We start from the raw sequence: 57,219 nt of genomic DNA, 5'->3' as shown, positions 1-57,219 counted from the left end.
GCGGATGGTCAGCCGCTTGGTCAGCACGTTGCGCATCAGGGCGCCGGCCCATTTCGGCGCCACCGACTGGGTGTCGTTGTAATGGGCGATCAGGCCGCAGACCGGCATGCGGGCGAAGGCGTTGAACAGCGGGAACACCGCCTCGAACACCGGGCCGCCGACATTCTCGAAATAGACGTCGATGCCTTTCGGGCAGGCTTCCTTGAGCTTGGCGGCGAGATCGGGATCGCGATGGTCGAGGCAGTCGTCGAAGCCGAACTCGGATCGAACGTAGTCGCATTTGTCCTTGCCGCCGGCGATGCCGATGGCGCGGGCGCCCTTGATCCGGGCGATCTGGCCCACGGCCGAGCCGACCGCGCCGGACGCCGCGGCGACCACCACCGTCTCGCCCGGCTTGGGCTGGCCGATGTCGAGCAGGCCAGTATAGGCGGTCATGCCGGGCATGCCGAGCACGCCGACGGCGGTCGAGATCGGCGCCAGCGCCGGGTCGACCTTGGCGAGGCCCTTGCCGTCGGAGATCGCATGCGTCTGCCAGCCGGCGCGCGCCAGCACGATGTCGCCGGCTTTGAAGCCGGGATTGTTGGAGGCCACGACTTCGCACACGGTGCCCGCTTCCATCACGCCGCCGACCGGCACCGGCTGGGCATAAGACGGCCCGTCGCTCATGCGCCCGCGCATGTACGGATCGAGCGACAGCCAGATCGTGCGCAGCAGCACTTCGCCAGCACCGGGCGTCGGAACGGCGTGCTCCTCGAGGCGGAAGTCGGACGGCTTGGGCTCGCCGACGGGACGGGCGGCGAGAACGATGCGCTTGGCTTGGGACATGGGATGTTTCCTCTTTTGTTGGTTGTGACGGTCGATGCTGGTAGCCCCACGGGCGCCGTCATTGCGAGAAGCGAAGCGACGAAGCAATCCAGGGCTTCACGCGCCGCCCTGGATTGCTTCGCTTCGCTCGCAATGACGGAGAGAGCAAGCGTCGCTTACACCCCGCCCGGATAGTTCGGGCTTTCGCGCGTGATCGTGACGTCATGCACGTGGCTTTCGCGCAGGCCCGCGCCGGTGATGCGGACGAACTCGGACTTGGAGTGAAACTCGCCGAGATCCTTGGCGCCGACATAGCCCATGGCGGCGCGCAGGCCCCCGGCGAGCTGGTGCATGACGTTGCCGACCGGGCCCTTGTACGGCACCTGGCCCTCGATGCCTTCCGGCACGAGCTTCAGGGTGTCCTTGATGTCCTGCTGGAAGTAGCGGTCGGCCGAGCCCCGCGCCATCGCGCCGACCGAGCCCATGCCGCGATAAGCCTTGTAGGAGCGGCCCTGCCACAGGAACACTTCGCCGGGGGTCTCGTCGGTGCCGGCGAGCAGCGAGCCGACCATGGCGACGTCGGCGCCGGCGGCGAGCGCCTTGGCGAGATCGCCGGAGAACTTGATGCCGCCGTCGGCGATGACCGGCACATCGGCCTTCTTGGCCGCCTCGACCGCATCCATGATCGCGGTGAGCTGCGGCACGCCGACGCCGGCGACGATGCGGGTGGTGCAGATCGAGCCCGGGCCGATGCCGACCTTGACCGCGTCAGCCCCGGCATCGATCAGCGCCTGCGCGCCGTCGCGGGTGGCGATGTTGCCGGCGATCACCTGCACGGCGTTGGAGATGCGCTTAATGCGGTTGACCGCCTCGAGCACGCGCGAGGAATGACCGTGCGCGGTGTCGACCACGATGAGGTCGACACCGGCCTCGATCAGCCGCTCGGTGCGCTCGAAGCCGCCCTCGCCGACCGTCGTGGCGGCCGCGACACGCAGGCGGCCCTGGCCGTCCTTGCAGGCGAGCGGATGCGCGACCGCCTTCTCCATGTCCTTGACGGTGATCAGGCCGACGCAGCGGTACTGATCGTCGACGACCAGCAGCTTCTCGATGCGGTGCTTGTGCAGGATCTTCTTGGCCTCGTCCTGGCCGACGCCTTCGCGCACGGTGACGAGGTTCTCGTGCGTCATCAGCTCGGAGATCTTCTGGCGCGGATCGGTGGCGAAGCGCACGTCACGATTGGTGAGAATGCCGACCAGCTTGCCGGGGATGCCCTTGCCGCCGCCGGTGACCACCGGGATGCCGGAGAAGCCGTAGTCCTTCATCAGCGCCAGCGCGTCGGCGAGCGTCGCGTCGGGCGAGATGGTCAGCGGGTTGACCACCATGCCGGATTCGAACTTCTTGACCTGGCGCACCTGGGCGGCCTGGCCCTCGGGATCGAAATTGCGGTGGATGACCCCGACACCGCCGGCCTGCGCCATGGCGATCGCCATGCGCGCCTCGGTGACGGTATCCATGGCGGACGCCATGATCGGAATGTTGAGCGGGATCTCGCGCGTCACGCGCGAGCGGATGTCGACCTCGGAGGGAAGCACATCGGAGAGGCCCGGCTTCAGGAGCACGTCGTCGAAGGTGAAGGCTTCGCGAAGTGTCTGGACGGTCGCCATCGTCAACTCCTTGTCTGCGGCCAAAACGGCCGCGATGCGGGTACGGATGAGCAGCGCCGCCGTCGAGACCATGCCTCGCCGTCGAATCGTTGCCCATCGGTGGGGTTGACGCGGGTCGATAGCATGGGCCTGTGACGAATCAAAGGGCCGATCCACCATCCTCCCGCGATTGCGAAGAACGGCTGACAACGGCCCTCATTCGCGTGCCGCGCGCAATAAAAGATCGTGAATACCCTGAATCCGGAGCAGAAATTCCGCTCGCCTCCAGACCCGCCGGCCTCAGCGCCAAGCGCCCGGCGGCGGGCCGTAGCGCCTGATGGCGTCGACCACCTCGCGGTGCCGCCGGTCCTCCCGCCGCATGTGCACGGCGATCAAAGCGTGCGCCGAGGGCACCAGCAGCAGGACGTGAAAGAACAGGCCGAGGACCAGGCACACCAGACACAGCAGCAGGTTGAAGATCGCCGCGAACGGCTGCCCGTTGAGCAGCAGGCCCAGCGGCGGCACCAGGGCGGCGAGCAGGTAGATCATCGGCACATCTCCAAGAAGCGGGGACGCGACAGCGTCGCGCTGCATTTAGGGGGCCATGCCAGCAGCGCAATGGCCTCGTTCGTCGCAGGGTGTTAAAGCCGCACCGCCCGCCTGCCCTCCCCGCCGCCGACCTCCGATGAACAAGCAACGCGTCATTCCGCTGATCGTCGCCACCGCCCTGTTCATGGAGAACATGGACTCTACGGTGATCGCGACCTCGCTGCCGGCGATCGCCAGGGACATCGGCACCAGCCCGCTGACCTTGAAGCTCGCCATCACCTCCTATCTGCTGTCGCTGGCGGTGTTCATCCCGGCCAGCGGCTGGACCGCCGATCGCTTCGGCGCGCGGCGCGTGTTCTCGAGCGCCGTCTTCGTGTTCATGATCGGCTCGATCGGCTGCGCGCTCGCCAACTCGGTCGAGAACTTCGTGTTCGCGCGCATCCTGCAGGGCATGGGCGGGGCGATGATGACCCCGGTCGGGCGTCTCGTTCTCTTGCGTTCCGTCGACAAGAGCGCGCTGGTCGGCGCGATGGCCTGGGTCACCATCCCCGCGTTGATCGGCCCGGTCATCGGCCCGCCGGTCGGCGGCTTCATCACCACCTATTTCTCCTGGCACTGGATCTTCCTGATCAACATCCCGATCGGCATCGTCGGCATCATCATGGCGCTGCGCTTCATCGATCCGATCAAGAGCGAGAACCCCGAGCCGTTCGATCTCACCGGCATGGTGCTGGCGGGCATCGGCCTCGCCGGTCTCGCCTTCGGCCTCTCCGTCGCCGGCCTCAATTTGCTGCCATGGTCGGTGGTCGGCAGTCTCGTCGCGATCGGCGCGATCTCGATGACGCTCTATGTCCGCCACTCCTGGCGGACCAACTCGCCGGTGCTCGACTTCTCGCTGCTGCGACTGCCGACCCTGCGCGCCTCGATCGTCGGCGGCTTCATGTTTCGCCTGGGCATCGGCGCCCTGCCCTTCCTGCTGCCGCTGCTGATGCAGCTCGGCTTCGGGCTGTCGCCGTTCCAGTCCGGCCTCGTCACCTTCGGCTCCTCGGCCGGCGCGATGGGCATGAAGGCGCTGGCCGCGCGCCTCATCCGCGCCTTCGGCTTCCGCCATCTGATGACGGTCAACGCCGTCGTCAGCTCGGTCTTCCTCGCCGCCTGCGCGCTGTTCACGCCGGCGACGCCGCTGCTGCTGATCCTGATCATTCTCGTGGTCGGCGGCTTCTTCCGCTCGTTGCAGTTCACCGCGATCAACACCGTGGCCTATGCCGAGGTCGAGACTGCGCAGATGAGCCGCGCCACCACGCTCACCAGTGTCAACCAGCAGCTCGCGATCTCCGCCGGCGTCGCGGTCGGCGCGTTCTCGGTGGAGACCACGATGTGGATGCACGGGGCGAGCCAGCTCACCGCGTCGTCCTTCGCGCCCGCCTTCATTGTCGTCGCCATCACCTCGGCGCTGTCGTCGATCCTGTTCTGGCAGATGCCGGATGACGCCGGCAGCGAGATCTCAGGCCGTAAGGTGGCTGCGATCGCGAGCCGCAAGGGCGCTGAGAAGGGCGCGGAGAAGGCCGCCAGGAAATCGGCGAGCGAGACCACGCAGGACGTGCGGGATCAGCGGCTGGGGTAGCGACCGTTCTGCGGTCAAGGTCTCCTCGCGCCGGACTTCCAGAACTCGGCGAGGCGATCCGCCCACATCCGCGCGTGCAGCTCCGTGCCGGCACGGCCCATATGGCAGCCGTCATGGCGCAGCGTAAGCCCGATCTGATCGGTATCCGGGCCAGGATGGACGCCGAGCGCCGGGTTCGGCACGGCAGCCTGCGCCGAGCGTATGATCTCGTCGGGAACGCTGCCGCAAAGCGTCGCCGTGGCCACGAAGATCGGCGCCGTCACGTCGGCCGCCCGCAGGCCGGCGACGATCTCCAGATAGTTTCGCAAGTACGACAGCCGGCCCGCTTCCTTCATCTTCGGGGTGACTTGCAGATGCGTGCCGTCCTCCGCCCCGTTCGTCGAGAAGGCGAAGGCGTTGTGCTCGCCCTGATGCCAGAGCACCGCGCTTGGCTCGAGACCGGCGTCGCGCAGGCCGGCGATGGTTGCGAGCAGCACCTCGAAATACTTGCCGCCGCGGGCGCGCCACTCCTCGAGATAAGTCCCGCCGATCGCAACGGGTGCGATCACGACCGTCTTCGCCAGCCCGCGATCGATCAATTCGTCGCCCAGCCGGGTGGCGACGTTCTCGCCCCCGCCCGGCGTTCCCAGCAATGGATTGCGCGCCACGTAGCAGCGGCCGTCGAAGCGGTCGAAATTGTAGAACCGGTTGTGAGGCTGATAGAGCCGGCCACTCTGATCGGGCGCGCCGGTGTTGGAGATGTTCGACTGGCCCGCGGTCAGAAGCACCACCAGCCCCTCGCGCGGAATGGCGTCGCAGGCAATTGGCGTCGCCCTGGCACGCGCAGCCTCGTTGTCCCCCATGAGACAGCGCGAGGCGTTGCCGCCCGCGATGAAATCCGCGTCAGAACCGTACAGCGCAAGGGCAAGGTTGCGTCCCTGCAGCAGGCTCTGCACCTCCGGGTCGCTGCTCGCGCCGTCGATGCGACGGTCGATGTCGGCAAAGGCGGCGCGCCGCGTGCGTACCTGCTCCAACAGCGCCAGGAAGCCTGGGCGGGTCGAGATCGGTCCGACGGCGCAGGGAACGCAATTGCCGTCGCGTGACCTGGCAGAGGTTGTCGGCTGGCAGACGTCGCGAGCCGGCAGCACCTCCGCAGCGCCGGCCGTGGCAGCGAACGAGGCGAACCACGCTGCGACAAGTACGACGATTGATACACGCAGGTTCATGTTCCAGTCACTCTTCGTCGCCAACCTTGGATATCACCTCTGTTCCAGAGCTTGCATATGACTTCCAGCCGTTCCGGGCCTCATGGTTCGAGACGCGCCGCAAGCGGCGCTCCTCACCATGAGGGGCTTGGATCGCGCTCCGAACACAGACCTCGTCCTGAGGAGCGCGCCCCTTGGCGCGCGTCTCGAAGGACGGCCACAGGGCGCACTCCCGTTGGTATCATCCATGTGAAAGCAGCCCCGCGTTCGTGCGGAAGAACCGAGGAGCGCCAATCTCGTTATGCACGCCGGCACCGCCCTGTTTCGTGGATACGGCGCGAGCCGCCTTTTCCATTATAGTCCGCCTCCATGAAGGAGAGCCGAATCGATGCACGGCCGCTCGCCACCCTGGCGACGGACTGTTGGCCAACCGCGCTTCTGCTCGCGGCGACGGTGCTCGCCGTGCCCGCACTCGGCGGCCTTGTCAGGCCGGCCTTCGTGCTCGGCTGCGCGGTCGCCGGCTGGTTCGCGTGGCGTCGCAGCCCCGAAGCCCACGTTCAGTCGGCGATCCTGATGTTCGCCTTCGCTCCTTTCGTGCGCCGCCTGGTCGACATCTCCGCAGGATTCGATTCGTCCGGCATCATGTTGAGCGGCCCCCTGCTGTTCATCATCGCGCCAGTTCCGAGTCTGGCACTCTCGCCCTCGGACAAGGACAGGCCGGGCAATCCCTGGCTCGTGGCGCCGCTCATCATCCTCGCCTGCATCGTCTATGGCGGCGCGCTTTCGATCTTCCAGAACGACTGGTTCAACGCCGCCAATGGCGGAATGAAATGGGCCGCGCCCGTACTCTATGCGATCGCCCTGCAGCAGCGGGCGCAATCCGACGGCGCCCTGCTCGATGCCATCACGCGCGTGTTCCTGCTGGTGCTGCCGCTCACCGGCCTCTACGGCATCTGGCAATATGTCGATCCGCAAGGCTGGGATCGGTTCTGGATGGTGAACGCCAGCATCACCTCGGCCGGCTATCCGCTGCCCTACATGGTGCGCGTGTTCAGCACGATGAACGGCCCGGCCAGCTACGCGACCTTCACGGCCACGGGCCTGCTGCTGGTGGGTTTCCTGCGCCCGGGATGGCTGGCACTGGCGGCGATGGCGCCCGCAGCGCTCGGCCTGTTGCTGTCGCTCTACCGCACCAGCTGGATCACGCTCGCGGTGGGCGTGCTGTTCTGCATGCTGTTCCCCTCGACGCGGCGTCGTGCCGTATCGATCACGGTCGGACTGGTCGGCGCGGTGATCGTCACCGTCATGTTCACGCCGTTCGCGGAGGTCATCACCTCTCGTCTGGAATCGCTCGGCAGCGTGTCGCAGGACAGCAGCGGCAGCGAACGGCTGGATGAGTTCGTCACGCTGTGGAATGCACCGAACAGCATGGTCCTGGGATCTGGCTTCACCATCACCGACGTCGGCGTCGCCGGCACGATGCCGATCGACGGGCAGATCATCGCAAGCTGGGTGACGATGGGCATTCCGGTCGGACTGATCTGCCTCGCGGCCTATGTCTGGGTCGGGCTCGCCGCCACCGGCGCCGCCTGGCGGATGCCGACGCGCGAGGGCGCCGTGCTCGGCGCGCTCGCCATCAGTGCGCTGCTGATCCAGCTGCCGCTGACCAGCATCTCCTCCGGCGAGGTCTCGGCGCTGTTCTGGATGCTCGTCGCCATGGCCTGTCCGCTCGACCAGATGGCCGGCGGCGCACGGCGCACCGTCGCCGCTCAGCAGCATCAGGCCGGCGCCTGATCGGACGTTGCAACGCGCGGCGCGATCGCTGCGGCCTGCGGCTTGCGGGAGGCCGGCGGTGCAAGCCCGAAGACCGGCAGCAGATGCAGCCGCTGCAGGATGGCGTGCGCCATCAGAGGAAGCACGACACCGGCCACCGTCCCGGCCAACAGATAGACCCATGGCGATGGCGGGATGTGCAGCTTGAGCATGATGATGCGCATGCCCGAGCCGCTGAGGATGTGCAGGACATAGATCGTCATCGACGCGACGCCTGCGGCCGCAAGCCAGCGATGACGCGCCGGGGCAAGCAGCTTGCAGAGCCCGACCGTGCCGGCGATCCCGAGCACACAGGCCGGCAGGGAGGCGAGCCCGTTGGCGTCCATGCCGGACAGCCGGCCGCCCAACGCCACTGCGGCCGCAAACGCAATCCCGATCACGGCCATGAAGGACCAGCCGAACGGCCGCCATTCCGCCACCACGCGAACACCGTAGACGCCCGCAACGTAGAACGGCAGATGATGCAGGGTGAGCGCGAGGTCAGGCCGGATCGGCAGCGTGAGGAACACGCAGAGCCCGGCCAGCGCGAGCGTGATCAAGACCGTCCGCGACGGGACCAGCACCGCGATCACGTGGCAGATCATCAACGCGTAGAGGAACCAGAACTGCGCGATCGGACGATACCAGATCGCGGCGAGATCGCCGGGATGGATCGGGATGTTGGCATCCCGTGCCAGCAGCATCGTGATCCCGCCCTGGATCAACGACCACAGCACGTAGGGATAGGCGATGGTCCAGAGCTTGGACGTGAGGAAGGGACGCGCGCCGCGCCGCAAGCTGTGCTGCACATTCAAGCCGGCCAGGAAGAAGAACAGCGGCATGTGGAACGTGTAGAGCGTGTAGTCCATCCAGCGCGCGACGGCTCCATCCGGGAAGATGCCCGGGCGCACCAGACCGCCAAGCACGTGACCGTACACGACCAGGATGACGCCGAGGCCGCGCGCGAAATCGATCCACGCCGTGCGCGCGGTGTCAGCCGTTGCCCTCTGCGTTCCAGCATCCATGCCCGACTTGTCCTGCCCGTGTCGCGCAGCCCGTGTCCAGTTTGCGATCCTGCGAGGTCCGCGCCGCATTCATCCAAGTCTTAGCGCAGCCGGCTTTGCAGCGCCGTCGGCGCCTGCCAGGACATCGGGGGTATTCTCGCGTTAGTCTTAACCAACCGATAAGCCTCTGCCGGATGGCTGCGCCTACGCCGGGGATCGCGACCAGAGGTGGCGCGGTTCGGCTTGCGCGCCACACTCAATCCTCATTCGCCTTGAAGCGCCCGAGTCCCTTGAGGACGAACGGCGCGACGAGCGCAATCAGCGCGACCGCCAGCAGAGTGGCAGAGATCGGCGACTGCAGCAGGGTCATGGGATCGCCGAGGCTGATCGCGAGCGCCCGCCGCAACTGGCTCTCGGCGATCGGCCCGAGGATCAGCCCGACCACGACCGGCGCGATCGGGAAATCGAAGCGGCGCATCAGGAAGCCGAGCACGCCGAAGCCGGCCAGCATCGACAATTCGACCACGGACGGCTTTGCGGCGATCGTCCCCATCGTGGCGAACACGAGGATGCCGGCGTAGAGCCATGGCGTCGGGATCGCGAGCAGCTTCACCCACAGACCGACCAGCGGCAGGTTGAGCACCAGCAGCATCGTGTTGGCGATGAACAGGCTGGCGATCAGGCCCCAGACCAGGTCGGGCCGCTCGGCAAACAGCAGCGGGCCCGGATTGAGGCCATATTGCTGGAAGCCGGCGAGCATCATCGCGGCGGTCGCCGAGGTGGGCAGGCCGAGGGTCAGCAGCGGCACCAGCGTGCCCGCGGCGGAGGCGTTGTTGGCGGCCTCAGGACCGGCGACGCCCTCGATCGCGCCCTTGCCGAACTGATCGGGATATTTGGTCAGCCGTCGCTCGGTCGAATAGGACAGGAAGGTGGGGATCTCCGCCCCACCGGCCGGCAGCGCGCCAATCGGAAAGCCGAACATCGTGCCGCGCAGCCACGGCTTCCACGACCGCTTCCAATCCTCGCGCGTCATCCACAGCGAGCCCTTGATGGCCTCGATCTTCTCCTCGCTATGGTGCCGGCGCGAGGCGACGTAGAGCGCCTCGCCGACCGCGAACAGGCCGACCGCCAAGGTCGTCACCTCGACGCCATCGAGCAGTTCCGGCACGCCGAAGGCGAGCCGCGCCTGTCCCGTCAGTTTGTCGATGCCGATCAGGCCGAGCGTCAGGCCGATGAACAGGCTGGTGAGGCCGCGGATCGGTGAATCGCCGAACGTCGCGGACACCGTGACGAAGGCGACGCACATCAGCGCGAAGTAGTCCTCCGGCCCGAAGCGCACGGCGATGTCGACGAGATACGGCGACAGAAACGCGAGTCCGATGGTGGCGATGGTGCCCGCGACGAACGAGCCGATTGCCGCCGTCGCCAGCGCCGGGCCGCCGCGGCCGGCCTTGGCCATCTTGTTGCCCTCGAGCGCGGTCGCCATCGAGGCGCTCTCGCCGGGGGTGTTGATCAGGATCGCGGTGGTCGATCCGCCATACATGCCGCCATAATAGATGCCGGCGAACATGATCAGCGAACCGCCGGGATCGAGCTTGTAGGTCACCGGCAGCAGCAGCGCGACGGTGAGCGCCGGCCCGATGCCCGGCAGCACGCCGACGGCGGTGCCGAGGAACACGCCGACCAGCGCATAGAGCAGGTTCATGGGCTGGACGGCGATCGCCATCCCATGCGCGAGCGCGGCAAAGGTGTCCATCAGAGCAGTCTTTCGAGCGGACCGGCGGGAAGGCTCAGGGTGAGGAGGCGGTCGAATGCGAGATAGATCAGCGTCGTCAGCACCGCGCCGATGACGAGATCGGTGACGAAGGCGCGCCGGCCGAACGCGGCCGACGTCGTCACGAACAGCGCGGTGGTCGCCAGGATGAAGCCGCCACCGAAGCCGATGATCGCGATCAAGAGCGCAAGGCCGGCGAGGATCAACAGCACCGCCTTCGGATCGGAGCTCTCGCGCGGCGGCAGGTTGCCTCTGAGGGCATCGATCAGATTGGCCAGTGCAAGAATGCCGAGCCCGATCGCGATCACGACCGGCATGACCTGCGGGCCCATGCCGTACATCGTGGTCGCCACGATCTGATTGGCGTCATAGACAAGCACGAGTGCGACAGCCGCCAGCAGCGCCGCAATGACGATGCCGGCCTTGTCGACGCCTCCCGAGGCGGGTGTCTCGGTGCCGGCACTCTCCGTCGTCATGACTTGACGAGGCCGACCGACTTCAACACGTCGGTGACGCGGACGTTCTCCTTTTTCAGGAAGTCGGCGAACGCATCACCCGGAAGATAGGCGTCATCCCAGCCCTTCTGCTTCAGGATCTCCTTCCACGCATCCGACTTCACCATCTTCTCGACGGCCTCGCTGAGCGTCTTCTTCTGCTCCGGCGTGATGCCGGGCGCCGCGACCACCGAGCGCCAATTGGCGAGCACGAGATCTATGCCCTGCTCCTTGAAGGTTGGGATGTCGACCCCTGGAATGCGTTTCTCCGAGGACACACCGATGGCGCGCAGCTTGCCGCTCTTGATCTGCCCGTCGTATTCCGACAGGCCGGAAATGCCCGCCGTGACCTTGCCGCCGAGGATCGCCGCCAGCGACTCGCCGCCGCCCGAGAACGGGATGTAGTTGACCTTCTTGGCGTCGGCGCCGACGGCGCCGGCGAACAGCGCCGCCATCACGTGATCGACGCCGCCGGCCGAGCCGCCGGCGAAGGTGACCTTGGCGATGTCGGCCTTCAGCGCCGCGGCGAGATCCTGCGCCGTCTTGATCGGCGAGTTCGCGGGCACGACGATGACCTGGATCTCCTCGGTCAGCCGCGCGATCGGCGTCACCTGCTCCAATGTCACCGGCGACTTGTTCATGGCGAGCGCGCCGACCATGACGAAGCCGTTGACCATCAGCTGGTTGCCGTCGCCCTTGGCGCCGTTGACGAACTGCGCGATGCCGACGGTGCCGCCCGCCCCCGCCACGTTGGTGACCTGGACGCTGCGCGCCACGCCCGACGCCACGAAGGCCTGCTGCATGGCCCGCGCGGTCTGGTCCCAGCCGCCGCCGGGCGCGGCCGGCGCCATCACCTTCAGCTCGAGCTGCTGGGCGAAGGCCGGAGCACCGGCAAGGAAGCTCAAAGCGACGACGGCGCCGAACAGGCGCGTACAGAACGAATTCAAAGCGGTCCTCCACGGTCGGCCGAACGAACGGCTCGCGTTTCTTTTGCCTCTGAGGAGCGGCATTTCAGCGGGAAATGCGGCCCCTGTCCAGACGGGATTGCTCGCGCCGTCGCCCGCGTTGCAGCAGCAGCCCTGGGAGGACGAGACGGTTGTGGGAGGAGCGGCCTAACCGCAAGTCCAGACCATCCCCACTGGCGTCCGCGTCCAGCACGGGCCGAAGCTGCCGCCATTGTAATGGCCGCGATAGAAGCCTGGCTGGCCGAAATAATGCCACTCGCCGTTGTAGAGCATGTATTTCGGTGTGCCGTCGATATACCAGTGGCGGCGGCTGCCGCGCGGCCCGTTGCGCATGGCCTCCTTGTCGGCATAGAGCGGCAAGCTGTTGTTGGGCGGCTGCTTGTAGCCGGGCAGGAAGCCATAGCCCTGCCAACGGTGCGCCTTGCGCTTGTGCGACGGCGCGGCGGTCGCGATCGCGGGGACCAGCAGCAGAAGCATCACGATCGCGACGATGAAACGATGCGGCATCACGGCAGCCCGATGGGTACGAGGGTCTCGAATCTTCAGTTCGATTGCGGCACGGCAACGGCCGTACCGTCATGAATTGTTTCAGCGATGCCGCCGATGCGCGCGGCGCGGCGGAGGCGACGGCGGGGCGTAGAAGGGATTGAGATCGCACATCGCCGCACGGCCCGACGCCGTCGCGCGACATTGCGGCAGCGACGTATAGCTGCAGTCGATCCACTCGCCACCGCCAAACCGGCCGCCTTCATAGACCTTCATGCACACGGGATAGCGCGGATCGTAGGCCTGGGCGTGAGCCGGCCCCGATATGGCCGAGCCCACCATCAAAGCGACCGCGACAGCGCTGCAGGTCAGGACACGCATTTCGGGACCTCCGGAACGGGTCTCGTCGGCCCAAGCCGATTCCCGAGACCTCGTTGCATCTGCTCTGTATCGCCGGCGCGGGCCGGTCGCAATGACGCCGTTACAGCAGGTCGGCCTGCTCTCCGCCGCGGAACCCCATCGCCAGCACGTAGCGCTCCGACGAATCCTGCCGGCTCGCCGCCGGCTTGACGTGGCGGACGCTGGCGTAATCGCGCTTGAGCTGCGCCATCAAGTCGGCATCGGCGCCGCTCTGGAACGTCTTGGCGAGAAAGCTGCCACCCGGCTTGAGCACCTCGCTGGCGAAATGCGCGGCGAGTTCGACGAGACCGACGATGCGCAGCTGGTCGGTCTTGCGGTGGCCGGTGGTGTTGGCGGCCATGTCCGACATCACCACGTCGGCACGCCCGCCGAGCATCGCGCGAAGCTTTTCCGGCGCGTCCTGGGCGTGGAAATCGAGCTGGGTGAAGGTGACGCCGGGGATCTCGCCCATCTCCAGCAGATCGATCGCGATCACCTTGCCCTTCCCGGCTTCGGCCCCGACCCGACGCGCCGCGATCTGGCTCCAGCCGCCGGGTGCGGCGCCGAGATCGACCACCGTCATGCCGGGCTTGAGCAGCCGGTATTTGTCATCGATCTCGAGCAGCTTGTAGGCCGCGCGCGAGCGATAGCCGTCGCGCTTGGCCTGGACGACATAGGGATCGTTGAGCTGGCGCTCCAGCCAGAGCTTCGAGGACAGCTTGCGCTTGCCTCCGGTCTTGACCTGCACATGCATGCGGCCGGTCGTGTCTTTTGCCATGTGTTTCTCGGTCGTCGTGACCAGACGCGGGAGGCGAAAATCCGTCCATGCTCGAGGTCTGGCGGAACTACAAAGGTCACCCTCCCCTGGAGGGGGAGGGTCGATCGGGAGCGAAGCGAGCGATCGGGGTGGGGTGAGCCACACGAAGACTGCTCGTGGAACTCACCCCACCCCGTCTCACATTGCGCTGCGCTCCATGTGAGACGACCCTCCCCCTCCAGGGGAGGGTGAAGTCGCTACGCCGTGCGCAGCGCACCGTCTTCGCGCATCATCTCGACCAGCATGCCCTCGCGCAGGCCGCGATCGGCGACGCGCAGCCGCGGCAACGGAAACGCCAGGCGAATCGCGTCGAGAATGGCGCAGCCCGCGAGCACGAGGTCGGCACGGTCGATGCTGATGCAGTTGTTCTCGGCGCGCTCCTGGTAGCTCATCGCCAGCAGCTTGGCGATCGTCGTCGTGATGTCGGCATCGTTGATCCAGATGCCATCGACCCGGCGCCGATCGTAACGCGCGAGGTTGAGATGAATGCCGCCGAGCGTCGTCACGGTGCCGGAGGTGCCGAGCAGGTGCATGCCGGAGAGGTCGCCGCCGTTCTCGGCCGCGAACGGCCCGACATGCTCGGCCACGGCCTCGACCATGGCGGCATAGATCTCCGGCGTCACGTCGCGGCCGCCGAAGCGTTCGGCCAGCGTCACGACGCCGAGCGGGATCGACATCCAGGCCTTGATCCTCGGCTCGGCGTTGCGGTCTGCCGGATCGCGCTCGATCCGCACCAGCTCGCTGGAGCCGCCGCCAATGTCGAACAGGATGGCCCCGCGCCCGCCTGGATCCAGCAGCGGCGCGCAGCCCTTGACGGCCAGCGCCGCCTCGGTCTCGCGGTCGATCACCTCGAGCTCGATGCCGGTCTCCGCCGCCACCCGGCTGCGGAACCCCTCCGCATTGGAGGCGGCGCGGCAGGCCTCGGTCGCGATCAGACGCAGGCGGCTGGCCTTCTTGGATTGGATCTTGTCCCGGCAGATGCTGAGCGCGGCGATGGCCCGATCCATCGCCGCATCGCTGATGCAGCCGGTGGTCGAGATGCCCTCGCCCAGCCGGACAATGCGCGAGAAGGAGTCGACCACGCGGAAACTGTCGCCCGAAGGACAGGCGATCAGGAGCCGGCAATTGTTGGTTCCGAGGTCCAGGGCCGCGTAGACGCTGCTGCCGTTGCTGGCGCAGGAAGGCGTCGCGACGTCCAGACCCGGACGCAAGCCGGGCTCCAGGTTCCCGCGCGGCGTGGGACTCTCCCGCAGCCGCGTGTCATTGATCATTCAAATGTCTTTCCGCTGGCCGAACCGGCCCAGATGGAAGTTCTCTTTCATGAGACATTATCAGTGGATAGCGCCGGCGCAACAGCCCCTCCGTCAGGCGTGATGCACCATTCCTAATCAACCGTTGTCCGGCCGCGGGCACTGCACTATCTGGGAACAGCCCGCATTTGCGACCAATCCAGCCCCTTGGGTCCTCATTCATGCAAGATCACACCGTCCCGGCCTCCCTCGAAAACGCGATCGCGCTGCAGAAATTCGGCGTCGGGCAGCCGGTCCGGCGCAAGGAGGACGACACGCTGGTGCGCGGTCACGGCAAATATACCGACGATTTCAACCTGCCCGGCCAGGCCCATGCCTGGATCGTGCGCTCCAGCCACGCCCATGGCATCATCAAGAGGATCGACACCGCAGCCGCCAAGGCCATGCCCGGCGTGCTCGGGGTGTGGACTGGAGCCGACCTCGCCGGAGCCAACTATGGCCCGTTCACCTGCGGCCTGCCGCTGAAGGGCCGGGACGGCTCGCCGCTGCTGCAGACCAACCGGCCGGCGCTCGTCACCGACAAGGTGCGCTTCGTCGGCGACCCCGTCGCGTTCGTGGTGGCGGAGACCGCGGCCCAGGCCCGCGACGCGGCCGAGGCGGTCGAGGTCGATATCGAGCCCCTGCCCGCGGTCACCAATGCCGAGGAAGCCGCCAAGCCCGGCGCGCCGCAGCTCTATGACCATATCCCCAACAACGTCGCGCTCGATTATCATTACGGCGACACGGCCAAGATCGAAGAGGCCTTCGCCAAGGCCGCGCACGTCACCAAGCTCGACATCGTCAACACCCGCGTCGCCGTGGTGTCGATGGAGCCGCGCGTGGCGCTCGCCGCGTTCGACGGCAAGACCGAGCGCTTCACCTTGCAGGTGCCGACCCAGGGCGTGTCCGGCAACAAGGCGACGCTGGCCAAGATCCTCAACGTCGCACCGGACAAGGTCCGCATCCTCACCACCAATGTCGGCGGCTCCTTCGGGATGAAGAACGTCTCCTATCCCGAATACGTCTGCATCCTGCACGCCGCCAAGCAGCTCGGACGTCCGGTGAAGTGGCGCGACGAGCGTACCACCGCCTTCCTGTCGGACAGCCAGGGCCGCGATCAGATCATCCATGGTGAGCTGGCGCTCGACGCCGACGGCAAGTTCCTCGCTGTCAGGCTGTCCGGCTACGGCAATCTCGGCGCCTACATCATGGGCGTGGCGCCGCTGCCGCTGTCGCTCAACACCGGCAAGAACCTCGCCAGCGTCTACAAGACGCCGCTGCTGGGCGTCGACATCAAGACCGTGCTCACCAACGTCACCCTGATGGGCGCCTATCGCGGCGCCGGCCGCCCCGAGGCGAACTACTTCATGGAGCGGCTGATCGACACCGCCGCGCGCGAGATGGGCATCGACCGTCTCACCATCCGCAAGCGCAACTTCATCAAGCCGAGCCAGATGCCGTTCCCGGCCGCGTCGGGCGTCACCTACGACTCCGGCGACTTCGCCGCGGTGTTCGAGAAGGCGCTGCAGGTCTCCGACTACGCCGGCTTCGCCAAGCGCAAGCGCGAGAGCCGCAAGAACGGCAAGCTGCGCGGCATCGCCGTCGGCTCCTATCTCGAGGTCACCGCGCCGCCGTCGGGCGAGCTTGGCAAGATCACCTTCGACGCCGATGGCGGCGTGACCCTCACGACCGGCACGCTCGATTACGGCCAGGGCCACGCCACGCCGTTCGCGCAGGTGCTGTCGGCGCAGCTCGGTGTGCCCTTCGACAAGATCCGGCTGGAGCAAAGCGACTCTGATCTCGTGCGGTTCGGCAACGGCACCGGCGGCTCACGCTCGATCACGGCGACCGGTCAGGCCATTGTCGAATCCTCGCAGCTCGTCATCGCCAAGGGCAAGCAGGCCGCCGCGCATCTGCTCGAAGCCTCGGAGGCCGACATCGAGTTCAATGGCGGCCAATTCACCATCGCCGGCACCGACCGCAGCATCGACATCATGGAGCTGGCGCGCCGGTTGCGCGAGGGTAAGACGCCAGACGGCGTGCCGGCCTCGCTCGACGTCGACCACAACTCGACCGTCACCGAGTCGACCTTCCCCAATGGCTGCCATGTCTGCGAGGTCGAGATCGAGCCGGACACCGGCGTCGCCCAGATCGTCGCGTATACCGCAATCAACGACTTCGGCACGGTGATCAATCCGATGATCGTTGCGGGCCAATTGCATGGCGGCGTCGCCCAGGGCATCGGCCAGGCGCTGATGGAGCATCTGCGCTACGACGAGAGCGGCCAGCCGATCACGGGCTCGCTGATGGACTACGCGCTGCCGCGGGCCTCCGATGTGCCGATGATGACGGTGGACAACCATCCGGTGCCCGCCAAGAGCAACCCGCTGGGCACCAAGGGCTGCGGCGAGGCCGGCTGCGCCGGCTCGATGGCCTCAGTGATCAACGCCGTAATCGACGCGCTGTCGGACTACGGCGTGAAGCACCTGGACATGCCGCTGACCACCGAGAAGCTCTGGCGCGCGATCCAGGACGGCAAGGCGAAGACCGCGGCGTAGCTGCTTCGCTGCGCTCGCGATAAGGCGAAAACATCTCATTGCCAAACGAAAAGCCCGTAACCCGCATGAGCGCAGCGATATGCGGGGTCTCACGGGCTGTATCGGTGAGCCCGGATGTCGCTCCCGCCTGCACCCGCTGGGCGCCGGCGCGCGCGCATCCGGACTACGAACTGTCGATCGGGCTGCGGGTCCTCTCCACGTCATTGCGAGCGTAGCGCGTAGCGAAGCAGTCCAGACTGCCTCCGCGGCAACACTCTGGATTGCTTCGCTGCGCTCGCAATGACGGGAGTGTGGGGTCGACCAGCATGCTCCAATCTCAACTGTCATCGTCCGCGCTTGTGGACGATCCAATACTCCGAGGCGGTTACGATTCAGCCGAGACGTCGCGGCGTACTGGATGCTCCGCCTGCGCGCGCGGCTGGTAGATCGCCACATGGTGGCAGTGCGCCAGCGGCCGCGTGCCGTTCGCCACCACCAGCGCATCGATCTCGACGAAGCGGTGGCCCTTCTTCTCGTAGTTCGCGACCACCCGGCCACGCGCCGTGATCTCGTCGGTTTCGGCAATCGCCGACAGCAGCTGCATGCGGCTGCCGACGTGAATCCACGGACCGAGCACGATGTTGTCGACCAGCAGGCGGTTCATCACCCGCTGCAGCATGCCGGGATGACCGAGCCGCTCGCTGGCATAGATCGGATCGCGCTCGCGGATCTCGGCAAGATAGGCCGTCGCCGCCTGCCCCGGCCAGGCGCGTGGCGCAGTGCCGAGCCAGCTGCCGACGGCGAACGAGTCTGCGCCGATCGCCGACCGCACCGCTGCTGGCGGAACATCGCGATAGCCGGCCAGCACCACGTCGGGCGCCACCGCCGGCAGCGACGCGGACCCGGTGGCGCAGATCTCGCCTTTACTCGTCACCCCCAGGCGGAGCCCGTCGCCGACCTCCTCCGCCCTGACCTCGGCGATCTCGCCGTCATAGACTGGCTTGGTGAACCGCGCCTCGATCAGCCCACGTTCCAGGAACGCCCGCCCCCAGCGCGCGACCGGCTGATGCAGCATATAGGCCAGCACCTCGACGCCGGGCACGAGGCCGCCGGCGAAGCCGAACCGCCGGGCCACGCTGTCGTCGTGCATCTTGTTCTCGGACTGCTTGGCCGTGTTGAACGCCTCGACCGCATACGCCGCGATTCCGTCTGCCATCCTTGCCTCCCGTTGCCCCATTTTTGGCCGATGGTAGCGGCCGGAAAGGCCGTGGCAAGCGGCGCGTTTGGCTCGCAATTCCCGCTGCGATGGAGTACCAACCGGACCATTCCAACCGATGGCCCGATGACGACCGAAACCGCCCCGATCAACATCTATGTCGACGCCGACGCCTGCCCGGTGAAGGACGAGATCTACCGCGTCGCGATCCGGCACGGTCTGCCGGTGATCGTCGTCGCCGGCGGCTTCATCCGCGTGCCGGAGGATCCGTTGATCACGCGCGTGGCGGCCGGCAGCGGCATGGATGCCGCGGATGACTGGATCGCAGAGCGCGCCGGCGCCGACGACATCGTCATCACCGCGGACATTCCGCTGGCGAGCCGCTGCGTCAAGGCCGGCAGCGCCGTGATCGCACCGAACGGCAAGCCGTTCACCGAGGCGTCGATCGGCATGACGCTCGCCGTGCGCAACCTCATGACCGATCTGCGGTCATTGGGCGAGGTGACCGGCGGCCCGCGCTCGTTCACGCCGCGCGACCGCTCCACCTTCCTCTCCACCCTCGATACCACGATCCGCCGCCTGCAGCGCCAGCGCGCGGCGCGGGTCCAGCAGCAGAGCTAGAGATATGGCGCCGCCTCTCATCCAACTCAAAGACATCCGCCTGACCTTCGGCGGCACCGCGCTGCTGCAGGGCGTCGAACTGTCGGTCTCGCCCGGCGAGCGCGTCTGCCTGATCGGCCGCAACGGCTCCGGCAAGTCGACGCTGCTCAAGATCGCCGCCGGCCTCGTCGAATGCGACAGCGGCACCCGCTTCGTGCAGCCGGGCGCCACGGTTCGCTATCTGCCGCAGGAGCCGGATTTCTCCGGCCATGCCACCACGCTGTCCTATGTCGAGGCCGGGCTCGGCCCGGGCGACGATCACTATCAGGCGCGCTATCTCGTCGAGCAGCTCGGACTGACTGGAGAAGAGGATCCCGCGCATGTCTCCGGCGGCGAGGCGCGCCGCGCGGCGCTGGCGCGCGTGCTTGCGCCCAACCCCGACATCCTGCTGCTGGACGAGCCGACCAACCACCTCGACCTCACGACCATCGAGTGGCTGGAGAACGAGCTCGACGGCCGAAGCTCGGCGCTGGTGCTGATCAGTCACGATCGTCGTTTCCTCACCAATCTGTCCCGCGCGACCGCGTGGCTCGACCGCGGCCAGATCAGGCAGATCGACCGCGGCTTTGCGGCGTTCGAGGCGTGGCGCGACGAGGTGCTGGCGGAGGAAGAACGCGAGCAGCACAAGCTCGACCGCAAGATCGTCAACGAAGAGCACTGGCTGCGCTACGGCGTCTCCGGCCGCCGCAAGCGCAACGTCAAACGGCTCGCCAATCTGCATGCGCTGCGCCAGCAGCGCCGCGACTATCGCGGCACGGCGGGCGCCGCCAACCTCGCCGCGGCCGAGGCCGACAAGTCCGGCAAGCTGGTGATCGAAGCGAAGGGCGCATCGAAGAGCTATGGTGATCGCAAGATCGTCGACAACTTCTCCATCCGCATCCAGCGCGGCGACCGCATCGGCATCGTCGGCCCCAACGGCGCCGGCAAGACCACGCTGGTCAACCTGCTCACCGGCGGCAGCGAGCCGGACAGCGGCAGCATCCGGCTCGGCGTCAATCTGGAGACGGCGACGCTCGACCAGCACCGCGAGAGCCTCGATCCCCGGACGACGCTCGCCGAAGCGCTGACCGGCGGCCGCGGCGATCACGTCATGGTGGCCGGCAAGCCGAAGCACGTCGTCGGCTACATGGAGGACTTCCTGTTCTCGCGCGAGCAGATGCGCACGCCGCTCGAAGTGCTCTCCGGGGGCGAGCGCGGCCGGCTGATGCTGGCGCGCGCGCTGGCCAAGCCATCGAACCTGCTGGTGCTGGACGAGCCGACCAACGATCTCGACCTGGAGACACTCGACGTGCTCGAGGACATGCTCGGCGACTACGAGGGCACGGTGATCCTGATCAGCCACGACCGCGACTTCCTCGATCGCGTGGTCACCTCGGTGATCGTCCCCGAGGGCAACGGCAAATGGCAGGAATATGCCGGCGGCTACAGCGACATGCTGGCGCAGCGCGGCGCCGACCTGAAGCGCCAGCATGCCAAGGCGGCTGAGGAGAAGAAGGAAACCAAGCACGCGGCCGCGGCGCCTGCGAGCGCGCCGAAGCGCAAGCTCTCCTTCAACGAGAAGCACGCACTGGAGACCTTGCCGAAGACGATCGCCAAGCTGCAAGCCGAGATCGCCAAGCAGCAGGCCGTGCTCGCCGACCCCGCGCTGTATGCGAAAGACCGCAAGAAATTCGACGCCGCCTCCCTCGCGATCGCCACTGCGCAAGCCGAGCTCACCGCCGCCGAAGACCGCTGGTTGGAGCTCGAAGTGCTGCGCGAGGAGATCGAGGGCGCGTGACGTTCATCGAAATCACTTCGTCATTGCGAGCGAAGCGACATGTCCGCCATAGCCCGAAGGGCGACGGCGGAAGCAATCCAGGGCTGCAGTCGTGACTCTGGATTGCTTCGTCGCTTCGCTCCTCGCAATGACGGCTATATGGAGTAAATGACATGACCACCCCGCTCGCCGCCAAGATCGCCAGGGACTACGGCACGCCCTGCGCCGTCATCGACATGGACAGAGTTGAGCGCAACATCGCGCGCATCCAGACGCAATGCGAAGCCGCCGGCGTCGCCAACCGCCCGCACATCAAGACCCACAAGAGCCCGGTGCTTGCCAAGCTGCAGATCGAGGCGGGCGCGCAGGGCATCACCTGCCAGAAGATCGGCGAGGCTGAGATCATGGCGGATGCCGGCATCGCCGATATCCTGATCAGCTACAACCTGATCGGCGAGGAAAAGATGGCGCGCCTCGCCGCGCTGCAAGCCAAGGCCAACATGACGGTTGCCGCCGACAACGCGACCGTGATCTCCGGCCTGCCGCAGGCGGCAAAGCAATCCGGCTGCACGCTGTCGGTCGTGGTCGAATGCGACACCGGGCGCAAGCGCGCCGGCGTCGAGACGCCGACGGAAGCGATCCAGCTCGCGCGCCAGATCGCAGCGTCAGACGGCCTGCGCTTCGCCGGCTTCATGCTGTATCCGACCGAGACCGGCTGGGACGAGGCGCAGCGCTTCTATGACGAGGCCCTGGCCGGCGTTCGCGCCGAAGGGCTGGAGGCTGCCATCGTCTCGACCGGCGGCTCGCCCAACCTGAAGAATCTCGGCAAGCTCAAGGGCGCCACCGAGCACCGGCCCGGCACCTACATCTACAACGACCGCATGCAGGTCGCCGCCGGGGTCGCGACCTGGGACGACTGCGCGCTGCACATCTACTCCACCGTCGTCAGCCGCGCCGCGCCCGAGCGCGGCATCCTCGACGCCGGCTCGAAGACGCTGACGACCGACACCGGCGGCCTCGACGGCCACGGCCTGATCCTGGAGCACCCGGAAGCGAAGATCGCGCGCTTCGCCGAGGAGCACGGCTTCCTCGATCTCTCCCGCAGCAACACCCGCCCCAATGTCGGCGACGTCGTGCGCATCATCCCCAACCACGTCTGCGTCGTCGTCAACATGATGGACGAGGTCGTGATGGTCCGCGGCGAGGAGATCCTGGGCACGTTGCCGGTCGCGGCGCGGGGCAAGCTGCGGTAGGACGAAGCTCTCTCGCAGCGTCACTGCGAGGAGCGAAGCGACGAAGCAATCCAGAGTCGCGCGCGTGACCCTGGATTGCTTCCACCTACGCTCGAGGAGCTTCGGCGGACACGTCGCTTCGCTCGCAATGACGAGAAATCTGTAGGGTGGGCAAAGGCGCGAAGCGTCGTGCCCACCGCGTTCTTGTACGAATGCCAATGGTGGGCACGCTTCGCTTTGCCCACCCTACAATTCGAGCCGCTTCAAGATGCCCCTGCCCGCGGCGGCCCCGGTCGCGAACGAGGCTTGCAGCAGATAGCCGCCGGTCGGGGCCTCCCAATCGAGCATCTCGCCGGCGGCGAACACACCGGGCAGGCGTTTGAGCATGTAATCGGCGTCAAGCTCGTCATGCGCGATGCCGCCGGCGCTGGAGATGGCGCGGGCGAGTCCGGCGGTGCCCGTCAGCTTCAGCGGCACGGCATTGATCAGCGCCGCGAGACGATCGGGCGGCAGCGACGAGAGTGACAGGCCGTGCGCCCTGGCCGCCTCCTGCAGCAGCCCGATCGCCACCGGCGACAACTGCACCGCCTTGCGCAGCACGTTCGAGAACGACTGCTTGCCGCGCGGTGCCGAGAGCCGCGTGACGAGATCGGCTGTCGCGAGGTCGGGCCGCAGCGCGACATGCAGGATCGCCCCCCCTGTCAGCGCGATCACCTCGCGCAGCTCCGCCGACAGCGCATAGACGGCGCCGCCCTCGATGCCATCGCGCGTGACGACAGCCTCCCCGCGCACGCCGCGATCACCGAACGACAGCGCGATGCCCTTCAGCGGCTGGCCCTCGAAGCGATCGCGGAAGATGTCTGACCAGGCGACGGTGAAGCCGCAATTGGCCGGCCGCAGCGGCGCGATCGCGACGCCCTTCGCCGCCAGGATCGGCACCCAGCCGCCGTCGGACCCGAGCCGCGGCCAAGAGGCGCCGCCGAGCGCGAGCACGACAGCGTCAGCGGCGACCGCGCGCGCTCCCGCCGGCGTTTCGAATGTGAGATGTCCGTCCGCGTCCCAGCCGGTCCAGCGATGCCGCAACTCGACGCGCACGCCCTGCGCATCGAGGCGGCGCAGCCACGCGCGCAGCAGCGGCGAGGCTTTCATTGCCCTCGGAAACACGCGGCCCGAGGAGCCGACGAAGGTCGGCTCGCCCAGCGCCTCGCACCAGTCGCGCAGCCGCTGTGGCGGGAACGCGCGGATCGCCGGCTCAAGCCACGCCGCCGCCTCGCGGTAGCGCGCCAGGAAGGCGGGCAGCTCTTCGCTATGGGTGAGGTTGAGGCCGCCGCGACCGGCCATCAGAAACTTGCGCGCCACCGACGGCATCGCATCGTAGACGGTGACGGCGGTCCCGCCCTCGGCCAGCACCTCGGCCGCCATCAGTCCGGCCGGGCCGGCTCCGATGACGGCGACTTGGTTTGAAGAGGACATGGCGCCAATCTAGGCCGAGCAGGTCGCCGAGCAAAAGGTCGTCATGCCCGGGCTTGACCCGGGCATCCCCGCCTCTCCACGCATTCAGTGCCAAAGACGTGGATGGCCGGGTCAAGCCCGGCCATGACGGCGGAGTTCGACCCGGGCATCGTGTCTTACAGCTTGATCCCCAGCCGCGCGGCGGCCTGACCGACATATTTCTGCGTCTGCTCGAATGCGCCCTGCAGCGCCCTCGCCTTCGACATGTCGCTGATCTCGGCAAAATGCGCGGCGATCGCGTCCGGCGTCCATTCCTCCGGCGGCAGGTTGATGCCCTCGCTCTCCAGGATCCTGATCACCGCGAAGGAGCCAGCACCCGCGCCCATGATGGTCCGGGTCGGCGCGTCCTCGCTCAGCAGATACTCCACCGCGGGCGTGATCGATTCCGGCTTCATCAGCTGCAGCGCCTGCGGTGGCAGCAGTTCCTCCGTCATGCGCGTCGCCGCCGTCGGCGAGATGATGTTGACGCGGATGTTGGTCTTGCGGCCCTCCTCCGCCAGCACGTTCATCAGGCCGACCATGCCGGTCTTGGCCGCGCCGTAGTTGGCCTGGCCGAAATTGCCGAACAGGCCGGACGACGACGTCGTCAGCACGATGCGGCCGTAGTTGCGCTCGCGCATGCCGTTCCACACCGCCTTGCAGCAGTAGAAGCTGCCGACCAGATGCACGTCGAGCACCTTGGCGAAATCCGCCACCTCCATCTTGCCGAACGACTTGTCGCGCAGGATGCCGGCATTGGCGCACATGATGTCGACGCTGCCCCACTCCTTCGTGGCGCGCTCGACCATCGCAGTGACCTGCTCGAAATTCGAGACGTCGGCGCCGTCGGCGATCGCGGTGCCGCCGGCTTTGCGGATCTCCTCGACCACCGTCTCCGCCGCAGTCATCGAGCCGCCGGTGCCGTCGCGCGCGCCACCGAAATCATTGACCACGACCTTGGCGCCGCGGCTCGCCAATCCCAGCGCATGCGCGCGTCCGAGACCATTGCCTGCGCCGGTGACGATGGCGACGCGTCCGTCAAATCTGATTGCCATGTTGCTGTGTCCTAGGTTCTAGGCTCGTCATGCCCGGGCTTGACCCGGGCATCCATCCACTTCGAAAAACTCTCAGTTTTGTTGGATCGCCGGGTCAAGCCCGGCGATGACGAGGGGTGGGTTGGGACGAAGAGAGTTAGCTGAGATAGATCAGTCCGATCCAGTCGGCGACCAGCGCGGGTTTGTCCTCGCCTTCGATCTCGACCGTGACATTGGTGCGCGACTGCAATTCCTTGGGCTTGCGCAGCGTGGCTTCCGCCAGCACGAAGCGGCCGCGCACGCGTTTTCCCGATTTCACCGGCGAGATGAAGCGCAGCTTGTCGAAGCCGTAATTGACGCCCATCGCCGTGCCCTCGATCGCCGGCATCACCTCGTAGGACATCACCGACAGCAGCGACATCGTCAGAAAACCGTGCGCGATCGTGGTGCCGAACGGCGTCGCCTTGGCTTTCTCCGGATCGACATGGATGAACTGATGATCCTCGATCACATCGGCATAGGTGTCTATGCGCTGTTGATCGAGCACGTGCCACGATGACACGCCGATCTCCTGGCCCACCATGGCCTGATAGGCTGCGAGCGAAATCGGCGGCTTCTTCCAGATCTGGTTCATGCGTTCCTACACCTCGTGCCCGGACGGCCTGGTCTTCAGCTCCGGGAAATCCTCTTCCTTGAACTCCGTGCCGCGCAGATGATCCGTGCGGTCGTCCTCATGCTCCAGCCGGCGCAGCTGCACGCGGCGGATCTTTCCGGAGATCGTCTTCGGCAGCTCGCTCACGAGCTCGAGCCGGCGGATGCGCTTGAACGGCGCCAGCCGCGCCTGAAGATGCACGAAGATCGACAGCGCCGTGGCGCGCGAGCGCTCCGCGCCGGCCGTCAGCAACACATAGGCTTTCGGGATGGCGAGACGGATGAGATCCGGAGACGGCACAACGGCAGCCTCGGCGACGGCCTCATGCTCCAGCAGCACGCTTTCCAGCTCGAACGGCGAGATGCGGTAGTCGGACGATTTGAACACGTCGTCGGAGCGCCCGACGAAGGTGAGATAGCCGTCGCCGTCCTGGAACACGACGTCACCCGTGCGGTAGCGCGTGCCATCGGCGCCGGACAGCTTACCGTCGTCGCCCTGATAGCCCTGCATCAGGCCGGCCGGACGCTCGCCGGTGAGCGCCAGCGTGATCTCGCCTTCACTGGCGAGATTGCCGTCGATGTCGGCGACCTCGACGCGATAGCCCGGCAGCGGCCGGCCCATCGAGCCGATCTTCAGTTTCTGGCCCGGGGAGTTGCCGACGATGGCCGCGGTTTCGGTCTGGCCATAGCCGTCGCGAATCGTCAGCCCCCAGGCGGCTCGCACCTGATCGATCACCTCCGGATTGAGCGGCTCGCCGGCGCCGCAGGCCTCGCGCAACGAGACCTTGAAGTCGGCGAGATGCTCCTGGATGAACAGCCGCCACACCGTGGGTGGCGCGCACAGCGTCGTGACGCCGCAGCGTTTGATGATCGCGAGCAGCCCCTTGGCGTCGAAGCGCGGCTGATTGACCACGAATACCGTGGCGCCGGCATTCCAGGGCGAGAAGAAGCAGCTCCAGGCATGCTTGGCCCAGCCCGGCGAGGAGATGTTGAGGTGCACGTCGCCCGGCTGCAGGCCGAGCCAGTACATGGTCGAGAGATGGCCGACCGGATAGCTGCGGTGGCTGTGCCGCACCAGCTTCGGCTTGGCCGTGGTGCCCGAGGTGAAATACAGCAGCATCGGATCATCCGGCTGCGTCGGCCCATCCGGCGTGAACGCCTCGGCCGCGTCAGCCGCCTGCTCGAACGGCAGCCAGCCGGCGGGCGTGGCCGCCGCGCCGACGACGATCCGGACGAGATCATCGGCGCCGAGATCGGCGAACTTCGCAACCTGATCCTGCGCGGCGACCACGGCCTTGGCGCGGCCGCGCTCCAGACGATCGCGCAACTCGTCGGTGGTCAGCAGCGTCGTCGCGGGGATCACGACGACGCCGAGCTTCATCGCCGCCAACATCGTCTCCCACAGCGGCACGACATTGCCGAGCAGCAGCAGCAGATGGTCCCCACGCTTCAGCCCCTGCGCGCGCAGGAAGTTCGCGACCTGGTTGGAGCGGTGCGACAGCGCCGCGAAGGACAGCTTGGTCTGGCGGTCCTGCGCGGCATCGAAGATCCATAGCGCCGTCCGCTCGCGACTCTCCGGATGAGATGCGAGTTCGGCATCGAACCAGTCGAGCGCCCAGTTGAACGGGACGGGATCGGGCCAGCGAAAACCCTTCACGGCCGCATCGTAGTCGGTGCGATGCGCCAGCAGAAACGCGCGTGCGTCCTTGAATGTCGTCATCAGATGGTCCCGGCGAGCTTACGGACGTGCTGAATGATCCCTGAAAAGTCGACACCGCCATGGCCGGCGGCCTCGAATGCCTTATAGATCTCCTGCGCGTGCTGCCCGAGCGGCGTCGCCGCGCCGGCCGTCTTGGCGGCGTCCTGCGACAGCGTGAGGTCCTTCAGCATCAGCGCCGTCGCAAAACCGGGCTTGTAGTCGTTGTTGGCGGGCGAGGCCGGCACCGGGCCCGGCACTGGGCAATAGGATGTCAGCGACCAGCACTGCCCTGACGAGGTCGAGGCGACGTCGAACAGCGCCTGATGCGACAGGCCGAGCTTTTCGCCGAGCGCAAAGGCCTCGCTCACCGCGATCATCGAAATGCCGAGGATCATGTTGTTGCAGATCTTGGCCGCCTGCCCCGCGCCGGCGCCGCCGCAATGGACGATCTTCTTGCCCATCTTCTCCAGGATCGGCTTCGCCGTGGCGAAGGCGCTTTCCTCGCCGCCGCACATGAAGGTGAGCGTTGCGGCCTTGGCGCCGCCGGTGCCCCCGGACACCGGCGCGTCCACGGCGGCGATGCCGTGCTTCGCGGCCAGCGCATGCGCGGCGCGCGCGCTCTCGACGTCGATGGTCGAGGAATCGATGATCAGCGCGCCCTTCGTCATTGCCGGCACGACCTCGGTCCAGACTGCCAGCACATGCTTGCCGGCCGGCAGCATGGTGACGACGGCATCGGCGCTTTTGGCCGCGGCGACGGCGCTGTCGGCGATTTCGGCGCCATCGGCCTTGGCCTGGGCGCGCGAGGTCTCGACCAGATCGAACGCGACCACCTTGTGGCCGGCCTTGACCAGGTTGGCGGCCATTGGTCCGCCCATGTTGCCGAGGCCGATGAATGCGATCGTTGCCATGGTTCGTTCTCTCCCCTCGACCTGATTGTTATTTGCTCTGCGGAAAGGTCAGCTCGTCGGCGCCAATCTCGGCAAGATATGGCGCCAGCATGTCCGGTGTCACCAGATCGACATCAGGCGGCGACCATCTGGGATCGCGGTCCTTGTCGATGATCGCCGCGCGCACGCCCTCGCGGAAATCGTCGCTGCGGAACACTTCGAGCGCCGCACGATACTCACGCACCAAGCATTCCTCCAGGGACGCCGCACCGCGTGCCAGTCGCAGCAGCTTGAGCGTCACGACCATGCCGCGCGGCGACTTCTCCTTCAGCGTCTTCAGCGTCGCCAACGCGAGCTCCGAGCCGTCCGCTCTCAGCGCGGTAAAGATGTCGTGCATGCTGTCATGGGCGAACCACGCGTCGATCTTCGCCTGCTGCGCCGCCACCGGGCCGGCCGTCTCCGACGTCGCGAAGCCGGCGATCAGCCGGTCGATCTCGATCGACAGCGTGCCCGGCCTGACTTTGGTCAGGACCTCGCGCAGCGCCGGCCATTTCTCGGTCGGCACCACGGCATCGGCAAAGCGCGCATGGATCGCATCGGGCCCGTTCATGGTCTGCCCGGTCAGGCCGAAATAGGCGCCGAGTTCGCCAGGCGCGCGCGACAAGAGCCAGGTGCCGCCGACGTCGGGAAAGAAGCCGAGGCCGACTTCCGGCATCGCGAGCTTGGTCTTCTCGGTCACGATGCGGTGACGGCCATGCGCCGATAGTCCGACGCCGCCGCCCATCACCAGCCCGTCCATGTAGGCGACATAGGGTTTTGGGAACGCCCCGATGCGCGCGTTCATGATGTATTCCTGGCGCCAGAACACCTTGCCGAGATCGCCGTTCGTCTTCGAGCTCTCATAGAGCCCGCGGATGTCGCCGCCCGCGCAAAGTCCACGCTCGCCCGCGCCTTCGAGCACGACAATTGCGACGGCCGGATCGCCCTCGAACTGATCCAGCGCGGCATCGATGCCCATCGACATCTCCAGCGTCATCGCGTTGATCGCCTTCGGCCGATTCAGCCGGATGATGCCGGCCGAGCCTTCGCGGCGGATGATCAGGTCGCCTTCGATGACCTCGCTCATCGCGCCGCCTCGATCAGCTTGCGCGACACGATCAGGCGCATGATCTCGTTGGTGCCTTCGAGAATCTGATGCACGCGCAGATCGCGGACGATCTTCTCGATGCCGTATTCGCTCAAATAGCCGTAGCCGCCGTGCAGCTGCAGCGCCTGGTTGGCGACCTCGAAGCCGACATCGGTCCCGAAGCGCTTGGCCATGGCGCACAGCATGGTCGCGTCAGCATCCTTGCGGTCGAGCGCAGCCGCCGCGCGCCAGACGAAGGTGCGCGCCGCCTCCAGCTCGATCGCCATGTCGGCGATGCGAAACTGCAGCGCCTGGAATTCGTCGAGCCGCTTACCGAACGCCTTGCGCTCTTTCGTATAGGCCAGCGTCTTGTCGAGCGCCGCCTGCGCGCCGCCGAGCGAGCAGGCGGCGATGTTGAGACGGCCGCCGTCGAGCCCTGCCATCGCGATCTTGAACCCAATGCCCTCCTCACCCAGCCGGTTGGCCACCGGCACCCGCGCATTCTCGAAGATCACGGCCCGGGTCGGCTGCGCATTCCAGCCCATCTTGCGCTCATTGGCGCCGAACGACACGCCGGGGGCATTGGCGTCGATCACCAGCGTGGAGATGCCGCCGGGACCATCGGCGCCGGTTCGCACCATCGCGACGAGGATGTCGGTGGCGCCGGCACCGGAGATGAACTGCTTCTGCCCGTTGAGCACGTAGTCGTCGCCGTCGCGCACCGCGCGGGTGCGCAGCGCCGCCGCATCGGAGCCCGCGCCCGGCTCGGTCAGGCAGTAGCTCGCGATCAGGTCCATGGCGCAGAGCTTCGGCAGGTAAGCCTGGCGCTGGGCCTCGGTACCGAAGGTGTCGATCATCCACGAGGCCATGTTGTGGATCGAGATGAAGGCTGACACCGTGGGGCAGCCCGTCGCCAGCGCCTCGAAGATCAGCGCCGCATCGAGCCGGCTGAGACCCGAGCCGCCGACATCGTCGCGGATGTAGATGCCGCCCATGCCGAGGCCCGCCGCCTCCCGCATCACATCGACGGGAAAATGCTTCTCCTCGTCCCAGCGCAGCGCATGCGGGGCAATCTTCTCGGCCGCGAAGGCGCGCGCCATGTCGCGCACCGCGATCTGATCCTCGTCGAGAGCGAACTGCATCCGTTCTCCGCGTTTCCTGGTCTTGTTTGTTGGTCTTTGCGCTTTCCTCATGCGCCGTCATTGCGAGGAGCCGAAGGCGACGAAGCAATCCAGACTGCCTCTGCAGAAAGATCCTGGATTGCTTCGCTTCGCTCGCAATGACGAAGGAGAGAGTCCGAACGGACCCGACCTCACTTCATCAGCGGGATCGAGAACTCCGCGCCTTCCTTGACACCGGACGGCCAGCGCGAGGTGACGGTCTTGGTCTTGGTGTAGAAGCGGATCGAATCCGGACCGTGCTGGTTGAGGTCGCCGAAGCCGGACTTCTTCCAGCCGCCGAAGGTGTAGTAGGCGATCGGCACCGGGATCGGCACGTTGATGCCGACCATGCCGACATTGACCTTGGCCGCGAAGTCGCGCGCCGCGTCGCCATCGCGGGTGAAGATCGCGACGCCGTTGCCGTAATCATGCTCCGACGGCAGCGCCAGCGCCTCGGCGTAGTCCTTGGCGCGCACGACCGACAGCACCGGGCCGAAGATCTCCTCCTTGTAGATCCGCATGTCCTTGGTGACGTTGTCGAACAGACACCCGCCCATGTAGAAGCCGTTCTCGTAGCCCTGCATCTTGAAGCCGCGGCCGTCGACGGCGAGCGTCGCGCCTTCCTTGAGGCCAATATCGACATAATTCTTGACGCGCTCGACCGCCTCGCGGGTCACCAGCGGACCGAAATCGGCCGAGGGATCGACCGAGGTGCCGATCTTCAGGCTTTCAACGCGCGGGATCAGCTTCTCCATCAGCCGGTCGGCCGTGGTCTTGCCGACGGGCACGGCGACCGAGACCGCCATGCAGCGCTCGCCGGCCGAGCCGTAGCCGGCGCCGATCAGCGCATCGACCGCCTGGTCGAGATCGGCGTCCGGCATGATGATGGCGTGGTTCTTGGCGCCGCCGAAGCACTGGCAGCGCTTGGCGTGCGCAGCCGCGCGCTCATAGATGTACTGCGCGATCGGCGACGAGCCGACGAAGCCGATCGCCATGATGTCCGGATCCTCGAGGATGGCGTCGACCGCCTCCTTGTCGCCGTTGACGACGTTGAGGATGCCCGCCGGCAGCCCGGCCTCGATCATCAGCTCGGCGAGCTTCATCGGCACGCCCGGATCGCGCTCCGAGGGCTTGAGGATGAAGGCATTGCCGCAGGCGATGGCAGGGGCAAACTTCCACATCGGAATCATCGCCGGGAAATTGAACGGCGTGATGCCGGCAACGACACCGAGCGGCTGGCGCATCGAATAGATGTCGATGCCGGGGCCGGCTCCCTCAGTGTACTCGCCCTTCATCAGGTGCGGAATGCCGCAGGCGAACTCCGCGACCTCCAGGCCGCGCTGGATATCGCCCTTGGCGTCGGGGACGGTCTTACCATGCTCCCGCGCAAGCAGATCGGCGAGCTGGTCATAGTCGCGCTGGACGAGTTCGACGAACTTCATCATCACGCGGGCGCGGCGCTGCGGATTGGTCGCGGCCCAGGCCGGTTGCGCCGCCTTTGCGTTCTCGACAGCGGCACGGAGCTCGGCGCGAGAGGCCAGCGCGACCTTGGCCTGAACGTCGCCGGTCATGGGCTCGAAGACGTCGGCCGTCCGTCCAGACGTGCCCTTGACCTCTTTGCCGCCAATGAAATGACCGATCGAACGCATGGGGTATCCTCCGCAGGGGTAAGCAGTGCCAATTTGGCCGGCATCTTGCAGTCTTTGCGGCGTTTGGGAAGGGTCTAAGCGCTGCCCGGCGCTGCGAAAATGCCGCCCCTTCGCTCGGCCGGCACGATCACGGCAGACCCTGCAGCGTGGCGCGCTGCGTCCACCATCCGAGCCGCGACGGATCAGCGCTTCGCGGCTGCCGCCTTCTTCACGGGCCTTTTCGCGGGCGCCCGCGCAGGGGCCCTCCCCGCCGGCCCGCCGCCGCTGGCAACAGCCAGCGCCACCTCGCGCCCGGAGCTCAGGATTTCGTCTGACAATTCGCCGCTGCCCATGAGCCGCGCCATCACGAGCGTCCCCATCAGCGTCGCGAGCATCGCCGAAGCCCGCCTTCGCGCAGTCTTGGCCGGCACGTCGCTGATGTACTCGGCGAACAGGGCGATCAGCTCTTCCAGCTTCGCAGCAAAGGCCTTGCGGGTCTTTGCGCTCTCGCGGGCGATTTCCGCTCCAAGCGCAGGAACCGCGCAGCCGTGACCGACATCGTCGCGATGAGCCGCGGACAGATAGCCGTCGACGATGGCCGCGAGTCGCTTCTGCGGCGGCAGTTGGTCCAGCAGCTTGCGCCAATGCTCAATCGAACGGTCGATCGCATAACCGAACGCCTCCACGACCAGCGCCTCGCGCGAATCGAAATGCGCATAGAAGCCGCCATGAGTCAGCCCGGCCTCCTTCATCAGGTCGGCAACCCCGACACCGTGAGCACCACGCTCGCGCAGCCGCACCGATGCCTTGCGCACGATCCGCGCGTGGGTTTCCGCCTTGTGTTCCGGAGAGTAACGCATTGCCGTCCCATTGAATGTCTGCGGTCATACAATAACAGTTCTGCGTCCTGCTGACTGCAGCTATTTGATGAATTCGAGTTGATCTAAATCAACTTCGCTGGCCTGATTTATTCCCGGCACACTCTCCCTTGCCCAGGAACCCGACGAGGACAACCATGGACATGCTCAATTCCCACTGCGGCGTGAGTCGTGACGGCCGCGGCGTGGTCCGGCTGACGATCTGCAATGCCGGTCCGCTCAATATTCTCGGTTCGGCGGCGATTCTCGACATAGAAGCCGGCCTGCAATCGCTCGCCGCCGAAGCCGGCATTCGCGTTCTCGTTTTGGCCGGCGAAAGCGGGAAGAGCATGATCGGCGGCGCCGACATCAAGGAGATGGCGACGCTCGATCAGGCTTCAGCGGAAACGTTCATCTCGCGACTTGCCGGGCTCTGCGATGCGGTGCGAAATTTTCCTGCACCCGTGATTGCGCGGATGCCAGGGTGGTGTCTGGGTGGCGGATTGGAGGTCGCAACGGCCTGCGATATCCGTGTCGCGGCACATGATGCCAAGTTCGGCATGCCCGAGGTTCGTGTCGGCATCCCCTCGGTCATTCATGCCGCGCTGCTGCCGCGTCTCATCGGCTGGGGCCGCACGCGCTGGCTGCTGATGACGGCCGAGACGATCGACGCGCCGACGGCGCTCGCCTGGGGCCTTGTCGATGCCGTCGCCGCCGAGGGAGAACTCGACATCGCGGTCGAGAAGGCCGTGGCATCCCTTCTCGCCTGCGGTCCCGAAGCGCTGCGGACTCAGAAAGCTCTGCTGCGGCAATGGGAGGAGCTGCCGCTGAAGGAGTCCGTCGAGATATCGATCGGCGCCTTCGGACGGTCGTTCCTGACCGACGAGCCGAAACGGCTGATGCAGCAGTTCATCGACCGCAAGCGATAGCAAGTTTCTCCAAGTCTCGTCTCGCTGATCCCGGCAGTGTCGCGCCAGCTTCACGACAAGTTCAGCGCGATTGCCGGGGTTTCCTTTTTCGCGATGTCATTATATGATGATTATCATCTTTTTTAAGGGAGCCTGTCATGGCCTCGTCCGATCCCGTCGTGATCCTGTCCGCTGCCCGCACTCCACTCGGCCGCTTCATGGGCGAGTTGTCGCCGCTGAGTGCGCACAAGCTCGGTGCGCACGTGATCAAATCCGCGCTCGAACGCGCCGCCGTTTCGCCTGATGCGGTCACGGAGGTTGTCATGGGCAACGTGCTTCCTGCAGGTCAGGGCCAGGCTCCGGCGCGGCAGGCGGCACGGGGCGCCGGCCTGCCCGATGCCACGGGCGCCACCACCATCAACAAGGTCTGCGGCTCTGGAATGAAGGCCACGATGCTGGCGCACGATATCATCCAGGCCGGTTCTGCCGACCTCGTCGTGTCCGGTGGCATGGAAAGCATGAGCAATGCGCCGTATCTGCTGACCAAGGCGCGCGGCGGCTATCGTGCCGGGCACGATCGGATCCTCGATCACATGATGCTGGACGGCCTGGAGGACGCCTATGAGACCGGACGCTCGATGGGCGATTTTGGCGAGGCGACGGCCGAGGCCTATCAGTTCACCCGCGCCGACCAGGATGCCTACGCCGTCGAGACGCTGACGCGTGCGCGCAGGGCGGTCGAGAGCGGCGCGTTCAAGGCCGAGATCGCGCCGATCACGCTCGTCGAGAAATCCGGCGCACGTCTGGTCGTCAATGACGAGCATCCGCTCAAGGTCGATCCGGCGAAGATCCCGGCGCTGAAGCCGGCGTTCCGCAAGGACGGCACTATCACGCCCGCGGCGTCCTCTGCGAACGCGGATGGTGCCGCAGCGCTCGTACTCGCCAAGCGCTCGCGTGCGGACCGTGACGGGCTGCCCATCATCGCGGAGATCAAGGGCCACGCCACGCACAGCCAGGAGCCGCAATGGTTCACGACCGCGCCGATTCCGGCGATCAGGAAGCTGCTCGACAAGGTCGGCTGGCGGGTGGAGGATGTCGACCTGTTCGAGATCAACGAGGCGTTTGCGATCGTCGCGATGGCCGCGCAGCGCGACCTTGGCATTGCGCGTGACCAGCTGAACGTCAACGGCGGCGCCTGCGCGCTGGGCCATCCCATCGGCGCCACCGGCGCGCGGCTGATCGTGACGCTGCTGCATGCGATGCAGGCCCGCGGACTAAAGCGCGGCGTGGCGTCGCTATGCATCGGCGGCGGCGAGGCGACTGCGATCGCCGTAGAGCGACCTTGATGTCCTGAAACGAGGGAACTTAGCCATTTATGTCGTTGAGGCGTCCTGGCAGAATGGCGCGAAATCCCCATCGAACTGAGAAGCACATGATCTCGAACCGGCTCGCGGCAGCACTCGAACGGCGCAATATCCATTATGGCTGGATCATGGTGGCCGTAACGTTCTTCACGGCCCTCGTATCGGCCGGCACGGTGGGAGCACCCGGCGTGTTCATCGTGCCGCTCCAGCAGGAGTTCGGCTGGAGCACCGCGGAGATCTCCTCGGCACTGTCGATCCGCTTCGTGCTGTTCGGGCTGATGGCCCCCTTCGCCGCCGCCCTGCTCAACCGCTACGGTCTGCGCAACATCACGCTTTTGGCCCAGTTGATCGTCGTGACCGCGCTGCTTTCGTCGTTGGCGATGACCCACGTCTGGCACCTCGTGCTGCTGTGGGGCGTCGTGATCGGCATCGGCACCGGCATGACCGCGCTGGTGCTGGGCGCCACCATCGCGACGCGCTGGTTCGTCGCGCGCCGCGGCCTCGTCGTCGGCATCCTCACCGCCAGCGTCGCCACCGGACAGCTGGTGTTCCTGCCGCTGCTCGCCAGCCTCACCGAGCGGCTCGGCTGGCGCGTCGCGCTCGGGCTCATCTGCGTCATGCTCGGCGTTTCCGCCACCGCCGTGCTGCTGCTGATGCGCGATCGCCCGAGTGATCTCGGCCTGCGTCCCTTCGGCGACAAGGGCACCGACCGGATCGCCGCACCCGCGCCCGTCACCACACCGATCCTCGCCGCCGCGCTCGGCACCCTCCGCGATGCGGCGCGCGCACCGGTGTTCTGGATGCTGTTCGCGACCTTCTTCATCTGTGGCGCCTCGACCAACGGCCTCGTCCAGGTCCATCTGATCCCGATGTGCCTCGACTTCGGCATTCCGCAGGTGCAGGCGGCGAGCCTGCTCGCCGCGATGGGCATGTTCGACTTCGTCGGCACGATCGTCTCGGGATGGCTGTCGGACCGGTACGACAATCGCTGGCTGTTGTTCTGGTACTACGGCTTGCGCGGGCTCTCGCTGCTGTTCCTTCCGTTCACCGACTTCTCGTTCTACGGCCTGTCGCTGTTCGCGATGTTCTACGGCCTCGACTGGATCGCCACCGTGCCGCCGACGGTGCGGCTGACCGCGCAGCGGTTTGGGGCCGAGCGGGCCAATCTGGTGTTCGGCTGGGTGTTCGCCGGACATCAGCTCGGCGCCGGCACCGCCGCGTTCGGCGCCGGCCTGTCGCGCACTCTGTTGCAGAGCTACCTGCCGGCGTTCTTCACGGCGGGCGCACTGTGCATCGTCGCCGCGCTCCTGGCGCTGGCGATCGCGCGGCAGGCGAAGCCCGCCGCGGCTTAACATCAGCCGCTCACGGCCGAGTCGTCATCGCCGTGGGCGGCCCGGGCGTGCGCAGCGGCTCGGCAAGGCGCGCGAACTCGCACAGCAGCGCGCGCGTCTTGCGCGGGTCGATGATCTCCTCGACCCAGAACTTCTCGGCCGAGCGGAACGGCGAGCGCAGCTTGTTCAGCCGATCCTCGATCTCCTTGAGCTTGGCTTTCGGGTCGGGCGCGGCGTCGATCTCGGCGCGATAGGCCGCCTCGATGCCGCCTTCGAGCGGCAGCGAGCCCCAATAGGCCGACGGCCAGGCGTAGCGGATCGAGAACCGGTCGGCTGGCTGATGCACGACACCGGCGACGCCGAAATTGTTGCGCACGATCACCGTGCACCACGGCACCGTCGACTGATTGACGGCGGCCATCGCGCGCACGCCATGGCGGATGGTTGCCGCCTTCTCCGCCTCGAGCCCGACCATGAAGCCGGGGCAATCCATCAGGTAGACGATCGGCAGATGGAAGGTCTCGGCGAAATCGACCCAGCGGATCACCTTCTGGCAGGCATCCGCGGTCCACGAGCCGCCATAATGATAGGGATCGCTCGCCAGCACCATCACCGCGCGGCCTTCGAGACGCGCGAGGCCGATGATGATCGGACGGCCATAGTTCTGCGTCACCTCGAAGAACGAGCCGTTGTCGACGACGGACTCGATGATCGGCCGCATCTTGTAGACGCGCCGGCGATCCCGCGGCACCGCGCTGATGAGCTGCTCGTCGACGCGCTGCGGGTCATCGGTGCAGGGCAAGGTCGGCGGCAGCTCGTAGACCGACGATGGCAGGTAGGACAGGAAGCGCCGCGCGCAGGCGAACGCCTCCGCCTCGGTGTCCACCGCATGATCGACGCCGCCGGCGCGGGTCTGGATGTCGGCACCACCGAGCTCCATCTTGCCGAGGTCCTGCCCCAGCCGCTTCACGACCGGCGGGCCGGCGACGAACATCGCCGACTGCTTGGTCATCACCGAGTAGTGGCTCGCCGCGAGCCGCGCCGCGCCTAGCCCTGCGACCGAGCCGAGGCCGAGCGCGACCACGGGCACCAGCGACATGTTCTCGGTCGTGTAGCGGTACCAGCGATTGCCGCCGATGCCGCCAGGCAGGTTGGCCGCGCCCTTGGTCTCGATCGTCTTGACCGAGCCGCCGCCGCCGGAGCCCTCGATGATGCGGATGATGGGCAGACGGAAGTCGTGCGCCATCTCCTCCGCCATCAGCGGCTTGGCGGCGATCGATGCGTCGGCCGAGCCGCCGCGCACGGTGAAGTCATCCCCGACCACGACGACGGTGCGGCCGTCGATGCGGCCGCGCCCGAACACGCAATTGGCGGGCGTCACATGCGTGAGCTCGCCCTGCTCGTCATACTCGCCGATCCCTGAGACCGCGCCGATCTCGTGGAAGCTGCCGGGATCGACGACGCCGTCGATGCGCTCGCGAACGGTGAGGCGGCCCTGGTCGTGCTGACGCTTGACCTTGTCAGGCCCGCCCATCTCCCGCGCGAAGGCCTCGCGCCGGGCCAGTTCCTCGAGCTCCGGCTGCCAACTCATTCGTTCCCCCTGCCCCGGTGATGGTCTTGTTCTTATGGTTGGTCTTCGCGTTCACCTGGAGCGGCTTTCTGTCCATCCGGCTGTTGAAGACGTCGGCTTCCGCGCCCTGCAGCAGCGCGGCGATGCTGCGGCCGAGCTCGCGCATCGGCTGGGCGACCTCGTCGTGCAGCCGCTGCTCGTCGTACATCGCCGACAACAGGCCGATCGTGAGCACGACATAAGTCTGGTATTGCGGCGACCACAGCGGCAGCGCGACGCCATTGATGTGCGGACTCCACAGGCCGCAGGCTACGACGTAGCCATGCTCCTTGAGAAACTGTCTGTTGTGCTCGAGGCGTGGCCGCAGCAGCTTGGCCGCGTCCGGCATCTCGCGCTCCATCTCGGCCAGCAAGGCGTCGCCGACCTCCGGCTCGAGCGCGGCGACATAGGCATGACCGGCCGCGGTCGAGGCCATCGAGATGCGGCTGCCCGTGGTCTCATGCAGGCCGAGCGCATTCGCGGCGCGGCCGAACTCGAGATAGACGAGGTGGAAGCGGTCGGGAATGACGAAGCCGACGGTGCCGGGCAACTGCTCGGCGACGTCCTGCAGCCGCTGCCGGATCAGATTGCGCAACTGCAAGCCTCTGGTCATCGACGTGCTCATCGCCACGGCGCTCGGGCCGATGCGGTATTTCTGATCGCGCGGCAGGTAGACCAGCTGGCCCATGCGCGTCAGCGTGTGCGTCAGCCGCGACACCGTCGACCGCGGCAGGCCGCAGCGGTTGGAGATTTCGAGATTGCCGAGCCGCGCCTCGTGCCCCTCGAAACAGCGAAGCACGTCGAACGCCCGCGACACCACCTGAATGACCTCGCCCTCGCCGGCAAGATCTCCGGGCAGCATGCTGCTCCTGCTCAATCGCTCAGACCGTCGTCCCATGCGTTTCCCACCAATTCCGTCATGCGGAATGATATTCCGCTTATTGAACAAGCTAACCCAGCCGTTTTGCCGTCACAACAGTAGACCGTCTCTAAAAGCCGCCGTTCTTCAGCGTGTTGGCACAAGACTCGGCATCCTTAGACAACGGCCAGCGGCATGCGGGCGTGACGACCATCGCCGGTTCCAAGCGCGGTACCGCAGCGCTGGCTTTCGATCGGCATCGTCCCCGCGCATGGCAACACGGAGCGGTCATCGCGCCCGCAAACCCGCTCAATCGGTGAGCAACGGCAACATTTGACCAGCGTTGCGACAAGTGTGGGCTGGCTGCGCCGTCGCGGCTGCGACATAACCGGCGCGAGACCTTGTTCCCGCCGAGCTTGCCATGACCATCCACCCGAGGCCGATCCGACATCCGCAGCATTGGGCGACGGCCGCGATGCCGCCGCTGCAGCGCTTCCTGTCGGCCTGCCATGCCGACTTCTGGCCTGACCACGACGGCGCGGTCGCGAACTACATTCCCGAGCTCGGTAAAGCCGACCCGACGCATTTCGGCATCAGCCTCGCCACGCTCGACGGCCATGTCTATGAGGTCGGCGACAGCCGCGTGCCGTTCACGATTCAATCGATGTCGAAACCGTTCGTGTTCGCGCTGGCGCTCGATACGCTCGGCTCCGACGAGGTCGAGCGCGTGATTGGCGTCGAGCCGTCGGGCGACCCCTTCAATTCGATCCGGCTCAATGCCGAGAACCACCCGTTCAATCCGATGGTCAATGCCGGCGCGATCGCCTGCAGCGGCCTGATCCGCAGGGCACGGCACGACGACGCCTTCGAGACCATCCGCGATGCGCTCGGCCGCTTCGCCGGCCGCAAGCTCGATGTCGACGACGCGGTGTTCGCATCGGAAGCCGCCACCGGTGATCGCAACCGCGCGATCGCCTATCTGCTGCGGACTTCCGACGTCATCAGGGAGCCTGTCGACGACGTGCTCGCGGTCTACTTCAGGCAATGCGCCGTGCTCGTCACAGCGCGCGACTGCGCGATCATGGCGGCCACGCTCGCCAATCGTGGCGTCAATCCGGTCACCGGCGAGCAGGTGGTGACGCCCTATGCCGTGTCGCGCACGCTGTCGGTGATGACCTCGTCGGGCATGTATGACTTCGCCGGCGAGTGGATCTACCGCGTCGGCATTCCCGCCAAGAGCGGCGTCGGCGGCGGCATCCTGGCAAGCCTGCCGGCACGGCTCGGGCTCGGCAGCTATTCGCCCAGGCTCGACGGTCACGGCAACAGCGTGCGCGGCATCAAGGTCTGCGAGGCGCTGTCGGCGCATTACGGCCTGCACATGCTGAACCGTTCCGACGATGCGCGCACCACGATCATCGCCGACTACGACATCGGCGCCAACCCGTCGCGACGCAGCCGCCGCGCTCAGGAGCGCAACATCCTCACCGCCCATCCCGACGCGGTGCGCGTGCTCGAGCTGGTCGGCACGCTGTCCCTTTCCAGCGTCGACTACGTCTCGCGCCAGCTTGCGGCGAGCACGCGACCGCAATTCGTCATCGTCGACCTCCACCGCGTCACCGCGATGACACAAGCAGGCCTGCGCCTGCTCTCCGAGCTGTTTCACGAGCTCGCCGACTTCCACGTCACCGTCGTGCTGTCGGGCATCCGCCGCAGCTCGCCGGAATGGCAGGAGATCGCGGCCCGTACCGGCGACAGCAAGAACGTGCGCGACTTCTACCTGCTCGACACCGCGATCGAATGGGCCGAGGACCAGATCGTTTATCGCTATGGCGGCGCCATCGATTTCCTCGAAACCACCGAGCTCGCCGAGCAGCCGCTGCTCGCGGGGCTCTCCGCGGACGAGCGCCATGAGCTCGCGGCACTGGCGATCATCCGGCACTATCGGCAGGGCGAACGCATCCTCGCGGCCGGCGATGCTGCGGCCTCGTTGTTCTTCCTGCGCTCCGGCGTCGTCCACGTCACCCTGCCCGACGGCATCCGGCTCGCGACGCTGACGGCAGGGCAATGCTTCGGCGAGATGGCACTGCTGGAGCCCGTGCGCTCCGCCGACGTCGTCGCGGATTTCTCGGCCACCGCTTTCGAGATCTCGCTGGTGGATTTCGAACGTTTCCGGGTGCGACATCCGAAAGCCGGCGAGCGGATCATGCGCAATCTGGCGCAGCTGTTGGCCGAGCGTCTGACTGTCGCCAATGCGCGGCTCAATTTGCTCGCGGCAGACTGATCTCAGTGCGTCGAAGTCCGTCATCGAAGTGTCGCACGCGGTCGAAGCAAACAATTACTCAAGGTTGCAATCCACAGTAACTAACGGCTTTCGGTCGATAATTCGCATCACTCGTATTTGTACGGGCTCGCCTAAACGTTACCGGGACTCGGTCGCAGGACAACCATAAGCGAGCCCAATTCACGCCGCATTACCCGACGATGTTCTGAACCGTCGATGAACGCCGAGTGGGGACTCGCGAAGCGAACGTCGAAGTGGGGTGTTCCGAGTAAAATTCCAGCCGACGTAGCGTGTGTATTTGCGCCACGGAGAGTCGTGTCCAGTGTCCAGGGAGGAACGGCATGAAGGAAGCCACTAAGAGGGCAACGTCGGAGGCACTCGCGCATATGCTGGCGGTGACGTCCATGATCGTCATCGCCAGCGTCCTGTTCTACGGGCGATGAAGGGCTGTCTGGAGGTTCTGCGTCGCAGTTTCTTCATCGCCCGTAGGTAGGAATGTGAGCTTGATTGCTCACGCGAACGACCGAGTAGAGTTGCGTTTGAGTTGGTGAGCGTAGCGTAACAGTTTTGCGTCAATCGCGCGGCGATCCGGGTCGGGACGAATTTGTCATGCGTATCGTCCCGCCTCGGCCGCCTGCGCTTGGCGTGTCCAGTCATAGCGCGGCGCTCCATCGTCATTTCGCCTTCCCGAAGTAAGGCACCGTGCCGCCTGCAAAGGCGACGAAGCGCGCTTCGACCGAATCGCCGATCGCAAGTTCGTGGTCGCCATGGGCCATCATGCGAAAGCCCTCGCGCATATCCACCAGCAAGATGTTGTAGGGCACATGCGCGCGCGTCTCCGGCGTCGCGGCACGGCAGACCAATGATGCCGCATAGATGGTGCCTTCGCCCGTCGCCGCGTGATCGGTGAGCGCAAGCGAGCCGCAGGCCGCGCAGAAGTTGCGGCGGAAATACTGCAGGTGGGCGCAGCACGCGCAGCGCTGAAAGCGAATCGTTGCAGCACCCCTGGTCCAGTCGGCCGATTCGCTCATCGCACCCGCTCCCAGAACATGCTGACATGCGACGACAGCACGCCGCCATCGCCATGCAGCAAGGTCAGCGTGGCGTCGCCCACCTGACGTTGACCCGCCCGCTCCGTCATCTGCAGATGTGCCTCGCTGAGATGCGCCATCGCGCCGCCGACGCCGCAATGGCCATAGCTCAAGAGTCCGCCATGGGTGTTGAGAGGCACCGCGCCGTCACGGCTGAAATTCCCGGCCCTGACCCGCGCCGCAGCCTCGCCGCGGCCGGCGAGCCCAAGGTCTTCGAGCAGCATGCACAGCGTGATGGTGAAGCTGTCATAGACCGCGGCGTAGTCGACGTCGGCGATCTCGATGCCTGCGGCCGCCTTGGCCTTTTTGATCGCGATTTCGGCACCGAGCTCGCTCAGGGCCGGCGCCGCCGTGACGTGCTGATGTGTGTGCGCCTGGGCGCAGCCGCGCACGCGCACCGCTGTCGCTCCGGTCGGCTCGCGGCTGATGATGATGGCGGCGCCGCCGTCGGAGACCGGACAGCAGTCGAGCAGCTTCAGCGGCCGCGCCACCGGCTTCGATGCCATGACGTCGGCGATGGTGATCGGCTCATGGAATTGCGCGCCGGGATGATCGAACGCATGCGCCCGCATCAGCACGGCGAACTCGGCGAGGTCATGCTCGGTGACGCCGTATTCGTGCATGTAGCGCGAGGCGACGAGGCCGTAATAGGCAGGGATGGTCGGCCCCAGCGGCAACTCGTAGTCGGGATGGCCGACTTGCGCCAGCGCCTGGATCGAGGCGTCGCGGCTCTGCCCGGTCAGGCGGTTCTCGCCGGCGACCACGAGCATGTGCTTGACCACGCCGGCCTCGACCAGGTGATGCGCCAGCATCACCATCGCGAGCCCGGTGGCGCCGCCGACCTGGACGGCGTGAGCATAGGACGGCGTGAGGCCGAAATGCTCGGCGAACACGGTCGCGAGCATGATGTGCGGCGACACCGTGGAATAGCCACACAGGATGCCGTCGATGTCGCGCCGCCTCAGCCCGGCATCGTCGAGCGCGAGCTGCGCGGCCAGGCTCATGAGATCGAGCGAGGAGCGGCCGTCGTGTTTGCCGAACGGCGTGAGACCGGTGCCGGTGACGTAGGTCATCTGGCGCACCAAGAGCACCGCTGCGCTCCCCTCCCCCTTGCGGGGAGGGGGCGGGGGTGGGGGTGGCCGCACGAGGAGTCGTCGTGGGGTACCCCCCTCCCTGCCCCTCCCCCACAAGGGGGGAGGGAATGCGGGCAGCGTGCGTCCATCGCGATTGGGTTCATCATTTCAGCAAGAGTTCATCTCAATACGATTTCGGCAGGCCGAGGACCTTCTCGGCGATGAAGGACAAAATCAGTTGCGGGCTGATCGGGGCGATGCGGGGGATCAGGGATTCGCGCAGGTAACGCTCGACGTGATACTCGCGCGCGTAGCCGAAGCCGCCATGGGTCATCACCGCCTGCTCGCAGGCGTGAAAGCCGGCCTCTGCCGCGAGATATTTCGCGGCGTTGGCGGCCGGGCCGCACGCCATGCCCTGGTCATATTGCCAGCCGGCCTGCAGCACCATCAGCCAGGCGGCTTCCAGCTCCATCCAGTTCTTCGCCAGGGGATGCTGGATGCCCTGGTTCTGACCGATCGGGCGATTGAACACGTTGCGCGTCCGCGCATAGGCGCTCGCGCGTGCCAACGCGAGATGACCGAGCCCGACGGCTTCGGCGGCAATCAGGATGCGCTCAGGGTTCATCCCATGCAGAATGTAGTCGAAGCCCCGCCCCTCCTCGCCCAGGCGGTCCTCGACCGGGATCTCGACATCCTCGAAGAACAGCTCGTTGGAGTCGACCGGCTTGCGGCCCATCTTCTCGATCTCGTGCACCTTGATCCGGCTGCGATCGAAATCCGTGTAGAACAGGCTGAGCCCATGGGTCGGGCGCTTCACCTCCTCCAAGGGCGTCGTTCGCGCCAGCAGCAGGATCTTCTCGGCGACCTGCGCGGTCGATATCCACACCTTCTGGCCGTTGACGATGTAGCGGTCGCCCTTGCGCACGGCGCGGGTCTTGAGCTGGGTGGTGTTGAGGCCGGTGTTGGGCTCGGTCACCGCGAAGCAGGCCTTCTCGCTGCCATCGACGATGCCCGGCAGCATCCGCGCGCACTGCTCTTTGGTCCCGAACACGACGACCGGATTGAGCCCGAACACGTTCATGTGGATCGCCGAGGCACCGGACATTCCGGCGCCGGATTCGGCGATGGTGCGCATCATGATCGCAGCATCGAGAATGCCGAGGCCGGAGCCGCCAAACTCCTCGGGGATGCAGATGCCGAGCCAGCCAGCCTCGGCCAAGGCCCGGTGGAAGTCGGCAGGAAAGCCGCCGTCCTTGTCCTTCTTCAGCCAGTAGGCGTCGTCGAAGCGAGCGCAGATTTTGGCCACCGCATCACGGATCGATTCCTGGTTGGCGGAGAGCGCGAAATCCATCGTCTCACTCCCTGGCTGGCGCCGGCGTGGTCACGCCGTCGCGGATCATCGCGGCGATCTCCTCGTCCGAAAATCCAAGCCCGTGCAGGATATCAGCGCCATGCTCGTTCGGCCGTGCCGCCAGACGCTGCGGCTCGGCCTTGGTCTCTGACCAGGTCGCCGAGACGCGGGTGCTGCGGATCGGACCTTCGGTCGGATGTTCGACCACGGGAAAGAAATCGGTCGCCACGAGGTGCGGATCGTTCAGCAGGCTTTCGAGATCGTGCATCGGCATGACCGGAATATCGGCGTCGTCCAGCAGATCGGTCCATTCGGCCGTGGTGCGGGTCTGGAAGATGCGCGCTAGCTCGGCATAGACGAAATCGATGTTGGCGGCACGTCTGGCAAAGCTGTTGAACCTGTCATCCGCGCGCAGGTCGGTGCGGCCGGACGCGGTGAAGAATGCGTCCCATTGCTTGTCGTTGTAGACGATCACGCAGATATGGCCGTCGGCGGTCTTGTAGGGCCGGCGGTCGGGCGACAAATGCCGCGCATAGCCGCCCTTGTCGAGCGGCGGCTCGTAGGTCAGCCCGCCCATGTGGTCGCCCATGATGAAGGCCGACATGGTCTCGAACATCGGCACGTCGAGACGCTGGCCGCGCCCGGTGCGGTCGCGATGCACCAGGCTCGCACAGATCGCGCCGACCGCGGTCAGGCCGACGATGCGGTCGACCAGGGCATTGGGCACATAGCGCGGCGTGCCGTCGCCCGCGACCGCCATCAGGTGCGACAGCGCCGCCCCGCCCTGGATCAGGTCGTCGTAAGCGGGTTTTGCCGCATAGGGGCCGTCCTGTCCGAAGCCGAACACGCCGGCATAGACCAGCCGCGGATTGAGCGCGGAGACCACGTCGTAGCCGAGGTTCAGCCGCGCCATCGCCTGCGGCCGGATGTTGTAGAGCAGCACGTCGGCATCCTTGACCATGCGCAGCGCGGCCTCGCGGCCGGCCGTCTTCTTGAGGTCGAGGCAGATCACGCGCTTGCTGCGGTTGGTGTTGAGGAACACCGGGCCCATGCCGGGATGGTGCCAGGGGCCGATCTTGCGGGTGACGTCTCCTTCCGGCGATTCCACCTTGATGACATCTGCGCCGTAGTCGCCGAGCGTCTGGGCAGCATACGGCCCCATCAGCACGGTGGTCATGTCGATGACCTTGATGCCCGCAAGCGGTCCCATCGTGGCGTCGGCTCCCTCGATCCTTGTTGTCGCCAGAGCTAACGGCACCTGATGTTCCCTAGCAAGCGGGCCTGCGGGTATGGGGCCATGCGTCTGATCCCCCGCCGCAACATTCCGTGTCGCGGATCACGGACGAGGACCGCTGCGCTGCACCAGATGTTCCCTGCAGCGAGCTGCATTCTAGGATTCCATTTCAACGTTCAGGTGTGTCAGCATGCCGGTCCAACATCCAGAACACACACGAGGGAGAACGCTCTCATGACGCTCTATCAGGGCAAATGCTTCTGCGGCACGGTCGAGATCGAGGCCGACGGCGAGCCGGAGGCAATGGGCTATTGCCATTGTTCGTCGTGCCGGTCCTGGTCGGCCGGCCCGGTCAACGCCTTCACCCTGTGGAAGCCACAGAGCGTGCGGGTGACAAGGGGCGCCGATGCGATCGGCACCTACCACAAGACCGACATGAGCTACCGCAAGTACTGCACCAAGTGTGGCGGACATCTGATGACCGACCACCCGCCGCTCGGCATGATCGACGTCTATGCCGCGACGATTCCGACGCTGAAGTTCACGCCCGGCGTGCACGTCAACTACGCGGAAACGGTGCTGCCCATCAGGGACGGCCTGCCGAAGCTGAAGGATTTCCCGGCCGAGTTCGGCGGCTCCGGCGAGATGATGCCGGAGTAAGGCAAGGTCTGCTTCCAGCAACCACGCGAGCATCAGGGGCCTCGCGACAGGGTCTGTCCGAGCTGTGCTGATCGAAGCCGCCCCCTTCGAAACAGAGGGCGCAGGGAAGGCCGGGTGCCGACTGGCACCCGTGGCCCCCGTGCGAAAGAAAGCACGGGGAGAGAACCACAGGTTCAGCCGGACCGACCCGGCCTTCCCTGCGCGATGGTTTTCACGCTTACTTCGCGATCTCCTCGGTGCACCGGCTTTTGGCCACCGTCGCCGTTGGGATCATCATGCCCCTTAGGCTTGGCATCAGCGTCGGGATGCCGGGACCACGCGACTTCACGTCCGCGCCATGCCGTTCGTCCGCGCAGACAAGCTACGCTGCGACACGTCGCGGCCACCGCCTCCCTGCCTCAACGTTCGTGACGATCGCGAAGCGCCCCTCGTGGCGAAGCAGGATGGCGGGAGTGAAACATATTTTCTGTAAAAACGAAACATGAATATTTTTCGCGCGGGGACTGGACAGGGCAAATCAGCCTGAAGGCACAAGCGAAATTCGCCGCTCGACGCAGCCATAGGCCCGAAGCCCGGATGAGCGAAGCGATATGCGGGGTCACACGAGCTGTGCGAATGAACCCGGGTGTCGCTTCGCTCACCCGGGGCTGCGCGTTCTACGCCTGGATCTGCACCCCCTCCGCCGTCCGCTCCGGCGCCAGCTCGGGGGCGGCGTCGGGTGGCCTCGTATCCAATTCCTCGATCATGCCGCGCGCGATCTCGCGCTCGCCCATGATGACCTTGTCGGCGCCCAGCGACTTGAGATGATCGACCTCGGCATCGGAATGCGCCCGCGCCACGATGTGCAGCGCCGGATTGGCGGCGCGCGCCTGCTCGACGATCTGTCCGGCCTCGAACGCCTCGGGGATGGCGATGACGAGCGCGTGCGCCAGGGCCGGATTGGTCGCCCGCAGCACGTTGCTGCGCGCGGCGTTGCCCGTGATGGTCTCGACGCCATCGCTCTTCAATTGCTCGAGGATGTCCTCCGACGTCTCCACCACAAGGAACGGATGCCCGCGCTGCTGCAGCGCCTCGCCGACGAGGCGTCCGACGCGGCCATAGCCGACGATGATCGTGTGCTCGGTCAGTTGCGTCACCGGGATCTCGGCCGGCGGTGTTGCGGCCGGCGTCGAGGCATCGGCGCGGCGGCGCTCCAGCCGCGGCAGCAGCCAATCGAGCGCGGCGAACATCAGCGGATTGAGCATGATCGAGATGATGGCACCGGCCAGGATCAGGTCGCGGCCCGCTTTCGGCAGCAGGTTCGAGGCACCGCCGATCTCGGCGAGGATGAAGGAGAACTCGCCGATCTGGGCGAGGCTCGCGGAGATCGTCAGCGCCGTCGACGTGGGATGGCGGAATGCGATCACGATCAGGAACGCGGCAACCGACTTGCCGAACAGGATGATGAACAGGGTGGCGAGGAGCGGCCAGGGCTCGCGGATGATGCTTCCCGGATCGAACAGCATGCCGGCGGAGACGAAGAACAGCACCGCGAAGGCATCGCGCAGCGGCAGCGACTCCTGCGCGGCGCGCTGGCTCAGCGGCGACTCGCCGAGCATCATGCCGGCGAAGAAGGCGCCGAGCGCGAGCGACACGCCGAACAGTTTTGTCGATCCGAAGGCGACGCCGAGCGCGATCGCGAGCACGGCGAGGCGGAACAGCTCGCGCGAGCCGGTGTGGGCGATGTAGTGCAGGATCCACGGGATCAAGCGGCGGCCGACCAGCAGCATCACCGCCATGAACACGCCGATCTTGACGAAGGTCAGCAGCAGCACGCCGGTCAGCCCGAGGCCGAAGCGGGCGGCGAGCGGATCGGCGGCGGCGACGTCGCCATTGCCGTTCTGCAGGCTGGCAAGGGCCGGGATCAGCACCAGCGCCAGCACCATCGCGAGATCCTCGACGATCAGCCAGCCGACCGCGATGCGGCCACGCTCGGTGTCCATCAGCCGGCGCTCCTGCATCGCGCGCAGCAGCACCACGGTGCTGGCGACCGAGAGCGCGAGACCGAACACGAGCCCCCCGCCGATCGACCAGCCCATCGCCCAGCTCAAGGCCATGCCCATCAGGGTCGCCACCGTGATCTGCACGATCGCGCCGGGCACGGCGATGGCGCGCACCGACATCAGGTCCTTGAGCGAGAAATGCAGGCCGACGCCGAACATCAGGAGAATGATGCCGAGCTCGGCCAGTTCGGTCGCCAGCGCCTGGTCGGCGACGAAGCCCGGCGTAAATGGACCGACGGCAACGCCGGCGAGGAGGTAGCCGACCAGCGGCGGGAACCGGAACCGCTGCGCGAGCGCTCCGAAGACGAAGGCCAGTCCAAGGCCGGCGACGATGGTCGCGATGAGGGGTGTGTCGTGCGGCATCTCAACTTGTTGCACAGGAGGCGCAGCGATGCACCGCGACCAATTGTGGCAGAGTTCCGCAACGCGCATGGGGATGGTGCACGGATGGCTGCGGAAATCGGTGGTGAATGGCGTGATCAGTTCCGTATGATCTGCGGCGAGCCATCACGGGGTGCCCTGTCCCAATGCCCGCCGATCTCGTCCAGACCTTTCGCGCCCTCGCCTATAACAATGCATGGGCCAATCACCGGCTGCTGACCGCCTGCGGCCAGCTCAGCGCCGAGGATTTCGCCGCCGAGCGCACGGGCTTTTTCCCGAGCCTGCAGCGGACGCTGAACCACATCTACATCATCGATCTGTTCTACATCGATGCGCTGGAAGGCGGCTGGCTCGGCCCGATGGCGTGGCAGAACGAGGTGCCGTTCCCGCGCCTGGCCGATCTTGCGAAGGCGCAGAGCGCGATGGACCGCCGCCTGATCGCGTTCTGCGAGGCGCTGACACCGGCGCGGCTCGACGTGAACGTACGCATCAACCGCGAGAGCCGCGTGCAGAACGAGCGCTGCGACCGCCTCCTGCTGCATCTGTTCCAGCACGACATCCACCACCGCGGCCAGGCGCATGCGATGCTGTCGAGCACGTCGGTGAAGCCGCCGCAGCTGGATGAGTTCTTTCCGGCGGATGACGCCTCGTTCCGGACGAAGGATTTTGCCGAGCTCGGCTTCAGCGAGGAAAAGGTCTGGAAGCCGTAGCCCGGATGAGCGCAGCGACATCCGGGGTCACACGAGCTGTCGCGATGGACCCGGATATCGCTGCGCTCATCCGGGCTACCAGAATGGCACCCTGGGGTGGGCAAAGGCGCTGCCGCGCTCTCTCCACGCATGCGCTCGCAATGGCGCCGTGCCCACCATCCTGCTGATGCGCACGCCGCCCGACGGTGGGCACGCTGCCGCCTTCGGCGGCCGCTTTGCCCACCCTACCGCATCTCGCTCTTGGCCCACATCTCGCGTGGCAGCCGGTACATCACCTGCCGGCGCAGCGGACTGTCCGCCTCGACCCGCGGATGATCGAAATCGGACGCTTCGTCGCGGCTCATGCCGAGCTTGCGCATGACGTTCTGCGAGGCGTGATTGGCCGGCGCGGCATAGGCGATGATCTCATCAAGGCCGAGCTCATCGAAGCCGAACGCGAGCGACGCGCGCGCTGCCTCCGTCGCGATCCCCTGCCCCCAGGCCGCGCGCGCCAGCCGCCAGCCGATCTCGACCGCCGGCGTGAACGGCGCGTCGAAGGTGACGCGGAACAGACCGGTGGCGCCGAGGAAAGTGCCGGTGGCGCGGTCTTCGACCACCCAGAAGCCGAAGCCGTGCGCGGCCTGATGGGCGATCTGGAAATCGATCCACCGGTCCGAGTCCTGCCGCGTTGGCAGCGCGCGGAGGAATTGCATCACGGCCGGATCGGCGGACATCGCCGCGAACGGCGCCCGGTCCTCGTCGCGCCACTCGCGCAAGGTCAGACGTTCGGTGGAGATGATCATGATAGGCAATCGGACCAGCGAATGACAAAGAGCTTCCGCATCGCGGAAGCTCTCCTGTATCACCGTCATTGCGAGGAGCGCAGCGACGACGCAATCCAGGGCAGCATGCTCGGCCCTGGATTGCGTCGCTTCGCTCGCAATGACGGAGTATGGACCTCGCCTACTTCGCCGGCTCCAGGATCGAGACGTAGTTCGCGACCGCCGCACCGCCCATGTTGAAGATGCCGCCGAGCTTGGCGTTGGGGAGCTGCATGCCCTCGGGCGCCGTGCCGGTGAGCTGCATGGCGGTCATGACGTGCATGGAGACGCCGGTGGCGCCGATCGGGTGGCCCTTGGCCTTGAGGCCGCCGGACGGATTGACCGGCAGCTTGCCGTCCTTGAGCGTCCAGCCTTCCTTGATGGCGCGGGCGCCCTGCCCTTTCGGGGTCAGGCCCATCGCTTCGTACTCAATCAGCTCGGCGACGGTGAAGCAGTCATGGGTCTCGACGAAGGAGAGATCGGACAGCGTGACGCCCGCCTTCTCCAGCGCGCGCTGCCAGGCCACCGTGCAGCCCTCGAAGGCGAGGATGTCGCGCTTGGACATCGGCAGGAAATCCTGCGCGTGCGCGGTGGCGCGGACATTGACCGCCTTGGCGAACGACTTCGCGGTCTCGCTGTCGGCCAGCACCAGCGCGGCGGCGCCGTCGGACACCAGCGAGCAGTCGGTGCGCTTCAGGGGGCCGGCAACATAGGGGTTCTTCTCGCTCTCGGAGCGGCAGAACTCGAACCCGAAATCCTTGCGCATCTGCGCATAGGGGTTGGCGACGCCGTTCTTGTGGTTCTTGGCTGCGATCAGCGCCAGCGCGTCGGACTGGTCGCCGTATTTCTGGAAGTAGCCCTGCGCGATCTTGCCGAACACGCCGGCGAAGCCGCCGACGGTGTCGCCATCCTCCGGCAGGTACGAGGCCTTGAGCAGGTTCTTGCCGATCTCCGGGCCCGGCGTGCGCGTCATCTGCTCGACGCCCACGACCAGCACGATTTTCGCGGCGCCGGCAGCGATGGCACGGATGCCCTGGTGCACGGCAGCCGAGCCCGTGGCGCAGGCGTTCTCGACCCGCGTCGCCGGCTTGAAGCGCAGCGCCGGGTCGGCCTGCAGCACCAGCGACGCCGTGAAGTCCTGGGGCGAGAAGCCGGCGTTGAAATGGCCGAGCACGATCTCGTCGACGTCACCGGCCGAGATGCCGGCATCTGCGATCGCCTCGTTGGCGACCTTGACGACGAGGCTCTCGACGGTCTCGGCGTCGAACTTTCCGAACGGCGTATGCGCCCATCCGACGATGCTGGCGGTCATGCTGTCTCTCCCGAATGTCTCCCTGCCCTCAAATGGCGCTTTGCGCCATTTGAGTCCAGAGGCTGGTGGCGGTCTCAGGCCACGAACTTACCACCGAGTTCGTCCTCGATGTGAATCCGGATGATGTCGTCGAAGGTCTTTTCTTCCGTAGTGAAGCCGAGTTCGCGGGCCCGCTTGGCCTCGAAATTCCGCGGCCAGCCGTTGACGATGCCGATGATGAAGGGATCGGGAACCCGCTTGATGCGAGCCGCGACGTTATCGCCAGCGACGCGCCGGAGCGCGGCAATCTGCTCGCCCACCGTCGCCGACAGGCCGGGCATGGTGAGGTTGCGGCGCGGGCCGATCCGCGCGGTGTCCATGGTCGCGGCATGCAGGAGGAAGCCGACAGCGGAGCGCGGCGTCGCGTGCCAGTGCCGGACGTCCTCGGACACCGGCAGCACGGCCTCCTTGCCGGCCAAGGGCTCGCGCAGGATGTTGGAGAAGAAGCCGGAGGCGGCCTTGTTGGGCGCGCCGGGGCGGATGCAGATGGTCGGCAGGCGGATGCCGACGCCGTCGAAGAAGCCGCGGCGGGAATAATCGGCCAGCAGCAGCTCGCCGATCGCCTTCTGGGTGCCGTAGCTGAGCAGCGGCGCATTGACGAACTCGTCGCCGATCGCGTCGGGGAACGGCGCGCCGAACACCGCGATCGACGAGGTGAAGACCAGCCGCGGCTTGTAGCCGTCGCCGATCAGCCTGACCGCGTCGAACAGCATCCGCGTGCCGTCGAGATTGATGCGGTAGCCCTTGTCGAAATCGAGCTCGGCCTCGCCCGAGACGATCGCGGCTAGGTGGAAGATCACGTCGGGGCGCGCGGCGACCAGCTTCTCGGCAAAGCCCGGGACAGCGAAATCGCCGGCGATGGTCTCGACCGCGATGGACGTGTCGGGCTTGGCCGGGGCCACGATGTCCTGCAGCGTCATGCGGGTGATGGCGCTGTCGCCGAGGCGGCCGTCGCGCACGAGCCGCTCGACCAGCTTGCGTCCGACCATGCCGGCGGCGCCGAGAACGAGAATATGCAAGGGAATGCTCCTTCAAAATGTAGGGTGGGCAAAGGCGCATAGCGCCGTGCCCACCGCAGCACCGGGTGATGCCGGACGACGGTGGGCACGCTTCGCTTTGCCCACCCTACGAAAACTGGTCGTCATTGCGAGGAGCGAAGCGACGAAGCAATCCAGAGTCTTCTCCATAGCTCTGGATTGCTTCGCTGCGCTCGCAATGACGGAATACGCGAATCTCGCCTACTCCTTCACCGCGCCGGTCATGGCCGACACATAGTGCTCGACGAAGAAGGCGTAAAGGATCACGAGCGGCAGCGAGCCGACCAGGGCGCCAGCCATCAGCGATCCCCATTTGTAGATGTCGCCGTCGACGAACTCGTTGACGATCGCGACCGGCACCGTCTTGTTCGGCGTCGACTGCAGGAAGGTCAGCGCGTAGATGAACTCGTTCCAGCACAGGGTGAACGAGAAGATGAAGGCCGAGATCAGGCCGGGCACCGCGAGCGGCACCACGATCTTGACCAGGATCTGCCAGCGGCTGGCGCCGTCGATCAGGGCGCATTCCTCGAGCTCGAACGGGATCGTCTTGAAGTAGCCCATCAAGAGCCAGGTCGAGAACGGGATGAGAAGCGTCGGATAGACCAGGATCAAGGACAGCGGCGAGTCGAACAGCCCGTAGGCCTGGATCACCGAGGCCAGCGGGATGAACAGGATCGACGGCGGCACCAGATAGGCGAAGAAGATCAGCACGCCGACGGTGTCGGCGCCCTTGAAGCGCAACCGAACGATCGCGTAGGCCGCGAGCACGGAGGCGAAGATCGACAGCGTGGTCGCGCCGACCGCGACGTACATCGTGTTCCAGAGCCAGCGCGGATACTGCGTCTCGAACAGCAGCTTGGAGATGTGCTTGAAGGTCGGATGCACCACCCAGAACGGATTGTACTTCTCCATGTCGATCAGTTGCTCGTCGGGTTTGATCGACGTCAGCCCCATCCAGTAGAACGGGAACAGCAGCACCACGAGGATGATGAACAGCGGCAGATACAGCGTGATCAGCCGGCGCGGCAGCGATTCGAGGTAGCTCATGCCCTCGGATTCGTCGGAGCCGGCCGTGGTGGGCGCCTTGGCGTGCAGCGTGGTGTCGGTCATTGGTCGGATCCTTGCTGCCATTTGCGCCGTTGCATGCCGAACCAGGAGATCGCGATCGCCGCCATCAGGAACGGGATCATGGCGGTCGCGATCGCGGCGCCCTCGCCGAGCCGTCCGGAGATGATGCCGCGCTGATAGCTCAGCGTCGCCATCAGGTGGGTGGCGTTGACGGGGCCGCCACGGGTGAGTGCCCAGATCAGCTGGAAGTCGGTAAAGGTGAACAGCACCGAGAAGGTCATGACGACTGCGATGATCGGCGTCAGCAGCGGATAGGTGATGAAGCGGAAGCGCTGCCAACTGGTGGCGCCGTCGAGCGTGGCGGCCTCATAGAGCGAGGGTGACACGGTCTGCAGGCCGGCCAGCAAGGTGATGGCGACGAACGGCACGCCGCGCCAGATGTTGGCGATGATGACGGAGGCACGCGCCCAGTTGGTGTCACCGAGAAAGTTGATGTTCTGAGTGATGACCCCGAGCTTGATCAGCGACCAGGAGATGATCGAGAACTGCGAATCGTAGATCCACCAGAACGCGATCGCCGACAGCACGGTCGGCACGATGAAGGGGATCAACACGATGGCGCGGATCATGGCCTTGAACGGCATGTGCCGGTTCAGCAGCAGCGCGAGATACAGGCCGATCGCGAATTTGATGGCGCTCGCGACGATCGTGTAGAGCAGCGTGTTGAACACCGACAGCCAGAAGATCGAGTCGTCCCACAGCCATTCGTAGTTCTCGACCCCGACGAAGACGCCGGTGCGGCCGATCTTCTCGTCGGTGAAGCTCATCCAGACGCCGAGCCCCAGCGGATAGGCCAGGAACAGGATCAGGAAAGCCGCCGCGGGCAGCATGAACCACAGCGCAATGACATTGCGGTTGGTCTTGATGCGCACCCATGCCGAGGGCTCGCCGACGGCGGCGCCTCGCGGCAACGAGGTCTGAATGGTACTCATGGGTCGAGCAACTCCCTTCGAACCGTAGGGTGGGCAAAGCGTAGCGTGCCCACCGGCGTTCGGGACGGATAGAAAAGTCGTTCCGTCATTGCGAGCGAAGCGAAGCAATCCAGGGCCGAGCAAAGAAACTGGATTGCTTCGTCGCCTTCGGCTCCTCGCAATGACGACAGTCAGCAACCCGTATGGTGGGCACGGCGCGCGATAGATCGCGATCTCTCGATTCGATCTCGGCGCGCCTTTGCCCACCCTACAAGGTCGGCGATCTTCCTCAGCGGAAGATGCGCTTGGCGGAGCGCTCGGCGCTCGCCATCGCCGTCTTCACGTCCTCGCGGCCCGTGCAGTAGTTCGCGAACATGTCGACCAGGACGAAGTCGGCGATCGCGGCCGCAGCCGCCTCGCCGAGCTTGCCGAGGCCGGCCGGCGTGGTCGCGGTCGCCGCGACCTCGCGATACGGCGTGTTCTTCGGATCGACGGTCCAGATCGGGTTGGCGTCGTAACCCTTCAGGAAGTGCGAGAGATAGCCCTGCGCCGCCTCGATCCATGGATTGAACTGCTCCGGCTCCAGCAGGAAGGCGGTGAACGCCTTGCAGGTCTGCGGGTACTTGGAGAAGTTGAACACCAGGATCGGGAAGCCCAAATGCATCTCGCGGGTCTTGCCGTCGAGGCCGGGCGGCAGATGCGCGTGGTTCATGTCCTCGGCGATCTGCGGCGCCTCCTTCTTGGCGGTGACATAGATCGAGATGCCGTTGACGGTCGCGTAGAGCTGGCCGGCCAGGAACGCCTTGTTGTTGGACGAGTCGTTCCACGACGCGGTGCCCGGCACGAAATTGTCGTACAGGCCCTTGACGTATTCGAGCGCCTTGGCGGTCTCAGGCGAGTTGATGACGACCTTGTTGTCCTTGTCGATCAGATTGCCGCCATGCGCCCACAGCGCCCAGTGCACCCAGCCATTGGCGTCGCCCGAGGCGTGGCCGAGCGCCATGCCGCCCGGGGTGCCGTTCTTGTTCATCGCCTTGAAGAACTCGGACAGGCCGGCGAGATCCTTCGGGAACTGCTTGAAGCCGGCCTTCTCGGCCGCCGAGATGCGGTAGTTGACGAGGCCGCCGGTGGCGGCCACCGGGATGCCGATCCACTTGCCGTCGAGCATGCCATAGGCCTTGCCCGAGTCGGTCCAGCCGCCGCACTTCTTGCCGAGGTAATCGGCGACGTCGGTCATGTCGACGCACTTGTTGGAGAACAGGAAGGGCAGCGTGTAGAGGCCCCACACCATGTCGAGCCCCTGCCCCGTATTGGCCGCGACCGAGGCCTTGGGCTGGACGTCGTCATAGGATTCGTTGGAGACGTTGATGGTGACGTTGTTGGCCTTCTGGAAGGCGTCGACGATCTTCATGAAGGCCACGTCCTCGGCCTCGACGAAGCGCTTCCAGCGCATCATGTTGATCTTGGCGCCGGGCTCCGGCTTGAAGGGCGAGGTCTGCGCCCAGGCCTTGGCGTAGCCGAGCAGGTCCTCGGCCGACATGGTCGCGGCAGCCGCCAGCAAGGTCGCGCCGCCCTTGAGCAGAGACCGTCGATCGGTGGGGAAATGAGCCATCTGAAGTTTTCTCCCGTTGAGTATTTTGCTTGTTTTGCTTGTTGTCAGTTCCGCGCCGTGCGGCTGGTCAAATTCTCCGGCCGCTGTCCTTGTCGAACAGATGCGCCGCCGACGCGCGCGGACGCAAATGGATCTTCGCCCCAGGATTGACCTCGTGGCGATCGCGGAACACCGCGATGATGTCCTGGGTGCCGATGCGGGCGACGATCTGCGTCTCCGAGCCGGTCGGCTCGACCACGACCACTTCGGCCTCGATGCCGTCATCGGCGAGTTCGAGATGCTCGGGCCTGACGCCGTAGACGACGGGGCGGCCGTCGGAGGCAGACGGCGCGGTGAGGATCGGCAGCCTGGCGCCGTTCTCGGTCTCGACATAGACCGAGCCGTTGGACTTGAGGTGGCCGTTGAGGAAGTTCATCGCCGGCGAGCCGATGAAGCCGGCCACAAACTGGTTGTCCGGCTTGTCGTAGAGATCGAGTGGCGAGCCCATCTGCTCGACGATACCATCATGCATCACGACGATCTTGTCGGCCATCGTCATGGCCTCGATCTGGTCGTGGGTGACGTAGACGGTGGTGGTCTTGAGCCGCTGATGCAGCTCCTTGATCTCGGTGCGCATCGCGACGCGCAGCTTGGCGTCGAGGTTCGACAACGGCTCGTCGAACAGGAACACCTGCGGATCGCGCACGATGGCGCGGCCCATCGCGA

47 protein-coding genes and 1 pseudogene (2 of these 48 cut by a window edge) are annotated in these 57,219 nt (G+C 66.3%); 12 read left to right on the top strand and 36 right to left on the bottom strand.

Annotated features, from left to right (window positions below):
• The 3 genes from QX121_RS15025 to QX121_RS15015 form a co-directional block, all read right to left on the bottom strand.
• Nucleotides 1–825: the 5' portion of an NADP-dependent oxidoreductase gene (locus tag QX121_RS15025; protein ID WP_315812328.1), read on the bottom strand. 198 nt of this gene lie to the left of the window's left edge; the window shows 825 of its 1,023 coding nt (coding positions 1–825); its start codon is at nucleotides 823–825; its stop codon lies off the left edge, out of view.
• Between the two features lie 155 nt (nucleotides 826–980).
• Nucleotides 981–2,468 carry an IMP dehydrogenase gene (guaB, locus tag QX121_RS15020; RefSeq protein WP_315739185.1) on the bottom strand — a complete coding sequence of 496 codons (1,488 nt, stop codon included), beginning with the start codon at nucleotides 2,466–2,468 and terminating at the stop codon, nucleotides 981–983.
• Between the two features lie 279 nt (nucleotides 2,469–2,747).
• Nucleotides 2,748–2,996 carry a hypothetical protein gene (locus QX121_RS15015; protein ID WP_315770931.1) on the bottom strand — a complete coding sequence of 83 codons (249 nt, stop codon included), beginning with the start codon at nucleotides 2,994–2,996 and terminating at the stop codon, nucleotides 2,748–2,750.
• A 136-nt stretch (nucleotides 2,997–3,132) separates the two neighbouring features.
• Here QX121_RS15015 and QX121_RS15010 point away from each other — a divergent pair, with 136 nt between their 5' ends.
• Complete coding sequence (locus QX121_RS15010) at nucleotides 3,133–4,620, top strand: DHA2 family efflux MFS transporter permease subunit (RefSeq protein ID WP_315812327.1); 1,488 nt, start codon at nucleotides 3,133–3,135, stop codon at nucleotides 4,618–4,620.
• A 14-nt stretch (nucleotides 4,621–4,634) separates the two neighbouring features.
• Here QX121_RS15010 and QX121_RS15005 read toward each other — a convergent pair whose 3' ends face one another.
• Complete coding sequence (locus QX121_RS15005; protein WP_315812326.1) at nucleotides 4,635–5,825, bottom strand: sialate O-acetylesterase; 1,191 nt, start codon at nucleotides 5,823–5,825, stop codon at nucleotides 4,635–4,637.
• A gap of 348 nt (nucleotides 5,826–6,173) precedes the next feature.
• On the opposite strand from QX121_RS15005, the gene QX121_RS15000 reads away from it, so the two are divergent.
• A complete protein-coding gene (locus QX121_RS15000) occupies nucleotides 6,174–7,598 on the top strand; it encodes an O-antigen ligase domain-containing protein (protein WP_315812325.1) in 1,425 nt (474 codons plus the stop codon).
• Here the strand turns inward: QX121_RS15000 and QX121_RS14995 are convergent.
• The 8 genes from QX121_RS14995 to QX121_RS14960 form a co-directional block, all read right to left on the bottom strand.
• On the bottom strand, nucleotides 7,583–8,641 hold the full coding sequence (locus QX121_RS14995) for an acyltransferase (protein ID WP_315812324.1): 1,059 nt from the start codon (nucleotides 8,639–8,641) through the stop codon (nucleotides 7,583–7,585). The genes QX121_RS15000 and QX121_RS14995 overlap by 16 nt on opposite strands.
• 235 nt (nucleotides 8,642–8,876) lie before the next feature.
• Nucleotides 8,877–10,376, bottom strand: a complete 1,500-nt coding sequence (locus tag QX121_RS14990) for a tripartite tricarboxylate transporter permease (protein ID WP_315739179.1) — start codon at nucleotides 10,374–10,376, stop codon at nucleotides 8,877–8,879.
• Entirely contained in the window at nucleotides 10,376–10,870 is a 495-nt protein-coding gene (locus tag QX121_RS14985; protein WP_315812323.1) for a tripartite tricarboxylate transporter TctB family protein, read from the bottom strand. Before QX121_RS14985 ends, QX121_RS14990 begins: the two co-directional genes overlap by 1 nt.
• Nucleotides 10,867–11,835, bottom strand: a complete 969-nt coding sequence (locus QX121_RS14980; protein WP_315781015.1) for a Bug family tripartite tricarboxylate transporter substrate binding protein — start codon at nucleotides 11,833–11,835, stop codon at nucleotides 10,867–10,869. Before QX121_RS14980 ends, QX121_RS14985 begins: the two co-directional genes overlap by 4 nt.
• A gap of 165 nt (nucleotides 11,836–12,000) precedes the next feature.
• Nucleotides 12,001–12,360 (bottom strand): hypothetical protein, encoded by a 360-nt coding sequence (locus QX121_RS14975; protein WP_315739174.1) that lies wholly within the window; start codon nucleotides 12,358–12,360, stop codon nucleotides 12,001–12,003.
• An 81-nt stretch (nucleotides 12,361–12,441) separates the two neighbouring features.
• A complete protein-coding gene (locus QX121_RS14970) occupies nucleotides 12,442–12,720 on the bottom strand; it encodes a DUF3551 domain-containing protein (protein WP_315739173.1) in 279 nt (92 codons plus the stop codon).
• A 100-nt stretch (nucleotides 12,721–12,820) separates the two neighbouring features.
• Nucleotides 12,821–13,516 (bottom strand): RlmE family RNA methyltransferase, encoded by a 696-nt coding sequence (locus QX121_RS14965; protein ID WP_315739172.1) that lies wholly within the window; start codon nucleotides 13,514–13,516, stop codon nucleotides 12,821–12,823.
• A gap of 236 nt (nucleotides 13,517–13,752) precedes the next feature.
• Nucleotides 13,753–14,826, bottom strand: coding sequence for a Ppx/GppA phosphatase family protein (locus QX121_RS14960; protein ID WP_315739171.1), 1,074 nt, complete (start codon nucleotides 14,824–14,826; stop codon nucleotides 13,753–13,755).
• A gap of 200 nt (nucleotides 14,827–15,026) precedes the next feature.
• Between QX121_RS14960 and QX121_RS14955 the strand changes: the two genes are divergently transcribed.
• Nucleotides 15,027–17,402: a xanthine dehydrogenase family protein molybdopterin-binding subunit gene (locus tag QX121_RS14955; protein ID WP_315812322.1), complete on the top strand. Its 2,376-nt coding sequence runs from the start codon at nucleotides 15,027–15,029 to the stop codon at nucleotides 17,400–17,402.
• A 364-nt stretch (nucleotides 17,403–17,766) separates the two neighbouring features.
• On the opposite strand, the gene QX121_RS14950 is transcribed toward QX121_RS14955, so the two are convergent.
• Nucleotides 17,767–18,597, bottom strand: a complete 831-nt coding sequence (locus QX121_RS14950) for a hypothetical protein (protein WP_315812321.1) — start codon at nucleotides 18,595–18,597, stop codon at nucleotides 17,767–17,769.
• 126 nt (nucleotides 18,598–18,723) lie between these two features.
• Between QX121_RS14950 and QX121_RS14945 the strand changes: the two genes are divergently transcribed.
• The 3 genes from QX121_RS14945 to QX121_RS14935 all read left to right on the top strand — a co-directional run bounded on the left by QX121_RS14945 (nucleotide 18,724) and on the right by QX121_RS14935 (nucleotide 22,266).
• The gene (locus QX121_RS14945) at nucleotides 18,724–19,218 is read left to right on the top strand and encodes a YaiI/YqxD family protein (protein ID WP_315812320.1); all 495 of its coding nucleotides are present in this window, start codon (nucleotides 18,724–18,726) and stop codon (nucleotides 19,216–19,218) included.
• A 4-nt stretch (nucleotides 19,219–19,222) separates the two neighbouring features.
• Nucleotides 19,223–21,034 (top strand): ABC-F family ATP-binding cassette domain-containing protein, encoded by a 1,812-nt coding sequence (locus QX121_RS14940; RefSeq protein WP_315776847.1) that lies wholly within the window; start codon nucleotides 19,223–19,225, stop codon nucleotides 21,032–21,034.
• A 152-nt stretch (nucleotides 21,035–21,186) separates the two neighbouring features.
• Nucleotides 21,187–22,266 (top strand): D-TA family PLP-dependent enzyme, encoded by a 1,080-nt coding sequence (locus QX121_RS14935; RefSeq protein ID WP_315812319.1) that lies wholly within the window; start codon nucleotides 21,187–21,189, stop codon nucleotides 22,264–22,266.
• Nucleotides 22,267–22,491: 225 nt separating this feature from the next.
• On the opposite strand, the gene QX121_RS14930 is transcribed toward QX121_RS14935, so the two are convergent.
• From QX121_RS14930 to QX121_RS14890, 9 genes and pseudogenes are all read right to left on the bottom strand, one after another.
• Nucleotides 22,492–23,718 (bottom strand): TIGR03862 family flavoprotein, encoded by a 1,227-nt coding sequence (locus QX121_RS14930; protein WP_315739163.1) that lies wholly within the window; start codon nucleotides 23,716–23,718, stop codon nucleotides 22,492–22,494.
• Between the two features lie 155 nt (nucleotides 23,719–23,873).
• Nucleotides 23,874–24,791, bottom strand: coding sequence for an SDR family NAD(P)-dependent oxidoreductase (locus QX121_RS14925; RefSeq protein ID WP_315739162.1), 918 nt, complete (start codon nucleotides 24,789–24,791; stop codon nucleotides 23,874–23,876).
• Between the two features lie 136 nt (nucleotides 24,792–24,927).
• Complete coding sequence (locus QX121_RS14920) at nucleotides 24,928–25,404, bottom strand: MaoC family dehydratase (protein ID WP_315739161.1); 477 nt, start codon at nucleotides 25,402–25,404, stop codon at nucleotides 24,928–24,930.
• A gap of 6 nt (nucleotides 25,405–25,410) precedes the next feature.
• Nucleotides 25,411–27,141 carry an AMP-binding protein gene (locus QX121_RS14915; protein WP_315812318.1) on the bottom strand — a complete coding sequence of 577 codons (1,731 nt, stop codon included), beginning with the start codon at nucleotides 27,139–27,141 and terminating at the stop codon, nucleotides 25,411–25,413.
• Nucleotides 27,141–28,049, bottom strand: a pseudogene (mmsB, locus tag QX121_RS14910) (3-hydroxyisobutyrate dehydrogenase); the annotation flags it as partial. The gene QX121_RS14915 and the pseudogene mmsB, both read right to left, overlap by 1 nt.
• Nucleotides 28,050–28,059: 10 nt before the next feature.
• Nucleotides 28,060–29,136: an enoyl-CoA hydratase/isomerase family protein gene (locus tag QX121_RS14905; protein ID WP_315770921.1), complete on the bottom strand. Its 1,077-nt coding sequence runs from the start codon at nucleotides 29,134–29,136 to the stop codon at nucleotides 28,060–28,062.
• Nucleotides 29,133–30,278 (bottom strand): isobutyryl-CoA dehydrogenase, encoded by a 1,146-nt coding sequence (locus QX121_RS14900; protein WP_315776854.1) that lies wholly within the window; start codon nucleotides 30,276–30,278, stop codon nucleotides 29,133–29,135. Before QX121_RS14900 ends, QX121_RS14905 begins: the two co-directional genes overlap by 4 nt.
• Nucleotides 30,279–30,448: 170 nt before the next feature.
• Entirely contained in the window at nucleotides 30,449–31,945 is a 1,497-nt protein-coding gene (locus tag QX121_RS14895; protein ID WP_315739156.1) for a CoA-acylating methylmalonate-semialdehyde dehydrogenase, read from the bottom strand.
• Nucleotides 31,946–32,127: 182 nt separating this feature from the next.
• The gene (locus QX121_RS14890) at nucleotides 32,128–32,784 is read right to left on the bottom strand and encodes a TetR/AcrR family transcriptional regulator (protein ID WP_315739155.1); all 657 of its coding nucleotides are present in this window, start codon (nucleotides 32,782–32,784) and stop codon (nucleotides 32,128–32,130) included.
• A gap of 155 nt (nucleotides 32,785–32,939) precedes the next feature.
• Here QX121_RS14890 and QX121_RS14885 point away from each other — a divergent pair, with 155 nt between their 5' ends.
• The 3 genes from QX121_RS14885 (at nucleotide 32,940) to QX121_RS14875 (ending at nucleotide 36,405) form a co-directional block, all read left to right on the top strand.
• Nucleotides 32,940–33,710 (top strand): enoyl-CoA hydratase, encoded by a 771-nt coding sequence (locus QX121_RS14885; RefSeq protein WP_315739154.1) that lies wholly within the window; start codon nucleotides 32,940–32,942, stop codon nucleotides 33,708–33,710.
• Nucleotides 33,711–33,847: 137 nt separating this feature from the next.
• Nucleotides 33,848–35,035, top strand: coding sequence for an acetyl-CoA C-acyltransferase (locus QX121_RS14880; RefSeq protein ID WP_315812316.1), 1,188 nt, complete (start codon nucleotides 33,848–33,850; stop codon nucleotides 35,033–35,035).
• Between the two features lie 86 nt (nucleotides 35,036–35,121).
• Nucleotides 35,122–36,405 (top strand): MFS transporter, encoded by a 1,284-nt coding sequence (locus tag QX121_RS14875; RefSeq protein WP_315812315.1) that lies wholly within the window; start codon nucleotides 35,122–35,124, stop codon nucleotides 36,403–36,405.
• 10 nt (nucleotides 36,406–36,415) lie between these two features.
• Here QX121_RS14875 and QX121_RS14870 read toward each other — a convergent pair whose 3' ends face one another.
• Together QX121_RS14870 and QX121_RS14865 are read right to left on the bottom strand one after the other, a co-directional pair.
• A complete protein-coding gene (locus QX121_RS14870) occupies nucleotides 36,416–37,975 on the bottom strand; it encodes an acyl-CoA carboxylase subunit beta (RefSeq protein WP_315739151.1) in 1,560 nt (519 codons plus the stop codon).
• The gene (locus QX121_RS14865) at nucleotides 37,905–38,891 is read right to left on the bottom strand and encodes an IclR family transcriptional regulator (protein WP_315739150.1); all 987 of its coding nucleotides are present in this window, start codon (nucleotides 38,889–38,891) and stop codon (nucleotides 37,905–37,907) included. The genes QX121_RS14870 and QX121_RS14865 overlap by 71 nt, the downstream gene beginning before the upstream one ends.
• Nucleotides 38,892–39,273: 382 nt before the next feature.
• Between QX121_RS14865 and glsA the strand changes: the two genes are divergently transcribed.
• On the top strand, nucleotides 39,274–41,133 hold the full coding sequence (gene glsA / locus QX121_RS14860) for a glutaminase A (RefSeq protein ID WP_315797677.1): 1,860 nt from the start codon (nucleotides 39,274–39,276) through the stop codon (nucleotides 41,131–41,133).
• Between the two features lie 674 nt (nucleotides 41,134–41,807).
• Here glsA and QX121_RS14855 read toward each other — a convergent pair.
• The 4 genes from QX121_RS14855 to QX121_RS14840 all read right to left on the bottom strand — a co-directional run bounded on the left by QX121_RS14855 (nucleotide 41,808) and on the right by QX121_RS14840 (nucleotide 45,858).
• Complete coding sequence (locus QX121_RS14855; RefSeq protein ID WP_315812314.1) at nucleotides 41,808–42,164, bottom strand: Zn-ribbon domain-containing OB-fold protein; 357 nt, start codon at nucleotides 42,162–42,164, stop codon at nucleotides 41,808–41,810.
• Nucleotides 42,161–43,297, bottom strand: a complete 1,137-nt coding sequence (locus tag QX121_RS14850) for a thiolase family protein (protein WP_315812343.1) — start codon at nucleotides 43,295–43,297, stop codon at nucleotides 42,161–42,163. Before QX121_RS14850 ends, QX121_RS14855 begins: the two co-directional genes overlap by 4 nt.
• Nucleotides 43,298–43,481: 184 nt before the next feature.
• Entirely contained in the window at nucleotides 43,482–44,648 is a 1,167-nt protein-coding gene (locus QX121_RS14845; protein WP_315812313.1) for an acyl-CoA dehydrogenase family protein, read from the bottom strand.
• A 4-nt stretch (nucleotides 44,649–44,652) separates the two neighbouring features.
• Complete coding sequence (locus QX121_RS14840) at nucleotides 44,653–45,858, bottom strand: CoA transferase (protein WP_315812312.1); 1,206 nt, start codon at nucleotides 45,856–45,858, stop codon at nucleotides 44,653–44,655.
• A gap of 258 nt (nucleotides 45,859–46,116) precedes the next feature.
• On the opposite strand from QX121_RS14840, the gene QX121_RS14835 reads away from it, so the two are divergent.
• Complete coding sequence (locus tag QX121_RS14835) at nucleotides 46,117–46,542, top strand: GFA family protein (protein ID WP_315812311.1); 426 nt, start codon at nucleotides 46,117–46,119, stop codon at nucleotides 46,540–46,542.
• 656 nt (nucleotides 46,543–47,198) lie between these two features.
• Here QX121_RS14835 and ybaL read toward each other — a convergent pair.
• Nucleotides 47,199–48,947 (bottom strand): YbaL family putative K(+) efflux transporter, encoded by a 1,749-nt coding sequence (ybaL, locus tag QX121_RS14830; protein ID WP_315812310.1) that lies wholly within the window; start codon nucleotides 48,945–48,947, stop codon nucleotides 47,199–47,201.
• Between the two features lie 164 nt (nucleotides 48,948–49,111).
• Between ybaL and QX121_RS14825 the strand changes: the two genes are divergently transcribed.
• A complete protein-coding gene (locus tag QX121_RS14825; protein ID WP_315812309.1) occupies nucleotides 49,112–49,675 on the top strand; it encodes a DinB family protein in 564 nt (187 codons plus the stop codon).
• A 224-nt stretch (nucleotides 49,676–49,899) separates the two neighbouring features.
• Here the strand turns inward: QX121_RS14825 and QX121_RS14820 are convergent, their stop codons facing one another.
• The 7 genes from QX121_RS14820 to QX121_RS14790 all read right to left on the bottom strand — a co-directional run.
• Entirely contained in the window at nucleotides 49,900–50,457 is a 558-nt protein-coding gene (locus QX121_RS14820) for a GNAT family N-acetyltransferase (RefSeq protein ID WP_315812308.1), read from the bottom strand.
• Between the two features lie 160 nt (nucleotides 50,458–50,617).
• Nucleotides 50,618–51,787 carry an acetyl-CoA acetyltransferase gene (locus QX121_RS14815; protein ID WP_315770907.1) on the bottom strand — a complete coding sequence of 390 codons (1,170 nt, stop codon included), beginning with the start codon at nucleotides 51,785–51,787 and terminating at the stop codon, nucleotides 50,618–50,620.
• Nucleotides 51,788–51,861: 74 nt separating this feature from the next.
• Entirely contained in the window at nucleotides 51,862–52,845 is a 984-nt protein-coding gene (denD, locus tag QX121_RS14810) for a D-erythronate dehydrogenase (protein WP_315812307.1), read from the bottom strand.
• Between the two features lie 219 nt (nucleotides 52,846–53,064).
• Nucleotides 53,065–53,973: a carbohydrate ABC transporter permease gene (locus QX121_RS14805; RefSeq protein WP_315739708.1), complete on the bottom strand. Its 909-nt coding sequence runs from the start codon at nucleotides 53,971–53,973 to the stop codon at nucleotides 53,065–53,067.
• Nucleotides 53,970–54,923 (bottom strand): sugar ABC transporter permease, encoded by a 954-nt coding sequence (locus QX121_RS14800; RefSeq protein WP_315739707.1) that lies wholly within the window; start codon nucleotides 54,921–54,923, stop codon nucleotides 53,970–53,972. The genes QX121_RS14805 and QX121_RS14800 overlap by 4 nt, the downstream gene beginning before the upstream one ends.
• 268 nt (nucleotides 54,924–55,191) lie before the next feature.
• Nucleotides 55,192–56,514, bottom strand: a complete 1,323-nt coding sequence (locus QX121_RS14795) for an ABC transporter substrate-binding protein (protein ID WP_315739706.1) — start codon at nucleotides 56,512–56,514, stop codon at nucleotides 55,192–55,194.
• A gap of 67 nt (nucleotides 56,515–56,581) precedes the next feature.
• On the bottom strand, nucleotides 56,582–57,219 hold the 3' portion of the coding sequence (locus QX121_RS14790) for a sn-glycerol-3-phosphate ABC transporter ATP-binding protein UgpC (RefSeq protein ID WP_315776865.1). The gene runs 424 nt beyond the window's last position; only the last 638 of its 1,062 coding nucleotides appear in the window; its start codon lies off the right edge, out of view; the stop codon is at nucleotides 56,582–56,584.

It is taken from the genome of Bradyrhizobium sp. SZCCHNR2028, assembly GCF_032380995.1.
GTDB lineage: Bacteria > Pseudomonadota > Alphaproteobacteria > Rhizobiales > Xanthobacteraceae > Bradyrhizobium.
This window is presented reverse-complemented; position numbering and strand designations above follow the sequence as displayed.

Excerpts from the sequence above, each read along its gene's own strand:
- QX121_RS14825 (WP_315812309.1), top strand. The coding sequence starts at position 49,112 with ATGCCCGCCGATCTCGTCCAGACCTTTCGCGCCCTCGCCTATAACAAT.
- QX121_RS14905 (WP_315770921.1), bottom strand. The coding sequence starts at position 29,136 with ATGAGCGAGGTCATCGAAGGCGACCTGATCATCCGCCGCGAAGGCTCG.
- QX121_RS14945 (WP_315812320.1), top strand. The coding sequence starts at position 18,724 with ATGACGACCGAAACCGCCCCGATCAACATCTATGTCGACGCCGACGCC.
- QX121_RS14950 (WP_315812321.1), bottom strand. The coding sequence starts at position 18,597 with ATGGCAGACGGAATCGCGGCGTATGCGGTCGAGGCGTTCAACACGGCC.
- QX121_RS14995 (WP_315812324.1), bottom strand. The coding sequence starts at position 8,641 with ATGGATGCTGGAACGCAGAGGGCAACGGCTGACACCGCGCGCACGGCG.
- guaB (WP_315739185.1), bottom strand. The coding sequence starts at position 2,468 with ATGGCGACCGTCCAGACACTTCGCGAAGCCTTCACCTTCGACGACGTG.
- QX121_RS14805 (WP_315739708.1), bottom strand. The coding sequence starts at position 53,973 with ATGACCGACACCACGCTGCACGCCAAGGCGCCCACCACGGCCGGCTCC.
- QX121_RS14970 (WP_315739173.1), bottom strand. The coding sequence starts at position 12,720 with ATGCGTGTCCTGACCTGCAGCGCTGTCGCGGTCGCTTTGATGGTGGGC.
- QX121_RS14865 (WP_315739150.1), bottom strand. The coding sequence starts at position 38,891 with ATGGGACGACGGTCTGAGCGATTGAGCAGGAGCAGCATGCTGCCCGGA.
- QX121_RS14870 (WP_315739151.1), bottom strand. The coding sequence starts at position 37,975 with ATGAGTTGGCAGCCGGAGCTCGAGGAACTGGCCCGGCGCGAGGCCTTC.
- glsA (WP_315797677.1), top strand. The coding sequence starts at position 39,274 with ATGACCATCCACCCGAGGCCGATCCGACATCCGCAGCATTGGGCGACG.
- QX121_RS14975 (WP_315739174.1), bottom strand. The coding sequence starts at position 12,360 with ATGCCGCATCGTTTCATCGTCGCGATCGTGATGCTTCTGCTGCTGGTC.
- QX121_RS14815 (WP_315770907.1), bottom strand. The coding sequence starts at position 51,787 with ATGACCGCCAGCATCGTCGGATGGGCGCATACGCCGTTCGGAAAGTTC.
- QX121_RS14795 (WP_315739706.1), bottom strand. The coding sequence starts at position 56,514 with ATGGCTCATTTCCCCACCGATCGACGGTCTCTGCTCAAGGGCGGCGCG.
- QX121_RS14900 (WP_315776854.1), bottom strand. The coding sequence starts at position 30,278 with ATGCAGTTCGCTCTCGACGAGGATCAGATCGCGGTGCGCGACATGGCG.
- QX121_RS14890 (WP_315739155.1), bottom strand. The coding sequence starts at position 32,784 with ATGCGTTACTCTCCGGAACACAAGGCGGAAACCCACGCGCGGATCGTG.
- QX121_RS14895 (WP_315739156.1), bottom strand. The coding sequence starts at position 31,945 with ATGCGTTCGATCGGTCATTTCATTGGCGGCAAAGAGGTCAAGGGCACG.
- QX121_RS14800 (WP_315739707.1), bottom strand. The coding sequence starts at position 54,923 with ATGAGTACCATTCAGACCTCGTTGCCGCGAGGCGCCGCCGTCGGCGAG.
- QX121_RS14930 (WP_315739163.1), bottom strand. The coding sequence starts at position 23,718 with ATGTCCTCTTCAAACCAAGTCGCCGTCATCGGAGCCGGCCCGGCCGGA.
- QX121_RS14925 (WP_315739162.1), bottom strand. The coding sequence starts at position 24,791 with ATGGCAATCAGATTTGACGGACGCGTCGCCATCGTCACCGGCGCAGGC.
- QX121_RS15005 (WP_315812326.1), bottom strand. The coding sequence starts at position 5,825 with ATGAACCTGCGTGTATCAATCGTCGTACTTGTCGCAGCGTGGTTCGCC.
- QX121_RS14920 (WP_315739161.1), bottom strand. The coding sequence starts at position 25,404 with ATGAACCAGATCTGGAAGAAGCCGCCGATTTCGCTCGCAGCCTATCAG.
- QX121_RS14965 (WP_315739172.1), bottom strand. The coding sequence starts at position 13,516 with ATGGCAAAAGACACGACCGGCCGCATGCATGTGCAGGTCAAGACCGGA.
- QX121_RS14820 (WP_315812308.1), bottom strand. The coding sequence starts at position 50,457 with ATGATCATCTCCACCGAACGTCTGACCTTGCGCGAGTGGCGCGACGAG.
- QX121_RS14850 (WP_315812343.1), bottom strand. The coding sequence starts at position 43,297 with ATGACCTACGTCACCGGCACCGGTCTCACGCCGTTCGGCAAACACGAC.
- QX121_RS14880 (WP_315812316.1), top strand. The coding sequence starts at position 33,848 with ATGGCCTCGTCCGATCCCGTCGTGATCCTGTCCGCTGCCCGCACTCCA.
- ybaL (WP_315812310.1), bottom strand. The coding sequence starts at position 48,947 with ATGCCGCACGACACACCCCTCATCGCGACCATCGTCGCCGGCCTTGGA.
- QX121_RS15015 (WP_315770931.1), bottom strand. The coding sequence starts at position 2,996 with ATGATCTACCTGCTCGCCGCCCTGGTGCCGCCGCTGGGCCTGCTGCTC.
- QX121_RS14985 (WP_315812323.1), bottom strand. The coding sequence starts at position 10,870 with ATGACGACGGAGAGTGCCGGCACCGAGACACCCGCCTCGGGAGGCGTC.
- QX121_RS14940 (WP_315776847.1), top strand. The coding sequence starts at position 19,223 with ATGGCGCCGCCTCTCATCCAACTCAAAGACATCCGCCTGACCTTCGGC.
- QX121_RS14960 (WP_315739171.1), bottom strand. The coding sequence starts at position 14,826 with ATGATCAATGACACGCGGCTGCGGGAGAGTCCCACGCCGCGCGGGAAC.
- QX121_RS14835 (WP_315812311.1), top strand. The coding sequence starts at position 46,117 with ATGACGCTCTATCAGGGCAAATGCTTCTGCGGCACGGTCGAGATCGAG.
- QX121_RS14875 (WP_315812315.1), top strand. The coding sequence starts at position 35,122 with ATGATCTCGAACCGGCTCGCGGCAGCACTCGAACGGCGCAATATCCAT.
- QX121_RS14915 (WP_315812318.1), bottom strand. The coding sequence starts at position 27,141 with ATGACGACATTCAAGGACGCACGCGCGTTTCTGCTGGCGCATCGCACC.
- QX121_RS14955 (WP_315812322.1), top strand. The coding sequence starts at position 15,027 with ATGCAAGATCACACCGTCCCGGCCTCCCTCGAAAACGCGATCGCGCTG.
- QX121_RS14855 (WP_315812314.1), bottom strand. The coding sequence starts at position 42,164 with ATGAGCGAATCGGCCGACTGGACCAGGGGTGCTGCAACGATTCGCTTT.
- QX121_RS14840 (WP_315812312.1), bottom strand. The coding sequence starts at position 45,858 with ATGGGACCGCTTGCGGGCATCAAGGTCATCGACATGACCACCGTGCTG.
- QX121_RS15010 (WP_315812327.1), top strand. The coding sequence starts at position 3,133 with ATGAACAAGCAACGCGTCATTCCGCTGATCGTCGCCACCGCCCTGTTC.
- QX121_RS15000 (WP_315812325.1), top strand. The coding sequence starts at position 6,174 with ATGAAGGAGAGCCGAATCGATGCACGGCCGCTCGCCACCCTGGCGACG.
- QX121_RS14845 (WP_315812313.1), bottom strand. The coding sequence starts at position 44,648 with ATGGATTTCGCGCTCTCCGCCAACCAGGAATCGATCCGTGATGCGGTG.
- QX121_RS14885 (WP_315739154.1), top strand. The coding sequence starts at position 32,940 with ATGGACATGCTCAATTCCCACTGCGGCGTGAGTCGTGACGGCCGCGGC.
- QX121_RS14990 (WP_315739179.1), bottom strand. The coding sequence starts at position 10,376 with ATGGACACCTTTGCCGCGCTCGCGCATGGGATGGCGATCGCCGTCCAG.
- QX121_RS14935 (WP_315812319.1), top strand. The coding sequence starts at position 21,187 with ATGACCACCCCGCTCGCCGCCAAGATCGCCAGGGACTACGGCACGCCC.